Source organism: Celeribacter sp., from assembly GCF_048270365.1.
Classification (GTDB): Bacteria; Pseudomonadota; Alphaproteobacteria; order Rhodobacterales; family Rhodobacteraceae; genus Celeribacter.
Window position 1 is genome coordinate 169,066 of the sequence record NZ_JBLWTA010000004.1, and the last position, 57,671, is coordinate 226,736.

Annotated in this window: 50 protein-coding genes and 1 tRNA gene (2 of these 51 only partly in view); 28 read left to right on the forward strand and 23 right to left on the reverse strand. The window is 57.8% G+C overall.

From position 1 onward, the window contains the following. On the forward strand, positions 1–190 hold the final stretch of the coding sequence (locus ACN0X0_RS07375; protein WP_417262397.1) for a MarR family winged helix-turn-helix transcriptional regulator. It extends 260 nt beyond the left edge of the window; 190 of the gene's 450 nt are visible here — the last part of the coding sequence; its start codon lies beyond the left edge, outside the window; the stop codon is at positions 188–190. A gap of 13 nt (positions 191–203) precedes the next feature. On the opposite strand, the gene ubiG is transcribed toward ACN0X0_RS07375, so the two are convergent. Then, complete coding sequence (ubiG, locus tag ACN0X0_RS07380) at positions 204–941, reverse strand: bifunctional 2-polyprenyl-6-hydroxyphenol methylase/3-demethylubiquinol 3-O-methyltransferase UbiG (RefSeq protein WP_417278623.1); 738 nt, start codon at positions 939–941, stop codon at positions 204–206. A 68-nt stretch (positions 942–1,009) separates the two neighbouring features. Here ubiG and pip point away from each other — a divergent pair, with 68 nt between their 5' ends. From pip to infB, 5 genes are all read left to right on the forward strand, one after another. Next, positions 1,010–1,999 carry a prolyl aminopeptidase gene (gene pip, locus ACN0X0_RS07385; protein ID WP_417278624.1) on the forward strand — a complete coding sequence of 330 codons (990 nt, stop codon included), beginning with the start codon at positions 1,010–1,012 and terminating at the stop codon, positions 1,997–1,999. A 175-nt stretch (positions 2,000–2,174) separates the two neighbouring features. After that, on the forward strand, positions 2,175–2,762 hold the full coding sequence (gene rimP / locus ACN0X0_RS07390; RefSeq protein ID WP_167601202.1) for a ribosome maturation factor RimP: 588 nt from the start codon (positions 2,175–2,177) through the stop codon (positions 2,760–2,762). A gap of 14 nt (positions 2,763–2,776) precedes the next feature. Next, positions 2,777–4,396: a transcription termination factor NusA gene (gene nusA / locus ACN0X0_RS07395; protein WP_417278625.1), complete on the forward strand. Its 1,620-nt coding sequence runs from the start codon at positions 2,777–2,779 to the stop codon at positions 4,394–4,396. Between the two features lie 26 nt (positions 4,397–4,422). Further along, the gene (locus ACN0X0_RS07400) at positions 4,423–5,055 is read left to right on the forward strand and encodes an RNA-binding protein (RefSeq protein WP_417278626.1); all 633 of its coding nucleotides are present in this window, start codon (positions 4,423–4,425) and stop codon (positions 5,053–5,055) included. Continuing rightward, on the forward strand, positions 5,052–7,571 hold the full coding sequence (gene infB, locus ACN0X0_RS07405) for a translation initiation factor IF-2 (protein ID WP_417278627.1): 2,520 nt from the start codon (positions 5,052–5,054) through the stop codon (positions 7,569–7,571). Before ACN0X0_RS07400 ends, infB begins: the two co-directional genes overlap by 4 nt. 81 nt (positions 7,572–7,652) lie before the next feature. On the opposite strand, the gene ACN0X0_RS07410 is transcribed toward infB, so the two are convergent. The 4 genes from ACN0X0_RS07410 to ACN0X0_RS07425 all read right to left on the reverse strand — a co-directional run bounded on the left by ACN0X0_RS07410 (position 7,653) and on the right by ACN0X0_RS07425 (position 10,475). Next, positions 7,653–7,793, reverse strand: a complete 141-nt coding sequence (locus ACN0X0_RS07410) for a hypothetical protein (protein WP_219783359.1) — start codon at positions 7,791–7,793, stop codon at positions 7,653–7,655. Positions 7,794–7,951: 158 nt separating this feature from the next. Beyond that, the gene (gene mutT, locus ACN0X0_RS07415) at positions 7,952–8,350 is read right to left on the reverse strand and encodes an 8-oxo-dGTP diphosphatase MutT (protein ID WP_321365511.1); all 399 of its coding nucleotides are present in this window, start codon (positions 8,348–8,350) and stop codon (positions 7,952–7,954) included. Then, positions 8,347–9,594 (reverse strand): bifunctional glutamate N-acetyltransferase/amino-acid acetyltransferase ArgJ, encoded by a 1,248-nt coding sequence (gene argJ, locus ACN0X0_RS07420; RefSeq protein ID WP_417278628.1) that lies wholly within the window; start codon positions 9,592–9,594, stop codon positions 8,347–8,349. The genes mutT and argJ overlap by 4 nt, the downstream gene beginning before the upstream one ends. Before the next feature lie 41 nt (positions 9,595–9,635). Continuing rightward, positions 9,636–10,475: a peptidylprolyl isomerase gene (locus ACN0X0_RS07425; protein ID WP_417278629.1), complete on the reverse strand. Its 840-nt coding sequence runs from the start codon at positions 10,473–10,475 to the stop codon at positions 9,636–9,638. A 180-nt stretch (positions 10,476–10,655) separates the two neighbouring features. On the opposite strand from ACN0X0_RS07425, the gene secA reads away from it, so the two are divergent. Then, on the forward strand, positions 10,656–13,358 hold the full coding sequence (gene secA, locus ACN0X0_RS07430) for a preprotein translocase subunit SecA (protein ID WP_417278630.1): 2,703 nt from the start codon (positions 10,656–10,658) through the stop codon (positions 13,356–13,358). A gap of 121 nt (positions 13,359–13,479) precedes the next feature. Beyond that, positions 13,480–15,051, forward strand: coding sequence for a phosphate ABC transporter substrate-binding/OmpA family protein (locus ACN0X0_RS07435; RefSeq protein WP_417278631.1), 1,572 nt, complete (start codon positions 13,480–13,482; stop codon positions 15,049–15,051). Between the two features lies 1 nt (position 15,052). Here the strand turns inward: ACN0X0_RS07435 and radC are convergent, their stop codons facing one another. The 3 genes from radC to dnaK all read right to left on the reverse strand — a co-directional run bounded on the left by radC (position 15,053) and on the right by dnaK (position 19,056). Further along, complete coding sequence (radC, locus tag ACN0X0_RS07440) at positions 15,053–15,820, reverse strand: RadC family protein (protein WP_417278632.1); 768 nt, start codon at positions 15,818–15,820, stop codon at positions 15,053–15,055. An 80-nt stretch (positions 15,821–15,900) separates the two neighbouring features. Further along, the gene (dnaJ, locus tag ACN0X0_RS07445) at positions 15,901–17,061 is read right to left on the reverse strand and encodes a molecular chaperone DnaJ (RefSeq protein ID WP_226551786.1); all 1,161 of its coding nucleotides are present in this window, start codon (positions 17,059–17,061) and stop codon (positions 15,901–15,903) included. A 75-nt stretch (positions 17,062–17,136) separates the two neighbouring features. Continuing rightward, on the reverse strand, positions 17,137–19,056 hold the full coding sequence (gene dnaK / locus ACN0X0_RS07450; RefSeq protein WP_417262383.1) for a molecular chaperone DnaK: 1,920 nt from the start codon (positions 19,054–19,056) through the stop codon (positions 17,137–17,139). A 224-nt stretch (positions 19,057–19,280) separates the two neighbouring features. Between dnaK and ACN0X0_RS07455 the strand changes: the two genes are divergently transcribed. Continuing rightward, entirely contained in the window at positions 19,281–19,892 is a 612-nt protein-coding gene (locus tag ACN0X0_RS07455) for an alpha-ketoglutarate-dependent dioxygenase AlkB family protein (RefSeq protein WP_417278633.1), read from the forward strand. Positions 19,893–19,895: 3 nt separating this feature from the next. On the opposite strand, the gene ACN0X0_RS07460 is transcribed toward ACN0X0_RS07455, so the two are convergent. Continuing rightward, positions 19,896–20,714 carry an ABC transporter permease gene (locus tag ACN0X0_RS07460; RefSeq protein ID WP_417278634.1) on the reverse strand — a complete coding sequence of 273 codons (819 nt, stop codon included), beginning with the start codon at positions 20,712–20,714 and terminating at the stop codon, positions 19,896–19,898. A 146-nt stretch (positions 20,715–20,860) separates the two neighbouring features. Between ACN0X0_RS07460 and cysQ the strand changes: the two genes are divergently transcribed. The 8 genes from cysQ (at position 20,861) to ACN0X0_RS07500 (ending at position 29,932) form a co-directional block, all read left to right on the forward strand. Continuing rightward, the gene (gene cysQ, locus ACN0X0_RS07465; protein ID WP_417278635.1) at positions 20,861–21,658 is read left to right on the forward strand and encodes a 3'(2'),5'-bisphosphate nucleotidase CysQ; all 798 of its coding nucleotides are present in this window, start codon (positions 20,861–20,863) and stop codon (positions 21,656–21,658) included. Further along, complete coding sequence (locus tag ACN0X0_RS07470; RefSeq protein ID WP_417278636.1) at positions 21,658–22,458, forward strand: 3-deoxy-manno-octulosonate cytidylyltransferase; 801 nt, start codon at positions 21,658–21,660, stop codon at positions 22,456–22,458. The genes cysQ and ACN0X0_RS07470 overlap by 1 nt, the downstream gene beginning before the upstream one ends. 186 nt (positions 22,459–22,644) lie before the next feature. Continuing rightward, the gene (locus ACN0X0_RS07475; protein ID WP_417262378.1) at positions 22,645–23,544 is read left to right on the forward strand and encodes a UTP--glucose-1-phosphate uridylyltransferase; all 900 of its coding nucleotides are present in this window, start codon (positions 22,645–22,647) and stop codon (positions 23,542–23,544) included. 9 nt (positions 23,545–23,553) lie between these two features. Further along, the gene (gene galE, locus ACN0X0_RS07480) at positions 23,554–24,540 is read left to right on the forward strand and encodes a UDP-glucose 4-epimerase GalE (RefSeq protein WP_417278637.1); all 987 of its coding nucleotides are present in this window, start codon (positions 23,554–23,556) and stop codon (positions 24,538–24,540) included. A gap of 78 nt (positions 24,541–24,618) precedes the next feature. Further along, entirely contained in the window at positions 24,619–25,635 is a 1,017-nt protein-coding gene (locus ACN0X0_RS07485) for a glycosyltransferase family 2 protein (RefSeq protein WP_417278638.1), read from the forward strand. A 188-nt stretch (positions 25,636–25,823) separates the two neighbouring features. After that, positions 25,824–26,810 (forward strand): glycosyltransferase family 2 protein, encoded by a 987-nt coding sequence (locus ACN0X0_RS07490; protein ID WP_417278762.1) that lies wholly within the window; start codon positions 25,824–25,826, stop codon positions 26,808–26,810. Then, on the forward strand, positions 26,807–28,504 hold the full coding sequence (locus tag ACN0X0_RS07495; protein WP_417278639.1) for a beta-1,6-N-acetylglucosaminyltransferase: 1,698 nt from the start codon (positions 26,807–26,809) through the stop codon (positions 28,502–28,504). The genes ACN0X0_RS07490 and ACN0X0_RS07495 overlap by 4 nt, the downstream gene beginning before the upstream one ends. Positions 28,505–28,507: 3 nt before the next feature. Continuing rightward, complete coding sequence (locus tag ACN0X0_RS07500) at positions 28,508–29,932, forward strand: nodulation protein NodH (protein ID WP_417278640.1); 1,425 nt, start codon at positions 28,508–28,510, stop codon at positions 29,930–29,932. Positions 29,933–29,946: 14 nt separating this feature from the next. Here the strand turns inward: ACN0X0_RS07500 and ACN0X0_RS07505 are convergent, their stop codons facing one another. The 7 genes from ACN0X0_RS07505 to ACN0X0_RS07535 form a co-directional block, all read right to left on the reverse strand. Further along, the gene (locus ACN0X0_RS07505) at positions 29,947–30,411 is read right to left on the reverse strand and encodes a PTS sugar transporter subunit IIA (RefSeq protein WP_417262373.1); all 465 of its coding nucleotides are present in this window, start codon (positions 30,409–30,411) and stop codon (positions 29,947–29,949) included. A gap of 43 nt (positions 30,412–30,454) precedes the next feature. Beyond that, on the reverse strand, positions 30,455–31,030 hold the full coding sequence (hpf, locus tag ACN0X0_RS07510; protein WP_417262372.1) for a ribosome hibernation-promoting factor, HPF/YfiA family: 576 nt from the start codon (positions 31,028–31,030) through the stop codon (positions 30,455–30,457). A gap of 243 nt (positions 31,031–31,273) precedes the next feature. Beyond that, a complete protein-coding gene (lptB, locus tag ACN0X0_RS07515; protein ID WP_219783378.1) occupies positions 31,274–32,005 on the reverse strand; it encodes an LPS export ABC transporter ATP-binding protein in 732 nt (243 codons plus the stop codon). Further along, a complete protein-coding gene (gene lptA / locus ACN0X0_RS07520; protein WP_417278641.1) occupies positions 32,005–32,505 on the reverse strand; it encodes a lipopolysaccharide transport periplasmic protein LptA in 501 nt (166 codons plus the stop codon). Before lptA ends, lptB begins: the two co-directional genes overlap by 1 nt. 17 nt (positions 32,506–32,522) lie before the next feature. Continuing rightward, positions 32,523–33,122 carry an LPS export ABC transporter periplasmic protein LptC gene (gene lptC, locus ACN0X0_RS07525; RefSeq protein WP_417278642.1) on the reverse strand — a complete coding sequence of 200 codons (600 nt, stop codon included), beginning with the start codon at positions 33,120–33,122 and terminating at the stop codon, positions 32,523–32,525. Positions 33,123–33,131: 9 nt separating this feature from the next. Then, positions 33,132–34,094 carry a KpsF/GutQ family sugar-phosphate isomerase gene (locus ACN0X0_RS07530; RefSeq protein WP_417278643.1) on the reverse strand — a complete coding sequence of 321 codons (963 nt, stop codon included), beginning with the start codon at positions 34,092–34,094 and terminating at the stop codon, positions 33,132–33,134. A gap of 22 nt (positions 34,095–34,116) precedes the next feature. Continuing rightward, positions 34,117–34,728, reverse strand: a complete 612-nt coding sequence (locus ACN0X0_RS07535) for a ribonuclease D (protein WP_417262368.1) — start codon at positions 34,726–34,728, stop codon at positions 34,117–34,119. Positions 34,729–35,010: 282 nt separating this feature from the next. On the opposite strand from ACN0X0_RS07535, the gene ACN0X0_RS07540 reads away from it, so the two are divergent. From ACN0X0_RS07540 to ACN0X0_RS07555, 4 genes are read left to right on the forward strand one after another with little or no spacing between them, the layout of a single operon-like run. After that, on the forward strand, positions 35,011–35,913 hold the full coding sequence (locus tag ACN0X0_RS07540) for a siderophore ABC transporter substrate-binding protein (RefSeq protein WP_417278644.1): 903 nt from the start codon (positions 35,011–35,013) through the stop codon (positions 35,911–35,913). Between the two features lie 6 nt (positions 35,914–35,919). Further along, positions 35,920–36,891 carry an ABC transporter permease gene (locus ACN0X0_RS07545; protein ID WP_417278645.1) on the forward strand — a complete coding sequence of 324 codons (972 nt, stop codon included), beginning with the start codon at positions 35,920–35,922 and terminating at the stop codon, positions 36,889–36,891. Between the two features lie 34 nt (positions 36,892–36,925). Beyond that, on the forward strand, positions 36,926–37,873 hold the full coding sequence (locus ACN0X0_RS07550; RefSeq protein WP_417278646.1) for an iron chelate uptake ABC transporter family permease subunit: 948 nt from the start codon (positions 36,926–36,928) through the stop codon (positions 37,871–37,873). Beyond that, entirely contained in the window at positions 37,870–38,652 is a 783-nt protein-coding gene (locus tag ACN0X0_RS07555) for an ABC transporter ATP-binding protein (RefSeq protein WP_417278647.1), read from the forward strand. The genes ACN0X0_RS07550 and ACN0X0_RS07555 overlap by 4 nt, the downstream gene beginning before the upstream one ends. Positions 38,653–38,961: 309 nt before the next feature. On the opposite strand, the gene ACN0X0_RS07560 is transcribed toward ACN0X0_RS07555, so the two are convergent. The 5 genes from ACN0X0_RS07560 to ACN0X0_RS07580 form a co-directional block, all read right to left on the reverse strand. Next, positions 38,962–39,804, reverse strand: a complete 843-nt coding sequence (locus ACN0X0_RS07560; protein WP_417278648.1) for a ParB N-terminal domain-containing protein — start codon at positions 39,802–39,804, stop codon at positions 38,962–38,964. Between the two features lie 1,140 nt (positions 39,805–40,944). Further along, entirely contained in the window at positions 40,945–41,580 is a 636-nt protein-coding gene (locus ACN0X0_RS07565; protein ID WP_417278649.1) for a recombinase family protein, read from the reverse strand. 666 nt (positions 41,581–42,246) lie between these two features. Next, positions 42,247–43,698: an ATP-binding protein gene (locus ACN0X0_RS07570; RefSeq protein WP_417278650.1), complete on the reverse strand. Its 1,452-nt coding sequence runs from the start codon at positions 43,696–43,698 to the stop codon at positions 42,247–42,249. A gap of 222 nt (positions 43,699–43,920) precedes the next feature. After that, a complete protein-coding gene (locus tag ACN0X0_RS07575) occupies positions 43,921–45,369 on the reverse strand; it encodes a tyrosine-type recombinase/integrase (protein ID WP_417278651.1) in 1,449 nt (482 codons plus the stop codon). 93 nt (positions 45,370–45,462) lie between these two features. Then, positions 45,463–45,549 (reverse strand) — tRNA-Leu (locus ACN0X0_RS07580). 144 nt (positions 45,550–45,693) lie between these two features. Between ACN0X0_RS07580 and ACN0X0_RS07585 the strand changes: the two genes are divergently transcribed. Continuing rightward, the gene (locus ACN0X0_RS07585) at positions 45,694–46,680 is read left to right on the forward strand and encodes a complex I NDUFA9 subunit family protein (RefSeq protein WP_417278652.1); all 987 of its coding nucleotides are present in this window, start codon (positions 45,694–45,696) and stop codon (positions 46,678–46,680) included. Positions 46,681–46,731: 51 nt separating this feature from the next. Here ACN0X0_RS07585 and ACN0X0_RS07590 read toward each other — a convergent pair whose 3' ends face one another. Then, positions 46,732–47,535, reverse strand: coding sequence for an undecaprenyl-diphosphate phosphatase (locus tag ACN0X0_RS07590; protein ID WP_417278653.1), 804 nt, complete (start codon positions 47,533–47,535; stop codon positions 46,732–46,734). Positions 47,536–47,763: 228 nt separating this feature from the next. Between ACN0X0_RS07590 and ACN0X0_RS07595 the strand changes: the two genes are divergently transcribed. The 6 genes from ACN0X0_RS07595 to ACN0X0_RS07620 all read left to right on the forward strand — a co-directional run bounded on the left by ACN0X0_RS07595 (position 47,764) and on the right by ACN0X0_RS07620 (position 57,420). After that, positions 47,764–49,197 carry an NAD(P)-dependent oxidoreductase gene (locus tag ACN0X0_RS07595; RefSeq protein ID WP_417278654.1) on the forward strand — a complete coding sequence of 478 codons (1,434 nt, stop codon included), beginning with the start codon at positions 47,764–47,766 and terminating at the stop codon, positions 49,195–49,197. A 57-nt stretch (positions 49,198–49,254) separates the two neighbouring features. Beyond that, positions 49,255–53,790 (forward strand): glutamate synthase large subunit, encoded by a 4,536-nt coding sequence (gene gltB / locus ACN0X0_RS07600; RefSeq protein WP_417278655.1) that lies wholly within the window; start codon positions 49,255–49,257, stop codon positions 53,788–53,790. Positions 53,791–53,901: 111 nt separating this feature from the next. After that, positions 53,902–54,630, forward strand: coding sequence for a monofunctional biosynthetic peptidoglycan transglycosylase (gene mtgA, locus ACN0X0_RS07605; protein WP_417278763.1), 729 nt, complete (start codon positions 53,902–53,904; stop codon positions 54,628–54,630). 48 nt (positions 54,631–54,678) lie between these two features. Continuing rightward, a complete protein-coding gene (locus ACN0X0_RS07610) occupies positions 54,679–55,344 on the forward strand; it encodes a glutathione S-transferase family protein (RefSeq protein ID WP_167601235.1) in 666 nt (221 codons plus the stop codon). A 79-nt stretch (positions 55,345–55,423) separates the two neighbouring features. Continuing rightward, positions 55,424–56,464 carry a tRNA epoxyqueuosine(34) reductase QueG gene (gene queG / locus ACN0X0_RS07615; RefSeq protein WP_417278656.1) on the forward strand — a complete coding sequence of 347 codons (1,041 nt, stop codon included), beginning with the start codon at positions 55,424–55,426 and terminating at the stop codon, positions 56,462–56,464. A 38-nt stretch (positions 56,465–56,502) separates the two neighbouring features. Further along, complete coding sequence (locus ACN0X0_RS07620; protein ID WP_417278657.1) at positions 56,503–57,420, forward strand: DMT family transporter; 918 nt, start codon at positions 56,503–56,505, stop codon at positions 57,418–57,420. Here the strand turns inward: ACN0X0_RS07620 and ACN0X0_RS07625 are convergent. Next, on the reverse strand, positions 57,417–57,671 hold the 3' portion of the coding sequence (locus ACN0X0_RS07625; RefSeq protein WP_417278658.1) for a hypothetical protein. Its footprint extends 246 nt past the window's final position; only the last 255 of its 501 coding nucleotides appear in the window; its start codon lies off the right edge, out of view; it ends in the stop codon at positions 57,417–57,419. The two genes, ACN0X0_RS07620 and ACN0X0_RS07625, sit on opposite strands and share 4 nt — an antisense overlap.

A 57,671-nucleotide genomic window follows, 5' to 3' on the forward strand; every position in this document is an offset into this window, starting at 1 on the left:
CCCCGACTGGGACGATGCGCGGCGCAAATTCGTGTCAATTTCGCCCTCGGGCCGTTCGGCGCGAGATGCGGCCTTGGCGGCGATCGCCCCGATCCTCTCTGAGATTGTCGAAGCCATCGGCGTTGAACGTGTCAAGTCCGCCCTGCCGGTGCTACGCGAAATGCGCATCCGGTTGGAGGACAAGAATTAAGCTGGATTAGGGTCTATTCTGGCTTAATCGAGGCGGTGACGTAGTTCACGGAGAGGTCGCGCGCAGAGGTCGACCATGTCCACAGGATCGGGTTGAAGACGAAGCCTTTGCGATCCACCGGATTGAGGCCTGCTTTCGAGATCAGGTCGAACAATTCATCCGGCGTGATGAATTTCTTCCACTCATGCGTCCCGCGCGGCAGCCAGCGCATCACCACCTCGGCGCCGAAAATCGCCATGGCGTAGCTTTTCGGATTGCGGTTGAGCGTCGAGCAGATCATCAGCCCGCCGGGTTTCAAAAGCTGCTGACAGGCGGTCAGATAGGCCAGCGGATCGGAGACATGCTCGACCACTTCCATGTTCAGCACGACGTCGAACTGCTCGCCCGCCTCGGCCAGCGCTTCGGCGGTGGTGTTGCGATAGTCGATTTCAAGGCCGGATTGCTCGGCATGGACCTGGGCCACGGGAATGTTGCGCTCTGCGGCATCCGCACCCACCACGGTGGCGCCAAGCCGCGCCATCGGTTCGGACAAAAGCCCGCCCCCACAGCCGATGTCCAACAGGCGCAGGCCTTCGAAAGGTTTCTCAGAAGCCAGATCACGCCCGAATTCGGCGGCAATCTGCGTCACGATGTAGTCGAGCCGCACCGGGTTCATCATGTGCAAAGGCTTGAATTTCCCGGTTGGGTCCCACCACTCGGCAGCCATTGCTTCGAATTTCGCGACCTCTTGCGGGTCAATGGTGGTTTGCATGATCGCCTCCTTCATGTTCAAATCCGTCCGCCGGGACTATGACTTAGTCCGCTCTATATAGGATTTCCATGGACAAGGTCTCAGGCCAAAAGAGCGCATATTCGTATCTCTACCCCCAAATCGCGGTCTATGACCACCGCACGTTGGAGGTCGGGGACGGGCATCAATTATATGTCGAACAAAGTGGCAATCCAGCGGGGATTCCGGTGGTGGTGCTGCATGGCGGTCCGGGCGGCGGGTGCAGCCCCTATATGCGACGCTATTTCGACCCGTCCAAATATCGCATCATCCTGTTCGACCAGCGGGGCTGTGGCAAATCCCGGCCCTTTGCATCAGTTGAGGCCAATACGACACAGCATCTTATCGCGGATATCGAGAAAATCAGGCTCGAACTCGGCCTGGAACGCTGGATTGTCTTTGGCGGGAGCTGGGGGGCGACCTTGGGGTTGGCCTATACGCAGGCCCATCCCGAGCGTGTGCTTCACCTCGTGTTGCGCGGCGTATTCACGGCGCGGCAAAGCGAACTGGACTGGTTCTACGCAGGTGGTGCGGGGCAGTTTTGGCCGGATCTCTGGGCCGAGTTCCGCGATGCCATCCCGGAAGAGGAGCGCGGAGATCTGATCGCGGCCTATCATCGGCGTTTGTTCAGCGGCAATCACAAGGAAGAGATTGTCTATGGGCGTATCTGGTCACGCTGGGAAAATGCTTTGGCGTCGATTGCCACGGACGGTGTCGTGGGCGAGCCGGGACCGGACTATGCCCGCACCTTTGCGCGGATCGAGAATCACTACTTTATCAACGGCGCGTTTTTCGATCACGACGGTCAGCTCATGACGAATATCGACCGCATGGCCAATGTGCCGGGCACCATCGTGCAGGGCCGCTTCGATATGATCTGTCCGCCCGCGACCGCCTATGAGCTGAACCGCATCTGGCCGATCTCCCGCCTGATCATGGTGGGGCGCGCTGGGCATGCTTTGTCTGAGCCGGGGATCACCCAGGCTTTGGTCATGACGATGGACCGGCTCGGCGACCTCCTTGGCGATCTCATGGGCTGAGACGCTATAGGGCTTGCAGTTTTGCGTTGTCGCGCGTATATGCCTCTCCAACAGCGGCGCTGTCGGGAGTTCCCGAAGCTCCACCGAGAAAGATCGACGGGCCGCGCGCCCGTTTTTTTGTGCCCTCATCCAAGGGCCAAGTCCCGAAGTGAACCGTATCGAAAGAGGCCTCTCAATGTCGGACCTGATTGCAAAAACCGCGATCGACCGCCGGATGGCGGAAATCGTGGGCCCCGTCATCGAAGGCATGGGGTTCGAACTTGTGCGCGTGCGTTTGATGTCTTCGACCAAATCGAAGACGCTTCAGATCATGGCCGAACGCCCGACGGGCGGCATCGAAGTGGACGAATGTGCGGAGATTTCCACCGCCGTTTCTGCTATTCTCGACGTCGAAGACCCGATCGAAGATGAATATACGCTCGAAGTGTCGAGCCCCGGCATCGACCGTCCTCTGACGCGTTTGAAGGACTTCGACACATTTGAGGGCCATGAGGTCAAGATCGAGACCACCGAGATGATCGACGGGCGCCGCCGCTTCAAAGGCCAGTTGGCCGGCGTCGAGGGCGACGATGTTCTGATCACAATCGAAGAAGGTGGCGAGGACGTGACCATCGGGTTGAATTTTGACTGGCTGTCGGACGCCAAACTTGTGCTGACCGACGAGCTGATCCGCGAAATGCTGCGCCAACGGAAATCCGATGGGGCAATTGACGAGAACCAATTTGACGAAATCCAGACCGACGACGGGTCTTCAGAGGATTGAGAGAGGACTGAGTAATGGCAATCACCTCTGCAAACCAGCTTGAGCTGTTGCAAACCGCCGAGGCCGTGGCCCGCGAGAAAATGATCGACCCGAATCTCGTGGTCGAAGCGATGGAAGAATCCCTCGCCCGTGCCGCGAAGTCGCGTTACGGCGCCGAGATGGACATCCGCGTCTCCATCGACCGCAAGACGGGCCGCGCCACCTTTACCCGTGTGCGCACCGTGGTCGAGGACGAAGAGCTTGAGAATTACCAAGCCGAGCTGACCGTGGAACAGGCCAAGCAATATATGGCTGACCCGCAGATCGGTGACGAGATCAAGGACGAGGTCCCGCCGGTGGAGCTTGGCCGGATCGCCGCGCAATCTGCAAAACAGGTCATCCTGCAAAAAGTGCGCGAAGCCGAGCGTGATCGTCAGTTCGACGAGTTCAAAGACCGCGTCGGCACGATCATCAACGGTGTTGTGAAGCGCGAAGAATACGGCAACGTGATCGTCGACATCGGTCGTGGCGAAGGCATCCTGCGCCGCAACGAAAAAATCGGTCGCGAGGCCTATCGCCCGAATGACCGCATTCGTTGCTTCATCAAAGACGTGCGCCGCGAAGCCCGTGGGCCGCAGGTCTTCCTGTCCCGCACCGCACCGGAATTCATGTCCGAGCTGTTCAAGATGGAAGTGCCGGAGATCTACGACGGCATCATCGAGATCAAAGCCGTGGCCCGTGATCCCGGCTCGCGCGCGAAGATCGCCGTGATTTCCTACGATGGATCCATCGACCCCGTCGGCGCCTGTGTCGGTATGCGCGGCTCGCGCGTGCAGGCCGTGGTGAACGAGCTTCAGGGCGAGAAAATCGACATCATTCCGTGGAATGACGATCAGCCGACCTTCCTCGTGAACGCGCTGCAACCGGCCGAAGTCACCAAAGTGGTGCTCGACGAGGATGCAGGCAAAATCGAGGTCGTGGTGCCGGATGAGCAACTGTCGCTCGCCATCGGTCGTCGCGGTCAGAACGTGCGTCTGGCATCCCAGCTGACCGGTCTCGACATTGACATTCTGACCGAAGCCGAAGAATCCGAGCGTCGCCAAAAAGAATTCGCGGCCCGCACGCAGCTCTTCATGGATGCGCTCGATCTGGACGAATTCTTCGCCCAACTTCTGGTTTCCGAAGGCTTCACCAACCTTGAAGAGGTGGCTTACGTCGAGGTCGACGAGCTTTTGGTCATTGACGGCGTGGATGAAGACACCGCCAACGAGCTGCAAGCCCGTGCCCGTGACGTGCTCGAAGAGGCCAATCGCAAGGCGATGGAACATGCCCGCGAGTTGGGTGTCGAGGACAGCCTTGTTGACTTTGAGGGTCTGACACCCCAGATGATTGAGGCACTGGCCGAAGACGGTGTGAAATCTCTCGAAGATTTCGCAACCTGCGCGGACTGGGAGCTGGCCGGTGGCTGGACCACGGTGAATGGCGAACGCATCAAGGACGATGGTGTCCTCGAAAAGTTCGACCTTTCCCTCGAAGAGGCTCAGAACATGGTGATGACGGCGCGTATCCAGCTTGGCTGGGTTGATCCGTCCGACCTTGAAACCGAAGAAGAAGCCGTTGAAGACGATGCGGCGGAAGAAGGAAGCGAGGCCTGAGTTCAGGCCTTGCCCATAGGTGATTGATGACCCGAGGCGGTATGGTGAAATCGAAAGACGAAGCGGAGCGGCGCTGTATCGTGTCGCGGGAGGCTGAGCCCAAGCGCGGCCTCATCCGTTTCGTTGTCTCGCCCGACGGTCTCGTGGTCCCCGACCTGGCGGAAAAACTACCGGGTCGCGGCATCTGGGTCAGCGCGGATCGCGCGATTTTGGAAGAAGCAGTCAAGAAAAAGCTGTTCGCTAAGGCCGCCCGCACGCAGGTGACGGTGCCCGATGATTTTGTGAACCTGATCGAGGCTGGGCTGACCGATCGTGTGGTGCATCTGATTTCGCTCGCGCGCAAGGCGGGCGGAGCAGTGTGCGGATTTGAGAAAGTGAAGAGCTGGTTGGCGGATGGGCACGCGAAAGTGCTTCTCCAGGCCTCCGATGGCTCGGAACGCGGAAAAGGCAAACTCTGGACACCCGAGGGGGGCCGTTGGTTCGGTCATCTGACGAGTTCTGAATTGGGTTTGGCTTTTGGCCGCGAAAGTGTGATACATGGCGCGCTCTCAGGTGGCGGACTCAGCAAACGTGTTGTAGAGGAAGCCAACCGCCTTATGGGCGTGCGCGAGACAATCGGTGGAGAGGGCTCCGCCGGGAAGGGTAAGACGACGAAATGAGCGATACAGACGGCAAAAAAACCCTCGGCCTTCGTGGTGGTTCCGGTTCGGTGAAGCAAAGCTTCTCCCACGGGCGCACGAAGAATGTCGTGGTCGAAACCAAACGCAAACGTGTTGTGGTGCCGAAGCCGGGTGCTTCGAAGTCGTCGGGCTCCGGAAATCCTGCGCTTGGCGATCCGTCGAAACGTCCGGCTGGTATTTCCGACGCGGAAATGGAGCGCCGGATGAAGGCGCTCGCTGCTGCGAAAGCGGCGGAGGCCGATGAGACGAAAAAGCGTGCCGAAGACGAGAAGGCCCGCGAGGAAGAGCGCGAGCGCCGTCGTCGTGAGATCGAGGAAAAGGCCCGCGAAGAGGCGGAGCGCGAAGCCGCTCTGAAAGCGAAAGAAGAGGAAGAGGCCCGCGCCAAGAAAGAAGCCGAAGAGGCGAAAAAGCGCGAAGCCGAAGCTCGTAAGAAACCGGCTGCCGCTCCGGCGCCGAAGACGGATGATCCGGCAGCTGCCCAAGCGGCTCTGCAAAAACAGCAGGAGCGCGGTGGCCGTGCCCCGGCGGCGGCGCCCCGTGCTCGTGAGCGCGAAGACGACAACCGCAACAACCGCGGCAAAGGTGGCGACAACCGTCGCTCCGGCAAGCTGACCGTGAACCAGGCGCTGACCGGCGGTGAAGGCGGGCGTCAACGCTCGATGGCCGCGATGAAGCGCAAACAGGAACGCATGCGCCAAAAGGCCATGGGCGGGAATGACTCGCGCGAAAAAGTTGTGCGTGACGTACAGGTGCCGGAAACCATCGTGGTCTCCGAACTGGCGAACCGTATGGCCGAACGTGTGGCTGACGTGGTGAAATCGCTCATGAAAATGGGCATGATGGTGACGCAGAACCAATCCATTGATGCCGACACCGCCGAGCTGATCGTCGAGGAATTCGGCCACCGCATTCAGCGTGTGTCCGATGCCGACGTCGAGGATGTGATCTCGCAGGTCGAGGATGCGCCCGAAACGCTGCAACCGCGTCCGCCGGTGATCACCATCATGGGCCACGTGGACCATGGTAAAACTTCGCTGCTCGACGCGATCCGCAACGCCAATGTGACCTCCGGCGAGGCTGGCGGGATCACCCAGCACATCGGTGCTTATCAGGTGACTACGGAATCCGGTGCGGTTCTGTCCTTCCTCGATACCCCCGGCCACGCGGCGTTTACCTCCATGCGGGCCCGTGGCGCGCAGGTGACGGACATCGTCGTGCTCGTGGTGGCTGCGGATGACTCCGTAATGCCGCAAACCATCGAGGCGATCAGCCACGCGAAAGCGGCTGGTGTTCCGATGATCGTGGCGATCAACAAATGCGACAAACCCGATGCGGAGCCGATGAAGGTGCGCACCGAGTTGCTGCAACATGAGGTGATCGTCGAGGAAATGTCCGGTGACGTGCAGGACGTCGAAGTCTCGGCCAAAACCGGCAAGGGCCTTGATCAACTGCTCGAAGCCATCGCGCTTCAGGCCGAGATCCTTGAGCTGAAAGCCAACCCGGATCGCGCCGCCGAAGGTGCCGTGATCGAGGCTCAGCTCGATGTGGGCCGTGGTCCGGTCGCGACCGTTCTGGTTCAAAAGGGCACGCTGAAGCGCGGTGACATCTTCGTCGTGGGTGAGCAGTGGGGTAAGGTCCGCGCGCTCGTGAACGACAAAGGCGACCGCGTCGAAGAGGCCGGTCCGTCGGTTCCGGTCGAGGTTCTGGGTCTCAACGGCACGCCCGAGGCCGGTGACGTGTTGAACGTTGTCGACACCGAAGCGCAAGCGCGTGAGATTGCCGAGTACCGCGAACAGGCGGCGAAGGACAAACGCGCCGCTGCCGGTGCTGCGACGACGCTGGATCAGCTTTTGGCGAAAGCTAAGGCCGACGAAAGCGTTGCCGAGCTGCCGATCCTCGTGAAAGCGGACGTGCAGGGTTCTGCCGAAGCCATCGTTCAAGCGATGGAAAAGATCGGCAACGACGAGGTGCGCGTGCGCGTGCTGCACTACGGTGTGGGTGCGATCACGGAATCCGATATCGGCCTGGCCGAAGCCTCGGGTGCGCCTGTGATCGGCTTTAACGTCCGTGCGAACGCTCCGGCGCGGAACTCCGCGAACCAGAAAGGCGTCGAAATTCGCTATTATTCCGTGATCTACGACCTCGTGGATGACGTGAAAGCGGCGGCCTCCGGTCTGTTGTCCGCGGAAATTCGTGAGAACTTCATCGGTTACGCCGAAATTCGCGAAGTCTTCAAAGTGTCGGGTGTGGGCAAGGTTGCCGGCTGTCTCGTCACCGAAGGTGTGGCGCGCCGTTCCGCCGGTGTGCGTCTGCTGCGCGATGACGTTGTGATCCACGAAGGCACGCTGAAAACGCTTAAGCGCTTCAAAGACGAAGTCAAAGAAGTGCTGTCCGGTCAGGAATGTGGTATGGCCTTTGAAAACTACGATGACATTCGCCCGGGCGATGTGATCGAGATCTTCGAACGTGAGGAAGTCGAGCGCAATCTCGACTGATCCACATCGGATCATCAGACAACAAAAAAGGCGGGCTATGGGCCCGCCTTTTTCGTGTGTAACAAACTGCTGATTTTCGTATCAGGCGGCTTTGGTGTAAGACACCGGCTTGCCGACAAAGGTCTTGTCGCCAACGCGCACCTGAATGTTTCCGTTCTGAGTTTCACCAACATAGTGGCCCTGAACGGAGATGTATTTCCCAAGAGTAATCGAACGCATCATTGTTTTGGCCCCCAAAGCTAAATGGCGTTAGCGGTAAACTATCTCAAAAAGCGTTAAAAATCATTTATAAATTTAAGACAGAATCCATTTTTAAGCACAAATGTTGTGCAAACAGGGGGTCTGCACAACAAAATGTTACGTTTCTGCTGTGCAGAAACTCAAAGAAGGTCCCTGAGGATGGGAATCAGCGGAATATCGGCGGGCGGCATCGGATAATCGCGAAGATCGCGCGCCTTGACCCATTTCAAAACCTGCCCTTCGCGAGGCGTCGGCACGCCGTTCCATTTGCGACAGGCAAAGAGCGGCATCATGAGGTGAAAATCATCATAGCTGTGCGAGGCAAAGGTCAGCGGCGCGAGACAGGAGTTCCAGGTTTCAATCCCCAGTTCCTCATGCAATTCGCGGACCAAGGCGGCTTCCGGCGTCTCGCCCGGCTCAACTTTGCCGCCAGGGAACTCCCAGAGACCGGCCATGGATTTGCCCTCGGGCCGTTGTGCCAAAAGCACACGACCCTCGACGTCGATCAAGGCAACGGCAGATACGAGCAGCAATTTCACGAGCGATAATCCGCGTTGATCGTGATGTAGCCGTGGGTCAGGTCACAGGACCAGACGGTCGCAGCGCCATCGTCGAGGCCCAGATCGACACGAATCACGATCTCATCGTTCTTCATGTAAGTGGCACCGGCTTCTTCGGTGTAGCTGGGCGACACCCAACCGTTTTCGGCCACAAGGATGTCACCGAACCAAATGGTAAGACGGTCACGCTCGGCGCGCTCACCGGCTTTGCCGACGGCCATCACGATACGCCCCCAGTTCGGGTCCTCGCCAGCAACGGCGGTTTTCACCAGCGGAGAGTTGGCGATTGCCATGGCGACCCGATGCGCTGGACCGTTGGCATTGGCGCCGGTGACCTGAACCTCGATAAGTTTCGTCGCGCCTTCGCCATCACGTGCGATCTGAATCGCCAGATCTTTCATCACGGCGTGAAGCGCTTCGCGGAAGGCATGCACACGCGGATCAGCGAAATCTGTGATCGGCGCCATGTCGGCCTTGCCGGTGGCGCCGACGACAACCGTGTCGGAGGTCGAGGTATCGCCATCCACGGTCACACAGTTGAACGTCTTGGCATTATCAAGCCAGAGACATTGTTGCAGCACATCGCGAGAGATTGCTGCATCTGTAAAGATATAGCACAGCATGGTCGCCATATCGGGTGCGATCATGCCGGAGCCCTTCGCGAAACCTGCGATCTTGATGGGCGTGCCATCGAGATCGGCGCTCTGCGTGGCGCCTTTGGGGAAGGTGTCGGTGGTCATGATCGCACGCGCGGCCATGTCCATGCTGTCGGGCGTCAGAGCGGCGTTCAGATCGGCGATCTTCGCGGTGATCCGCTCCCATTTCAGAGGCTCACCGATCACGCCTGTGGAGGCGGTAAAGACGCGTTTCTGGTCAATGCCCATTTCCTCGGCGACCGCTTCGGTGATCTTGGCGACTGAGTCAAAGCCGCTTTGACCCGTGAAGGCGTTCGAGTTGCCGGAATTGACGAGGATCGCGGCCTTGCCCGGAAGATCGAGCGTGACCTTTTCCTGACAATCAATGACGGCCGCGGAGCGGGTGGTGGAGCGGGTAAAGACGCCGGCGATGGCAGAACCCTCGCACAGTTCGGCAAGCATGACATCCGTGCGGCCCGAATAGCGTACGCCAGCCTCGAGGGCGGCGAAACGCACGCCGTCGATTACCGGCAATTCGGGAAATCCGCCTTTCGGAGCAAGCGGGGAAACATGGGTGATTTTAGCCATCGTCGGCGTCCTTACAAAAGCGCGGATCTTGGAGCGCGAAGTTATTGCAGCAGATCGTCCATCCGCAGAGCGGCGGGGTCGATGCCTTCCATAAGCTCGACGTTACCATCGGTTTTCAGCGCTTCAAGGGCTTCCGTGATCGCGGCCTCTTCGATGTCTGCGGCAAGCTCGTCCTGCACTTCTTCGAGCGGCGGGACGGAGGCCAGACGGGTTTCCATCAGCTTGATCACATGCCAGCCGAACTGGGTCTGAACCGGCTGAGACACGCTGCCTTCTTCCATGCCGACGACGGCTTCTTCGAAGGGCGCAACCATCATGCCGAGACCGAACCAGCCAAGATCACCGCCATTCGGACCGGACGGGCCAGTGGATTTTTCGCGCGCGAGCTCGGCAAAATCGGCACCTTCATCGAGCGCTTTGACAAGCTCAAGCGCCTCTTCTTCGGTTTCCACGAGAATATGTGCAGCATGGTATTCACGACCCGGCTCGAATTCCGCGAATTTCGCGTCGTAAGCGGCCTTGAGGCTTTCCTCAGTCACCGCATTTGCCGCGATGGTTTCCAGCTGATGGCCCGCAACGAGCACCCGCTCTTCGTTCTCAAGCTGAAGTTTCAGACCTTCGGAGACATCGCCTGCGGCTTGTTTCAACAGCTCTTGCTGCACGATCTGGTTCACGATGCCTTCAAAAAGCTGTGCGTCGGGCAGGCTTTGATACTGCGGCGGCAGGGCCTGACGCGCTGCGATGATGTGGCCGAGGGTGATTTCCGTGCCGTTCACGGTCGCAACGACGGTCGAAGAGGTCATATCCTGGGCAAAGACTGGTGCGGACGTGGCAAGTGCGAGAGAAAGCAGCGCTGCCGTGGCGGAAAAACGGTATTTCATGGAGAAAATCCTTCCTGTCGGCGCCATTCCGGGGCGCGACGTTGACACTCAAGGTATGGCCCCTTACATCGCGATAGGTCACTGAAGAGGAGCCTTCACGCCCGTTTCTATGGGCAGAGCGGCAGCGGGGCAATCCCTCCTCTCACACGATCCTGTCAGGACGCATCGAGCGGAGAAAATATGCTGGGCATCGGTACACTCGCGAAAAAGGTTTTTGGGACCCCAAATGATCGCAAGGTCAAGGCAACCCGACCTCTCGTGGCAAAGATCAACGCGCTGGAGCCAGAGTTCGAAAAACTCGATGACGCCGGGCTGATTGCAAAAACGGAAGAGTTCAAGAAACGCGTGGCGGAGGGCGAGAGCCTCGACGCGCTTTTGCCGGAGGCGTTTGCCAACTGTCGTGAGGCGGCGCGTCGTGCGCTTGGCCTGCGCGCCTTTGACACGCAGCTCATGGGCGGCATCTTCCTGCATCAGGGCAATATCGCCGAGATGAAAACCGGTGAGGGCAAAACGCTCGTCGCGACCTTCCCGTCCTATCTGAACGCCCTGACGGGGAAGGGCGTCCATGTGGTGACGGTCAACGAATATCTGGCCACGCGCGATGCCGAATGGATGGCGAAAGTGTTCGAGGCTCTGGGCATGACCTGTTCCTCGATCTATAGCCAACAGCCCGAGGACGAGAAACGCGCGGCCTATGCCTGTGACGTGACCTATGCGACCAACAACGAGCTGGGCTTTGATTATCTGCGCGACAATATGAAATCCGAGCTGAAAGAGATGGTTCAGCGCGGGCATCATTTCGCCATCGTGGATGAGGTCGACTCGATCCTGATCGACGAAGCCCGGACGCCTCTGATCATTTCCGGTCCTTCCGATGATCGCTCCGAGCTGTATCAGACCATCGATGCGCTGATCCCGCGTCTGACGGAAGAGCATTTCGAGCTAGATGAGAAAACCCGTCAGGTGACCTTTACCGAAGAGGGCAACGAGTTCCTCGAACAAATTCTGCACGAGGCCGGGTTCCTGCCCGAGGGTCAGACGCTTTACGATCCGGAAAGCACCACCATCGTGCACCACGTCAACCAGGGTCTGCGCGCGCATAAACTGTTCCAGAACGGCGTGCATTACATCGTCCGTGACGGTGGCGTGGCTTTGATTGACGAATTCACCGGCCGCATGATGGCCGGGCGTCGTCTTGCCGACGGTCTGCATCAGGCGATCGAGGCCAAGGAAGGCGTCGAGATCAAGCCTGAGAACATCACCATGGCGTCGGTGACCTTCCAGAACTATTTCCGTCTCTATGAAAAACTCTCCGGCATGACCGGCACGGCCGCCACCGAGGCTGAGGAATTCATGGAGATCTACAAGCTCGGCGTGGTCGAAGTGCCGACCAACCGTCCGATCCAGCGGATCGACGAACATGACCGGGTGTATCGTACCGAGGGCGACAAACTGGCGGCTGTCGTGGACTCGATCCGCGAAGCCCACGCAAAAGGCCAGCCGGTGCTCGTCGGCACCACCTCGATCGACAAATCCGAAGAGCTGTCGCAATTTCTGACCAAAGAGGGCATCACCCACAACGTGCTGAACGCGAAACAGCATGAGATGGAGGCCCAGATCGTGGCCGATGCTGGTAAATACGGTGCGGTGACCATCGCGACCAACATGGCGGGCCGCGGCACCGACATCAAACTCGGCGGCAACGTCGAGATGAAGGTGATGGAAGCCATCGCCGCCAATCCCGAGGCCAACCCCGACGAGATTCGTGCTCGGATCGAGGCGCAACATGCCGAGGATGAAAAGCGCGTCTTGGAGGCGGGCGGGCTTTACGTTCTCGCCACCGAACGCCACGAAAGCCGCCGGATCGACAACCAGCTGCGCGGTCGTTCCGGTCGCCAAGGTGACCCGGGCCGCTCCTTGTTCTTCCTGTCTCTCGAAGACGACCTGATGCGCATTTTCGGCTCCGAACGCCTCGACAAGATGCTGTCGTCTCTGGGCATGAAAGAGGGCGAGGCCATTGTTCACCCCTGGGTCAACAAATCGCTCGAAAAAGCCCAGGCGAAGGTCGAGGGCCGCAACTTCGACATCCGCAAACAGCTTTTGAAATTCGACGATGTGATGAACGATCAGCGTAAGGTGGTCTTCTCGCAACGTCGCGACATCATGGAATCCGAGAACGTCAACGAGATCGTCGAGGACATGCGCCATGAGGTGATCGAGGACCTCGTGGGCGAGGCCATTCCGCCGAAATCCTACCCGGATCAGTGGGATGTCGAAAAGCTGCACCGTGAGTTGGCCGACGCGCTGAACATGGATCTTCCGGTCAAGGATTGGGCGGAGGAAGAGGGCGTCGATGACGAAGCGATCATCGAACGCATCTCCGAGGCCTCCGACAGCATGATGGCGGAGAAGCAAGAGTCCTTCGGGGCCGATCAGATGCGTCAGATCGAAAAGCAATTCCTGTTGAATACCATCGATGCGAAATGGCGTGAGCATCTTTTGACGCTTGAGCATCTGCGTTCGGTCGTGGGCTTCCGTGGCTACGCACAGCGCGATCCGCTCAACGAGTATAAGAACGAAAGCTTCCAGCTTTTTGAGAGCATGCTCGACAGCCTGCGCAGTGAGGTGACGCAGAAACTGTCCCGCGTGCGCCCGATGACCGAAGAAGAGCGCAACGCCATGTTGCAGCAACTTGCTGAACAACAGGCCGCCGCCGTCGCCGGTGCGCAACCGCAGCCCGTTGGGGAGCCCGAAGAGGGTCATCCGAACGAGGTTCCGGGGTTCGACGAGAACGATCCGTCAACCTGGGGCAATCCGGGGCGCAACGATCTCTGCCCTTGCGGTTCTGGTAAAAAATTTAAACATTGCCACGGCGCCGTTTGATTTTCCCAATGCGACCCGTGTTCGATTTTCGGCACGGGTCGTTTTGCTCTTTGCGGTTGAAACTCTGACGGCCACATCGGACACTCCTGCAAAATTTCATATTCTTTGAGGGCGCTGAGCCATGTTGAAATCTCTGTGGGCTTTCGCTGCGACCTTGACCGTTCTGGTCGCGCCGACTGTGGCGATGGCGCAGGATGTGAACCTGCTGTCGCGTGATGGCTCCATTTCGATCAGCGGCAATTTCTTGAGCTTTGATGGTGAGTTCTACCGGGTCGAGACCGATCTCGGTGTGCTCACGGTGGACAGCTCCGGCGTGCGTTGCGAAGGGCCCGGCTGTCCTGATCTCGACGGCTATTATGCGCAGATTCGCCTGTCGGGCGACACCAAGGGAACGCGCACGCTCTTGCCTGCGCTGATCACCGCTTTTGCGCTTCGAAATGGCTATACCGTTGCGACAAATTCGCCGAGCGAAACCCAGCGTTCGATGATCCTGACGGATGCAGAAAATGACATTACGGTCGGGGAATTCCTGCTCTTCGATACGTCCAGTGCCGAAGGATTTGCCGATCTCGTCTCCGAGAACACCGACATGGTCCTGTCGCTTCGCAAGGTCGCGCCTAAGGAAATGGTATTGGCCTATGAGGCCGGTGTGGGCGATCTGTCCGATCCGCTGCGCGCCCGCGTGGTGGCGCTTGATGGCTTGGTGCCTGTCGTGTCGCGGTCGAATATCGTGCACGGGCTGTCGCTCTCTGAGCTTTCGGCGATTTACCGGGGCACGGTGACGAATTGGCAAGAGATCGGCGGGGCGGATGCGCCGATTGTGGCCCATCTCATGCGGGACGATTTACAGGACGGAAGCGAATTTCGTCGGATGATCCTCGGCCATGGGGTCCAGATTGCGGAAGCGGCTGTGACGCTTCACGACCGCTACGACAGTTTGGTCGCCGCGATTGAACAGGACCCCTATGCTTTGGGTCTTGGCCGTATGTCAGAGGGCGGAACGGTGAAGCCGGTCGGCCTGAGCGGTGCCTGCGGGTTCGAGGCACGCGCGGCCGCGTCTGACATCAAGAGCGAGGATTACCCGCTAACCCGTCCTGTGTTTCTCTACACGCCTGCGCATCGGTTGCCGAAACTGGCGCGGGAATTCCTGTCCTTCGTGGTGTCGCCTGCGGCGCAGATCGTGGTCGCGCGGACGGATTTTGTCGATCAGGGCGTAGATGAGCTGTCTTTCCGCGATCAGGGATGGCGGTTTGCCAATGCGATCAGCCATGCGGGCGAGGAGATCACACTCGAAGATTTGCAATCCGTGACAGGCACCCTTCAGGGCGCCAAACGTTTGACGCTCGGGTTCCGGTTCGAAGGCGGTTCAACCACACTCGATGCGCAGTCGCGCTCGAACGTGCATCTTTTGGCAGAACTTTTGGAGGCGGGCGTTTATGACGGGCAGTCCCTGACCTTTGCCGGTTTCTCGGACGGCGAGGGGCGTGCCTCGATCAATGCGGCCCTGTCCAAGCGCCGGGCTGAGGCGGTTTTGAAAGCGGTCAGACAGGCGATGGGCGAGGCTTTCGAAGCGGATCGTGTGACCCTACGCGCCGCAGGGTTCGGTGAGGCGATGCCTTTGGCCTGCGATGACGTCGAATGGGGCCGATCTCTGAATCGACGTGTCGAAGTTTGGGTTAAATCTTCGAGTTAAATCAAAGATAACCCGATCCACGGAAACTCAGCTCCGTCGATTTTCCGATGATCAGGTGATCGTGCAACTGGATGTCGAGCGCTTCGGCGGCATCCCGGATTTGGTTCGTCATGCTGATGTCCGCGTCCGAGGGCGTCGGATCACCCGACGGATGATTGTGCACGAGGATCAGCGCCGAGGCGTTCAGCTCCAGCGCGCGTTTGACCACTTCACGTGGGTAGACCGGCACATGATCGACCGTGCCGCGCGCCTGTTCCTCATCGGCGATCAGGATGTTTTTGCGGTCGAGATAAAGCACGCGGAACTGTTCGGTTTCGCGATGCGCCATGGTGGTGTGACAATAGTCCAGAACCGCGTCCCAGCTCGAAATCACGGGCCGCTGCATTACGCGGGCGCGGGCCAGACGGTGCGCGGCGGCCTCGACGATTTTGAGGTCTTGGGCGGCGGCAATATCCATCCCCTCGACCTCCAGAAGACGCGGGATCGGAGCGGAGATGACCCGATTGTAATCGCCAAAGGCCTCGATCAAGGCGGCGGCAATCGGTTTCACATCTGCACGGGGCAGGGCGCGGTAGAGCACGAGTTCCAACAGCTCATAATCCGGCATCGCCTGCGCGCCGCCGTCGATGAAACGGTCCTGCAAATGCTTGCGATGATTGCGCAGATAGCTTGGCGGGCGCGAGGGGAGCATAACCGGGCGGGCCTCGTCGAGATCGAAGAGCCAGTTGGGCATTTCCCGAAATGCGGAGGGGGTCGAAGGCGTGTTCATGGAACAATCCATGGCCCGATTCGCTGAAAAAGTAGTTAACGCAAATTAAGAGAGGGCGCCGAAGCGCCCTCTCAGATCACTCAGGAATGTTTCATCCCATCCCAGAAACTTTTGACTTTCTTGAAGAAAGTGGAGCTTTCCGGGTTGTTGTTGTCTTCGCCCAGCTTGTCGAACTCCTGGAGAAGTTCCTTTTGCTTGGCCGTCAAGTTCACAGGCGTTTCGACCGCGAGCTCAATGAACATATCGCCCTGACCGCCCCCTCTGAGCGCTGGCATGCCTTTGGCGCGCAGGCGCATTTGGCGGCCGGATTGGCTGCCTGCGGGGATTTTCACCCGCGAGCGGCCACCGTCGATGGTCGGCACTTCGATGTCGCCGCCCAGAGCCGCCGTTGCCATGGAGACAGGCACGGAGCAATGCAGGTTCACACCTTCGCGTTCGAAAATCGCATGAGGACGGACCTCGATGAAGATGTACAAATCGCCGGTCGGCCCACCACGAAGCCCCGCCTCACCTTCGCCAGCAAGACGAATGCGCGTGCCGGTTTCGACGCCCGCAGGGATGTTGACGGAGAGCGAGCGCTCTTTTTCAACACGACCCGCACCGTGACAATCGTGGCAGGGATCCTTGATCGTTTGACCAAGGCCGCCACAGGCCGGACAGGTGCGTTCGACCGTGAAGAACCCCTGCTGTGCACGGACTTTGCCCATGCCGGAGCACGACGGGCAGGTTTGCGGTTCCGCGCCGTTGGCCGCGCCCGTGCCGCTACAGCTGGTGCAGGCGACGGAGGTGGGCACGTTGATGGTTTTCTGCGCGCCTTTGTAGGCTTCTTCGAGGGTGACGCGCATGTCGTACCGGAGGTCCGAGCCGCGTTGTGCCCGAGACCGGCCGCCGCCACCGCGTTGACCGCCCATGAAGTCGCCGAACAGGTCGTCGAAGACATCGGAGAAGGCCGAGGCAAAGTCGCCCTGACCCGCGCCGCCGCCGAAGCCGCCACGCCCGCCGCCCATGCCGCCTTGCTCGAAAGCGGCGTGACCGAAGCGGTCATAGGCGGCTTTCTTGTCGGCGTCCTTGAGCGTGTCATAGGCCTCGTTCACTTCCTTGAACTTGGCCTCCGCATCGGGGTTGTCCTTGTTGCGGTCGGGGTGAAACTCCATCGCTTTCTTGCGATAAGCTTTTTTGAGCTCCGCGGCATCCGCGCCTTTTTCGACGCCAAGCACTTCGTAATAATCGCGTTTTGCCATGGATCTTTTCCTTTAACAGAACCGCAAAATCGAACCGGCCCAAAACGGGCCGGCTCACACGGTCCTTACATGCGCTTAGGAGCGCTTGTTGTCGTCAAGATCCTCGAAGTCGGCATCGACGATGTCGTCATCGACGGAGGACGGACCTTCGTCCACATCGACGTCATCGGCCTGACCCGAAGAGGCTTGTTCGGCCTTGTAGATGGCCTCGCCCAGTTTCATGGCCGCATCGGTCACGTTCTGGATGCCGGAGCGGATTTTGTCCGGGTTCTCGGTTTCCAGCTGGTCCTTGAGCGCAGCGATGGCCAGTTCGATGGCTTCGATCGTGGTCGGGTCGACCTTGTCGCCGTGCTCTTCCATGGATTTCTCCGTGGAGTGGATGAGGCTCTCGGCCTGGTTCTTGGCTTCGACGAGATCTTTGCGGGCCTTGTCGGCTTCGGCGTTCGCCTCGGCGTCCTTGACCATTTTCTCGATGTCCTCGTCGGAGAGACCGCCGGAGGCCTGGATCGTGATCTTTTGCTCTTTGCCGGTGCCTTTGTCCTTCGCACCCACTTCGACGATACCATCGGCGTTGATGTCGAAGGTCACTTCGATCTGCGGCATGCCGCGCGGTGCCGGCGGGATACCTTCGAGGTTGAACTGACCGAGCATCTTGTTGTCAGCGGCCATTTCGCGCTCGCCCTGGAAGACACGCAGCGTCACGGCGGACTGGTTGTCTTCAGCCGTCGAGAAGATCTGCGATTTCTTGGTCGGGATCGTCGTGTTGCGGTCGATCAAGCGGGTGAAGACGCCACCGAGCGTTTCGATGCCGATGGAGAGCGGGGTCACGTCGAGCAGGAGCACGTCTTTGACGTCGCCTTGCAGAACGCCGGCCTGAATGGCGGCACCCATGGCAACCACTTCGTCGGGGTTCACACCTTTGTGGGCCTCTTTACCGAAGAATTTGGTCACTTCTTCGATGACCTTCGGCATACGGGTCATACCGCCAACGAGCACAACTTCGTCGATGTCGGAGGTGGAGAGACCTGCGTCTTTCAGAGCCGCTTTGCACGGGTCCATCGAGCGTTTGATCAGATCGGACACGAGGCTTTCGAGCTTTGCACGGGTCAGTTTGACCACGAGGTGCAACGGCGTGCCCGAAGACGGGTCCATGGAGATGAACGGCTGGTTGATCTCGGTCTGAGTGGACGACGACAGTTCGATCTTGGCTTTCTCGGCGGCTTCTTTGAGACGCTGAAGGGCCATTTTATCTTTGGTCAGATCGACGCCATGCTCTTTTTTGAACTCCTCGGCGAGGTAGTTCACGATGCGCATGTCGAAGTCTTCACCGCCCAAGAAGGTGTCGCCGTTGGTGGCCTGCACTTCAAAGACGCCGTCACCCAGTTCGAGGATGGTCACGTCAAAGGTGCCGCCGCCAAGGTCATAGACCGCGATGGTTTTGGTTTCTTCTTTGTCGAGGCCATAGGCCAACGCAGCCGCGGTCGGCTCGTTGATGATGCGCAGCACTTCGAGGCCAGCGATCTTGCCGGCGTCTTTGGTGGCCTGACGCTGGGCGTCGTTGAAGTAGGCCGGAACGGTGATCACCGCTTGGGTCACTTCTTCGCCGAGGTAGGACTCAGCGGTCTCTTTCATTTTGCCCAGGATGAAGGCGGAGATTTGCGAAGGCGAATATTTGTCGCCGCGCACTTCGACCCACGCATCACCATTGCCGCCATCGACGATGGCGTAGGGCACGAGTTTCTTATCTTTTTCGACGGCTGCGTCGCCCATGCGACGGCCGATCAGGCGTTTCACGGCGAAAACCGTGTTCTCGGGGTTGGTCACAGCCTGACGTTTGGCTGCCTGACCCACGAGGCGTTCACTGTCGGTGAAACCGACGATGGAGGGCGTGGTGCGCGCCCCTTCGGAGTTCTCGATCACACGCGGTTGCGAACCATCCATGATGGCAACGCAGGAGTTGGTGGTCCCGAGGTCGATACCGATGACTTTGGCCATGCTCAAAATCCTCTCTTAGGCGATGTTGTGACGTTGGACCCATTGCGGCGTCCGCCGTCGATCCCAATGTTACTGACCGACCTGAAATCCAGTTTGAAGTTCAGGCCAATCAAAGCTTCTGGGCGTATATAAGGAGCGGTTTTGGCCCCTGCAAGTTGTGCGAGGGGGTCTATGCGTGGAAAAATGGAGTCATTTCCGTAAGAAAACGTCAGAGGATGTTAAAAATGCAGAAATCTGTGCCGTTGGATTTGCGGGGCATGCAGGTGTTCAGGGGGCTTTTGGACCTTGAGGACCAAAAACGCATGGTCGCGGCACTGCGCGATGTGGTGCGCGAGGTGCCTTTGTTTCACCCGATGACGCCGTCGGGCAAGCGGATGTCGGTGCGGATGACCTCTGCGGGGCGCTTCGGTTGGATCACGGATGCGAAGGGCTATCGCTACAGTCCGACCCATCCCGAGGGGCAGACATGGCCTGAGATACCGGAGATCGTGTTGAAGGTCTGGTTGGAGGTGTCGGGCGCCACGCGCGCGCCGGAGTCCTGTCTGATCAATTTCTATGATGCGGAGGCCAAGATGGGTCTGCACCAGGATCGCGACGAACAGGATTTCTCGCAACCTGTGGTGTCTATTTCTCTGGGCGACGAGGCACTGTTTCGGGTCGGCAACGAGACGCGGGGCGGCAAGACGGAGAGTCTGTGGCTCAGCTCCGGCGATGTCGTCGTGATGGGCGGTGCCTCTCGGCTTTTGTATCACGGCATTGACCGGGTGAAGCCGGGGAGCAGTGGCCTTTTGCCGAAAGGCGGGCGGATCAATGTCACGCTCAGGGTCGTGAGCTGAGGCTTAGCGCGCCCCCCAGCTCAGCGACACACGTTTGCGGGTGAAAAATTCAGCCAAAAGCCCGATGGTCAGGCACACGAGCGTGAAGACGACCGGATACATGATCGAGCTTTTGTGCGGGTTGTAATTCACAAAAGTAAAACCGCGGGCCTGATCGATGGTGTGGAACAAAGGGTTCCAGGTGAACATGGCGATCATGAAGGCCGGGGTCTGGTTGGCGACGAACATCTTGCCGGAGGTGAACAGATTCGCCCGCGTATAGATGAGCTGGAGAATCCGAACGAACCCCGGCGCCCAGGGTTTCGCGGCCAAAAACACCATGCCGATCGCTGACCCGGAGGCCCAGGCCAAAAGGAACATGCCAAAGGCGCCCGCAATGTTCTGGAAATGCACGGTGCCCCAGCCCAGAGAGTAGCCGAAGAGAATCACCGTGACGGAGAGCGTCTGGATGTACAGCGTGCTGAGCGCCGAAGAGGTGATGGCGATGGCCGTGTTCATCGGCGCGTGCTGCATCATGGGCGAGGCGGCGGTTTCCGATGAAGCGACGGCGGAGAGGGATTTATTGTGCGTGAGGAACAGGAAAATCCCCGACATGATATAGAGAATGAAATCGCCCCGGATTGCCGTGCCGCGCACGCCGATGATCGAATACATAAAGCTGAAGACCGCGACGAGGATCAGGGTTTGCGAGATGCTGATCAAAAGCCCGATGATCGGATTGCCGTTTGTCTTGCGGACATGGCGCACAGTGTTGACGAAAATCAACCTTAGGACGGTCAGGGCCGCCGACAGGCCGCTCTGGGTTCTGGTGTAATGGAACATCCTATGGGTCCTGTCCTGAGAATATTGCCTGCCGATATGGGATTCGGGCGAGGGATTTCTTGCTGTTCCCTGTGAGCCGTAGCATAAGGTTGTTGAGGTTTTCTTTCAATGAAAACGCATCGATGTGGCGATTTAGGAGCGTAGTAATGGATTTTGATCAACTCATCCCGGTGATGCGGCGCCTTGCGATCGAGGCCGGTGAGAAGATCCTCGAGATCTATAATGCAGATGATTTCGAGGTCAAAACAAAGTCTGACGAAAGTCCGGTGACCGAAGCGGATGAGGCGGCGGATGCCTTGATCTCCGCAGGTCTTCGCGCGGTGTTCCCGGATGTGACCTTGATCACCGAAGAACAGGCGGAGTCGCACGATCTGAAATCCGACACTTTCCTGATCGTGGACCCGCTGGACGGGACGAAGGAATTTGTCAAACGCCGCGGCGATTTCACCGTCAACATCGCCTATGTCGAAAAAGGCGTGCCGCTGCGTGGTGTGGTCTATGCGCCCGCCAAGGATCGGCTGTTCATCACCGATGCGTCTGGCCAGTCCTTTGAGGAGCTTGGTCCCTTCGATGCCGCCACTCCGGGCGAGATGAAGGCGATCTCGGTCTCTAAACCGGACAATGAGGCTCTGATGATCGTCGCTTCGAAATCCCACCGCGATCAGGCGACCGAGGATTACCTCGCGAAATACAAAGCCAAGGACAGCAAATCGGCGGGGTCTTCGTTGAAATTCTGTCTCGTGGCGACGGGCGAGGCCGATCTTTACCCGCGCGTCGGGCGCACCATGGAGTGGGACACGGCGGCGGGTCATGCCGTTCTTTTGGGCGCGGGCGGCGAAGTCGTGCGTTTCGACGATCACAGCCCGCTGACCTATGGCAAAGAAGACTACGCCAACCCGTTCTTCATCGCCTATGCGCCGGGCGTCGAGCTTAAAGACGCTTGATGCCTGTTCTGATCGTTATTCCGGCCCGGTTCGCCTCGACGCGCTATCCGGGCAAGCCGCTTGTGGAGCTGACCGGTGCCACGGGCGAGAAAAAATCCCTGATTCACCGCAGCTGGGAAGCCGCCGTGGCCGCAGAGGGCGTGGATCGAGTGGTTGTGGCCACTGATGACGACCGCATTCGTGCGGCGTCGGAGGCCTTTGGCGCAGAGGTCGTCATGACGTCTGAGATCTGTGCCAACGGGACCGAACGCTGTGCCGAGGCGCTAGAGGTACTGGGCGGTGGGTATGACATCATCGTCAATCTGCAAGGCGACGCACCGCTGACCCCCGCCTGGTTCGTCGAGGAGCTGGTGGCCGGTCTGCGCGCACATCCGACCGCCGAAGTGGCCACGCCGGTTCTGCGCTGTGACGGGCGGGCTCTGAACGGCTTCCTCGAAGATCGCAAAGCGGGTCGGGTTGGCGGCACGACCGCCGTTTTCGGGTCGGACCACAAAGGGCTCTATTTCTCCAAGGAAGTGATTCCCTACACCGCGGAAACCTATGCCGATACGGATGAGACTCCGGTGTTTCACCATGTTGGGGTTTACGCCTATCGCCCTTCCGCGCTGGGCGCTTATCCGAAGTGGCCCATGGGGCCTCTGGAGCGTCTCGAAGGCCTTGAGCAACTGCGATTCCTCGAACAGGAACGCCCTGTGCTTTGCGTTGAGGTCGAATCTCGGGGGCGGCAGTTTTGGGAGCTCAATAACCCCGAAGACGTGCCCCGGATTGAGTCGATGTTGGCGGAAATGCGCGTAGAATAGCGCTAACGTTTTGTCTTTTTGCTTATTTCTTGTGCGGGTGCTAGGGCAGAGAGTACAGAGTTGTAAAACTGTGCCTTTCCTATGTGAATAGATACAGGTGATCCTGACCTTCCGGCGTAATGTGCGTAAGGTCGGGGCAAGGGTATGCAATTAATGGGCTCATGAGTGCGAGCCGAAGGAGTGAAGATGAGAAAAGTCACCAAAGCGATTTTCCCAGTGGCGGGTCTTGGCACGCGGTTTTTGCCCGCAACCAAATCCATCCCGAAAGAGATCATGACCTTGGTCGACCGCCCGCTGATCCAATACGCCATCGACGAGGCGCGGGCCGCAGGCATCAAGGAGTTCATCTTCGTGACCTCGCGCGGCAAAGGCGCGCTTGAGGACTACTTCGATCACTCGCCGGTCCTCGAACAAGAGCTTCGCAAGAAGGGCAAGGACAAGCTTCTCGAAGTTCTGAAAACCACCAACATGGACAGCGGCGCCATCGCCTATATCCGCCAGCACAAGGCCCTGGGTCTCGGTCACGCCGTGTGGTGTGCGCGTCGTCTTCTCGATCCGAAAGAACCTTTTGCCGTAATCCTGCCGGATGACGTGATCGCGGCAGAGAAACCCTGTCTGCAACAGATGGTCGAAGCCTACGAAGAGCTTGGTGCCTCCGGTTCCATGGTTGCCTCCATGGAAGTGCCTGCGGACAAAGTGTCGGCTTATGGCGTTCTGGATGTGAAAGACGACATGGGCAGCACCGTGTCGGTCAAAGGCATGGTGGAGAAACCGGCGCCGGGGACCGAGCCGTCGAACCTCGCTGTGATCGGTCGTTACATCCTCGATCCCGCCGTGATGAAGAACCTGAACCAGATGAAATCCGGTGCCGGTGGTGAAATTCAGCTCACCGACGCGATCGCGGATGAGATCGGCACGGAGCGTGGCGTCTATGGTTACCGCTTTGCCGGTCAGCGTTTCGATTGTGGTTCGAAAGCGGGCTTCCTTCAGGCGACGATTTCCTTTGGTTTGTCGCGCGATGATCTTCGCGATGAGCTTCAGGAATATCTGGATGAGCTGTCGGCAGTTCGTGCTGCCGCTCAGTAAGGAATTTACATGACAAAATCCGTCATTGTGACTGGGGGTGCGGGCTATATCGGCTCGCACGCCTGTAAAGCCCTGCGCGCGGCGGGCTATGAACCCGTCACCTTCGACAACCTGTCCACGGGTTGGGAAGATGCGGTGAAATTCGGTCCCTTTGAGAAGGGCGATCTTTTGGATCGCGCCCGCCTTGATGGGGTTTTCGCCAAATATGACCCGGTTGCCGTGATGCATTTCGCGGCCTTCTCGCAGGTTGGCGAAAGCATGAAGGACCCGGGCAAATACTGGCGCAACAATGTCATCGGATCTTTGACTTTGATCGAGGCGGCTGTTGCGGCGGGCTGCATGAATTTCGTGTTTTCCTCGACCTGCGCGACCTATGGCGATCAGGACAACGTGGTTCTGGACGAGGACTCGGTGCAATTGCCGATCAATTCCTATGGCGCCTCGAAGCGTGCCATCGAAGACATCCTTGAGAACTTCGAACAGGGGTTCGGCCTGAACTCCGTGATCTTCCGTTACTTCAACGTGGCGGGCGGTGACCCCGACGCAGAGGTAGGGGAATTCCACCAGCCGGAAACCCATCTCATCCCGTTGATGCTCGACGCGATTGCGGGCAAGCGCGATGCTTTGACGATTTTCGGCACGGATTACGACACGCCCGACGGCACCTGCATTCGCGACTATGTGCATGTCTGCGATCTGGTCGATGCGCATGTTTTGGGTCTGAAATGGCTCGAAGAGGGCAAGGGCAGCCGGGTGTTCAACCTTGGCACCGGCAAGGGCTTTTCCGTGCGCGAGGTGATCGACCATTCGCGTGCCGTGACCAATATGGATGTGCCTTACGTCGAGGGCGACCGTCGTCCCGGCGATTGCACCAAACTGGTGTCCGGTTCTGAGCGTGCGATTCAGGAATTGGGCTGGTCGCCGGATCGGTCGAACCTGTCTGAGATGATCGGTGACGCATGGAAATGGCATCAGACCGGGCATTACGACAAGTGAGTCGTTGAGCGCGAAATCTGTGATTCAGATTTAATGTGAAACGCTTTAATCTGGCCCAACACGTAGAAGGGGACCGGTTTGGGCCAGCTCTGGCAGAAGTATAAGCTGCGGGTTTTGCGACGGCATCTTTTGTGGCGAGCCTTTCGCGCGCGTCACAAGCTTCGACTTGTCCAAGACCGCACCTCAGAGATGGACGAGACGTCGATTCTCTGTGTCGCTTGCCTGCGCAACGAAGCGCTGCGGTTGCCCTATTTTCTGGACTACCATCGCCGCCTTGGTGTGACGCATTTCCTCTTTGTCGACAACGACAGTGATGACGACACAGCGGCGCTTTTGTCCGGTCAACCGGATGTGTCGCTCTGGTCTACCTCGGCGAGCTACAAGGATGCGCGCTTCGGTCTCGACTGGACCACATGGATTCAGATGAAATATGCGCGCGGCAAATGGTGTCTGACTTTGGACGCGGATGAACTGTTGGTCTTTCCGCACAATAAGACCCGAACACTGCGGGATTTGACCCTTTTCATGGAAAAATCGGGCCAAAGCGCGCTGGGCACCTTGATGCTCGATCTCTATCCGAAAGGGCCGATTGATCAGGTGACCTATCACGCCGGGGATGATCCGCGTGCGGTCATGCCCTATTTCGATCCGGCGCCCTATCGCGCGGTGCGTCAGGCGCCGAAAGGCAATCTTTGGGTGCAGGGCGGTGTGCGTGAGCGCGTTTTTTTTGCCGACGCCCCACGGCGAGGCCCGACATTGAACAAGCTGCCGCTGGTGAAATGGCATTGGCGGTATGTCTATATCAACTCGACTCATGCCATGCTGCCGCACGAGATGAATCATGCCTATGATGGGCCGGGCGAGAGCCGTCTTTCCGGGGTCTTGTTGCACACGAAATTTCTGCCTGTGGCGATTGAGAAATCCCAAGAGGAAAAGACCCGAAAACAGCATTTTGCCCAGCCTGACGCTTTTGGCGACTATTACGATGCTGTGATCCAGGCGCCCGATCTTTGGCACGAGGGAGCGGTGGCCTATGAAGGCTGGGAGCAGCTCGAAGCGCTTGGCCTGATGAGCCGGGGAGATTGGCGGGCTTAAAGAGCAAAACTGTGGGCTTTGGTAAGCACAATTAAACAATTTTGCTATTTAATCTGAATTGTTTACGTTTAGATCGAGAATCCGTAGATAATAGCGCAAAGGGTTCGGAGCCGGATGTCATAAACATCTGACGTTCCAATCCAGGGGGATACGAAGGCAGACTGGTGAGCAGGCTCGGGCAATATAAGATGCGGCTGAGGCGCAAGCGCGCGCTCTGGCAGGCCTTTCGGGCACGCCGGGAGCTTCATCTTATTCAGGACAATACATTCGAGATTCGCCCCAACGACATTCTGTTGGTCTGCACCCTGCGCAACGAATATGTGCGCTTGCCGTATTTCCTGAAATATTATCGGGACATGGGCGTGCGCCATTTCCTATTCATCGACAATGACAGTGATGATGGCTCGCGCGAATACCTCATAGGGCAGGACGACGTGTCGATCTGGCACACGACGGCGAGCTATCGCAAGTCGCTGTTCGGTGTGCATTGGATGAACTGGATTTCGCGCAAATATTGCCATGGGCATTGGACGCTCACGGTCGATGTGGACGAATTCCTGGTCTTTCCGTTTTGTGACACCCGCCCGATTCCGGCGCTCACCGATTGGCTCGACAATTCCGGCATTCGAAGCTTTTCGGCCATGTTGATCGACATGTATCCGAAAGGCCCGATCGATGCGCAGCCCTACCGCGAGGGGCAGAACCCCTTTGAGATCGCGGAATGGTTCGACAGCGGAAACTATATGATTTCGATGAACCCGGAGTATTACAATCTCTGGATTCAGGGCGGTCCACGCTCGCGGCTGTTTTTCAAGGACGAGCCCAAAAGTGCGCCGTCTTTGAACAAAATCCCGCTGGTCAAATGGCATCGCGATTACGCCTATATTCAATCGACGCATATGCTTTTGCCGCGTGGCCTGAACCTCGTCTATGAAACCGAGGGGGGCGAAAAGGCCTCTGGCGCATTGCTTCATGCCAAATTCCTCAACACCTTTGTGGAGAAGACCCGCGAAGAGTTGGAGCGGCGTCAGCATTACGCCGGTTCGCGCGAATATCTCGCCTATCACAGCCGGATCAAGGATGACCCGGACCTGTGGTGCAACTGGTCTGAGAAATACATCAACTGGCGTCAGCTTGAGATTCTGGGCCTCATGTCCAAGGGGAACTGGGCATGACGGTCGGCTTCGTGATGTTGGTCCACACCGCGCTGCATCGCGCCGAACAGGTGGCGCGCCACTGGGCGACCCATGGCTGTCCCGTGGTGATCCACGTCGACCGGCGGGTGAAGAAAGACGTTTACCAGCCCTTTGTCGACAGCCTGTCTGACCTCGACAATGTGCTGTTCTCGAAACGCCACGCCTGTGACTGGGGCACGTGGTCCTTGGTGGCCGCCTCTCAGGACGCTTCTGAATTGATGCTGTCGCGCTTCCCGGAGGCACGGCATGTCTATCTGGCCTCTGGCTCCTGCCTGCCGCTCAGGCCCGTGGAGGATCTGAAACAATATCTCGCGGCGCGGCCGATGACGAATTTCATTGAAAGCGTGACGACGGAAGATGTGCCCTGGACCGTGGGCGGGCTGGATTCGGAACGTTTCACCCTGCGGTTCCCGTTCTCGTGGAAAAAACAGAGGCGGCTGTTTGATCGCTATGTCCATCTGCAACGCAAGATCGGGTACAAACGCAAAATTCCGGACGGGCTTGTGCCGCATCTGGGCTCGCAATGGTGGTGCCTGACGCGTCAGACCCTATCAGCCATTCTTGAGGACCCGGATCGCAAGGCCTATGACGCCTATTTCAAACGTGTCTGGATTCCGGACGAGAGCTATTATCAGACCCTTGTGCGGCTCTATTCCAACAATATCGAAAGCCGCTCTCTGACCCTGTCGAAATTCGACTATCAGGGTAAACCGCATATTTTCTACGACGATCACCTTCAGCTTTTGCGACGCTCCGACTGTTTCGTCGCGCGTAAAATATGGCCGAAGGCGGAGCGACTTTACGCGACCTTCCTCAATCCGGACGTCAATCCGATGAAGGGAACAGAGCCTAATCCCGGCAAAATCGACCGTATTTTTGCCAAGGCGGTCGAGCGGCGCATCATGGGGCGCGAAGGTCTTTACATGCAAAGCCGTTTGCCCGGGCACGGCAAGGGTCACGGCAAAACCAGCGCGCCCTATTCGATTTTCGAAGGCTTCTCCGATCTCTTCGAGGATTTCGACGAATGGCTGTCGCGGGCTGTGGGGGCGCGGGTGCATGGCCATCTTTTCGCGCCGGAACGGGTTGAGTTTTCGGGTGGGCAAAAGGTGTTCTCGGGGGCTCTGTCGGATCAGGCGGAGTTGCGGGATTACAACCCCTGCGGTTTCCTGACATCGCTCATTTGGAACACCCGCGGCGAGCGGCAGTGTTTCATGTTCGGCCCGCGCGACAATCAGGACATCAACTGGCTGGTGGCGACCGACCCGAATGCGCAAATCTCGGTGATCTCCGGGGCCTGGGCTGTGACACTGTTCCGCTCGAACCTGAGCTTTTCCGAAATTCGCCGGGAGGCTGCACGTTTGCAAAAAATCGAGTCGCAGCACATCGAGATTCTGCGTTCACAACACATCAAGGCACGGATCAGAATCTGGACCATGGCGGATTTCATCGAGAGCCAGATGGAGCCTTTGCAGGCCATTATCGACGAGATTGGCCCGCGCAATATCCGCCGCCTGACCGAAGCGCCGCGGATGCGGGACCTCACCGGGTTTGGACAATTCCTGCAAAACCTGAAAAACCAAGGTATGAAACCTCATCTCATGGGCGATTTTCCCATGGGCAACGAACCCGACACGCGTCCGCGCTCCAACAAGCGGCCTTACTTGGTAAAATAACCCATGTCTCAGCCCTTCGACTATTTCGTGATTTTTGCAGAGATGCGGACCGGTTCCAATTTTCTGGAAGAAAACGTCAATGCCTATCCGGGGCTGAAATGTTGGGGGGAGGTGTTCAACCCCGCCTTCATCGGCAAATCGCAGCAAAAAGAAATGCTGGGCATTTCCATGCTGGAACGCGAGGCCGATCCAAGGGTACTTTTGAAAAAGCTGCGCCAATCGACGGACGGGTTGGCCGGGTTTCGGTTCTTCCACGATCACGACCCACGCATTCTTTCCCATGTCCTGGAGGACCCGAAGTGCGCCAAAATCATCCTGACGCGCAATCCTCTGGACAGCTACGTGTCGCGTAAGATTGCCAGCGTGACGGGGCAATGGCGTCTGGGCGATCTCAAGGATGCGAAATCTGCGAAAATCTCTTTTGAGAAACGCGAATTCCAAACCATGCTGGATGAGTTGAAGGACTTTCAGATTTTCCTCCAGCGTCAGCTCCAGATGACCGGCCAAACGGCATTTTACATCAATTATGAGGACATTCAGGACGTCGAGGTTCTGAACGGTCTGGCGCGCTTCCTTGGTGTCACCGCAGAGCGCAACAAGACCTCGCAAAAGACCAAGGTGCAGAACCCGTCGCGTCTTGAGGACAAGGTTTTGAACTACGCGGAAATGGTGTCCGACCTGTCGAGTGTGGATCACTTCAACCTCTCGAACACCCCGAACTTCGAGCCGCGTCGCAAACCCGCTGTGCCGACCTATGTGGCCTGTGCCGAGACGTCATTGCTCTACATGCCGGTGCGCGGTGGGCCTGAGGCGGCTGTGGCCGAATGGATGTCCGCGCTGGACAAGGTGGGTCCTGAGGCCTTGCAGCGAGGGTTTTCGCAAAAGACCCTGCGTCAGTGGAAGCGTCAGCATAAGGGCCATCGCAGCTTTACGGTGATTTCTCATCCGGCGCAGCGGCTGCATCGGGTGTTCTGCGATTACATCCTGAACATCAGCGGCAAGACCTACGGAGAAATCCGCGAGACGCTGCGCACGACCTACAAGCTGCCGCTGCCGCCGGGCGAGCCGACGGAGAGCTACACGCGCGATCAGCATCGCGAGGCGTTTCTGAAATTCGCGGGCTTTGTGCAGGGCAATCTGAATGGCCAGACCTCGGTGCGGGTCGATGGCACTTGGGCCTCGCAATCGGAAGTGATCAAAGGCTTTGCCGATTTTTCCCTGCCGGACATCGTAATCCGGGAGGAGAGCCTGGCGGAGGACCTGTCGCATCTGGCCGCGAGCCTCGGGATCAAGCCCGCGCTTGTTGTGGATGAGCCCGAAGACGCGCCCTACACGCTCGCCGAGATTTACGACGCAGAGGTCGAAGAGGCCGTGAAAGCGGCCTATCAGCGCGATTACATGATGTTCGGGTTCAAGCCCTGGGCATAAAACAGGGCTAAGGGTCAGGCGGCTTTGGTCGCCGGGCCTTCGGTCAGGATCGCATGCAGTGTGGCAGGCTCAATGTTTGCACGCAGTTTGGCGCAGATGTCGCCATTGCGCATGGTGCGGGACACCAGTGCCAGCGCCTTGAGGTGATCGACACCGGATTCGGCGGGGGCGAAGAGCGCAAAGACCAGGTCGACCGGCTGACGGTCCACCGCATCGAAATCCATCGGGCTTTCAAGACGCAGGAAGGTGCCGACGACGCGGTCCAGACCTTCGATCCGGGCGTGCGGCAAGGCGACGCCGTGGCCCACACCTGTGGGGCCAAGGCTTTCGCGTTCTTGAAGCGCATCGACAGTGTCGTTCAAAGTCAGACCATAGACGCTTGCCGCGATCTCACCGAGATCTTGAAACAAACGTTTCTTGCTGGTCATTTTGCCCACGACCTTGACGGCCTGTGGATCCAAAATCTTTGAGATATCCATCTGAAAACTACCCGCCCCGACCCGTCGAGGCGGGCCGGTTTCATTATGTCGCGTTGTTGGGGTCAATCCAGCCGATGTTCCCATCCGGGCGGCGGTAGACCACGTTTACACCAGTTTTCCCTTCCTTGTGGAACACAAGGACCGGAGCTCCGGCAAGTTCCATCTGCATCACAGCCTCACCCACCGTCAGCGTCGGAATCGACGCCTCCATTTCGGCGATGATCATCGGCTGCAAGCTTTCGGGTTCCTGATCCTCGTCATGCTCCGATGCGGCGAGGATATACTGGGAACCGCCGAAGAGTTCAACAGGCTCTGCGCGTTCCTTATGGTGATCTTTCAACCGGCGCTTGTAGCGACGCAGTTGCTTGTCCATTTTTTCCGCGCAGGCATCGAAAGCGGCGTAAATCTCATGCGCGCGGGCGCTGGCCTGAGCCGTCAGGCCGGTCGACAGGTGCACCACGGCCTCGCAAACATACTCTGCCCCACTTTTGGAGAACACGACATTCGCATCGGTCGGACGTTGTGCGTATTTTTCAAGCACGGAGCCGAGCTCGGTTTGGACATGCGTCTGAAGCGCTGCACCGATGTCGATTTGTTTGCCGCTGATTTGGTACCGCATAGATACCTCCTTCTTAATTTGACCTATGCCCGAACGCCTTTGGGCGTGTCTTCGAGGTCGTGGGTTTTTGTCGAAAGCGGGAATTCAATGCATGCGACGGAGACAAAACCGGCACGCTGTGTCGGGGTTTGGTCTGGCGCTCTTTGGCTCCGTTGTGCCATGGCGCATCCTGTCATTCGTACGTCACACATTGGATACATATAAGGCGCCAGAATGCGGTGAATTGTCAATCAAAACCCGTCTTCAAATGCGGAAATTGTCACCAAGATAAACACGCCGCACAGTCTCATCGGCAACGATGTCTTCCTTGGTCCCTGACATCAGGACGTGACCATCGTGCAGGATATAGGCACGGTCAATAATTCCTAATGTTTCCTGCACGTTATGGTCTGTGATCAAAACGCCGATGCCGCGGGTTTTGAGATCGGAAACCAACCCGCGGATTTCCGCCACAGCAATCGGATCGACGCCTGCGAAAGGCTCGTCGAGCAGCACGTAGGACGGGTCAGACGCGAGGCATCGCGCAATTTCGACTCGCCGGCGTTCCCCGCCGGACAGCGACAGTGCCGGCGCCCGGCGAAGGTGCGAAATGGAGAATTCGGACAGAAGATCTTCGAGCTTTTCACGGCGCAAAAGCGGGTCGCTTTCCGAGACTTCGAGGATGGCAAGAATGTTGTCTTCGACACAGAGGCCACGGAAGACAGAGGCCTCCTGCGGCAGGTAGCCGACCCCCAATTTGGCACGGCGATACATCGGCAAAAGCGTAATGTCGCGCCCATCCACAATGACCTCTCCGCCTTCGGGCATGACGAGGCCTGCGATGGAATAGAAACAGGTGGTTTTACCAGAGCCGTTGGGGCCAAGGAGCGCCACGACTTCGCCGCGCTCGAGATCGAGAGAGACGTCCCGGATCACGGTGCGTTTGCGATAGCCTTTGCGCAGGTTGCGGACTTTGAGCCCGGTGGTGTCGCTCATCACTCGTTTCCGGATTGCAGGATCGTTTTCACCCGACCGTCCATCCGCCCCGTGCCGGTGTCCAGATCGATGACCATCCGTTCGCCCGACAATGCGCTGTTGGCCTGAGTCAAAAGCACATTTCCGGTGAGCACAACGGTCGCTGATTCGAGGTCATATTCCGCACGCTGGGCCTCGGCGGCTTCACCTGCGTTGATCATGGTGACGCCACCAGAGGCCAAAAGCCGCGCAATCTTGCCGCCTTCGCTGGCGTAGATGACCTCGACCGTTTGCGCGGTCAGGCGCATCGGGCCTTGGCCGATGACGACATTGCCGGAAAACAGGGCTTTGCCGGTGCCCTGATCGACGCTGAGTTGGTCGGAGGTGACCTCGATCGGCAGGCTGCTGTCGTGTTTGAGGCCGCCGAAGGCGATCTGTGTACCCTGTGCATGTGCGGGCTGGCTCAGGCCAAGCGTGAAGATCAGCGCGGTTGTCAGGGAAAGGGTTCGGATGATCGTCACGGCAAAGTCCTCAAATGTCAGGGCTGATATACCAGCTTTACGCCGCCCTTGAAAACCAGAAGGTAGTCCTCTGTCTCGGCATCTTGCGAAATCACCATGGAACCCGCCGTCAGATCGCCAGCGGGTCCCGTGGCGTCGACATTGCCGGGGCTTTCGATGCGCGAGACGTCCAGCATGGTGGCGATCCGGTTCGAGGTGATCGTGTAGCCGGTGGAGGTTTCGATCTCGACATGACCGGACAGCTCGGCGATCTGGCTGGGGCCATCGATCACGCCATCATCTGCCATGAGGGTCACGGAGCCATTGTCCGGCATCCGAAGCGCGCCGCGCACGGCATTGGAATTTACCACGTCTTCGGTTGATAGATCGGGACGCACCAGATCGGCGGAGATTTCCAATTCGGAACCATCGCGGGTCACGGTCGCAAAGGAGGGGCCTTCGACCCGCTGCTCGCGCGCCAGCGTTTCGATGTCGACATCGGCATAGGGAATCGACAGGCTGGTGTCGCGGTCGCGCGCAAACAGAAAGAGCGTGGCCAAAAGCACGAGGCTGGCCAGGGGCAGGGCAATCTTCGCGAAGGCCACGAATTTGGAATAAGGGTTGTCGAACCGCGCCATAAGGACGTCTTACACGACACCGGCGCGAAGGCAGTCCTGAATCTTCAAAATCCCGCAAGGTCGCCCATCTTCGGCAGAATCCCGCACAAACAGACAGGTGATCGCGCGTTCATCCATGCGCGCGACGGCTTTTTCGGCCAGCGCATCCGAGGAGATCGTCATCGGGTTCCGGGTCATGATATCACCGGCGGTCTTGTCCAGGAGCCCGTCGATATGACGCCGCAGGTCGCCGTCGGTGATGATGCCGCTCAGCTGGCCTTCGGCGTCGATCACGCCTACGACGCCAAAGCCTTTGTCGGAAATCACGGACAAGGCTTCGCGCATAGGGGTTTCGGCGCTGACCAGAGGCATATCCACATGCATGAGATCGCGCACTTTGGTGAGGCGGGAGCCAAGCTTGCCGCCCGGATGCAGCACGCGGAAATTATCGGCGGTAAAGGCGCGGTGTTCCATGAGCGCGACAGCCAAGGCATCGCCCAGAGCCAAAGTCATCGTGGTCGAGGTGGTCGGCACGATGCCATGCCCACAGGCCTCAGCGGCTTTCGGCAGGATCAGAGCCACATCGCAGGCGCGGATGAGCGAGCTGTCGGGGTTCGAGGCCACGCCAATCATCGGAATTTTAAAACGCCGCGTATAGGCAATCACATCGGCCAGTTCCGGGGTTTCGCCGGAATTCGACAGCACGAGGCAGACATCATCATCGCCGATCATGCCCAGATCGCCATGGCTCGCTTCGGCCGGATGCACGAAATGCGCGGGCGTGCCGGTGGAGGCCAGTGTCGCCGCGATCTTGCGCGCGATATGGCCGGATTTGCCCATGCCCGTCACAATCGTGCGGCCCTTGGCGCGTAGAATGGTTTCCACGGCGGTGGTGAATTCCACACCGAGGCTGTCGGACAAAAGCCCGAGTGCCTCGGCCTCTTGTGCGATCACACGTTTGGCGGTGGACAGGAATGCGTCGGATTGAGTCATGTGGCGAACCTCGAAAGAGATGTCAGTGAGAGAAAATGTCGATTTCGGGCCAGCCTTCGAGATCGAGCTGAGCACGGGTCGGCAGGAAGTCGAAACAGGATTGCGCCAGCTCCATCCGGCCTTCGCGCTCCAGCATTCCGTTCAGCTTGTCGCGCAGCTGGTGCAGGTAAAGCACGTCGGAGGCGGCGTAATCGAGCTGCGCGTTGGTCAGGTCGCGCGCGCCCCAGTCGCTCATCTGTTGGTATTTGGAAATGTCCACTTTTAGCAGCTGATCGAGCAGGTTCCTAAGCCCATGGCGATCCGTGAAGGTGCGCACGAGTTTCGAGGCGATTTTGGTGCAATAGACCGGCGTCGCCAGCGTGCCAAAGGTGTGATGCATCGCGGCGATGTCGAAGCGACCAAAGTGGAACAGCTTCAACACATTCGGGTCCGCGAGCATTTTGCACAGGTTCGGCGCCTCGGTCTGGCCGCGTTCAACCTGAACCAGATGCGCGTTGCCGTCGCCGCCGGACATTTGCACGAGGCAAAGACGATCACGGTGCGGGTTCAACCCCATGGTCTCGCAGTCGATGGCGACGACCGGCCCAAGGTCGAGATCGTCCGGCAGGTCGTTTTTATAGAGAAAATTCGCCATCGTCGTGCCTTTGCGCTGTCCAATGATTTGAAACAGGGTCTTACGGCTTTGCGCGAGTTGGGGCAAGAGAGCAGGCTGATAAGAGCCAGATGTTAGAACGTCTCAACTGTGCAGAAGATGCTGTTTGAGCGGCAAATATGCCCCCACACGCAAAAAATTGAACTACGCCGGAAAACTTTATGCTTTTTGTCAGTTAAATCTATTGCTAACAACGCCGGGCAAATGTGACCGCGCTCCCAGCCGCCGCCAGTGGCCGGTCTTCCATAGATAAAGAGATCCGCCATGTTCGCACATTTCATGAGGGGCGCCGCCCTCGCTCTTACGTTTTCGACCGCTGCCAGTGCCGCCGAACTCACCACATTCTCGGGGCCTGTGACCATTGAAGAGACGCCTGAAACCGTCATCAGCTATGATGTCGGCGCGCTCGATACCCTCACCGCGCTGGGCGTCGATGTGGCGGGGATCACGCAGCCGATGCTGGTTCCGGCTCTCGCCGGTTTGGATGACGGCTCGCGCGCCAATATCGGCACGCTGTTCGAGCCCGATTTCGAACAGGTCTTTGCCCTGAAACCCGACCTGATCATCGCCGGGCCGCGCGCGCGCGATCAAATCGGTGCCCTGTCGAAAATCGCCCCCACCGTCGATCTGAGCCCCTTCTCCGAGGACATCGGCGAGGTGGTCCTGACCCAGACGCGCGAATTGGGCGAGTTGTTCGGCAAACAAGACAAGGCGGGGGAATTGGTCTCTCATCTGGAGGCGTCCCTCGAAGAGGTCCGGGGCCTGACTGAGGGTGCGGGCAAGGGGCTTGTCGTGATGACGAACGGTCCGAAGCTTTCGGTTTTTGGTCCGGGGTCGCGCTTTGGCTGGGTGCATGACACTTTGGGGATCGAGCCGCTCATGGAGAATGTCGAAGAGCAAACTCATGGCGAAGCTGTCAGCTTTGAGTTCCTGCATGAGGCCAACCCCGACTGGATGATCGTTTTCGACCGCACGCGCGCGACGAATGGCGATGGGCCGAAAGCCGAAGAAACGCTCGATAACGAATTGATCGCGCAGACCACGGCCTGGCAAAAAGGTCAGGTGATCTACGTCCACCCGGCCGATTTCTACATCGCGACCACCGGTGTGCGCTCGCTTCAGGATACGGTCGATCAATTCATCGCGGCCTATAAGGGCGCGCAGTAAACACCAATGAAATCGCCAGCACTTCATATGTTGCTAGCCTTGGCGAGTCTGGTTGTAATGGCCGGGCTCAGCCTCATGATCGGAGCCTCCGACATGAACCTCGGTGCGGTGTTCCGAGGTGAGGGTGATGATGCGCTGATCCTTTTGGCAAGTCGCATCCCGCGCACGCTGGCGATCATTCTCACCGGGGCCTCGATGGCGATTTCCGGGCTGATCTTTCAGATGCTCACGCGCAACAAATTCGTCGAACCCGCCACGGCGGGGACGGCGGAAAGTGCGGGGCTTGGGCTTTTGATCGCGGTCGCCCTGTTTCCGACCACCTCTTTGATGGTCAAGATGGTGATCGCCGCCCTCTGTGCCATTGCAGGCACGCTTTTGTTTCTCAAAATTCTCGACCGGCTGCCGCCGCGCGAGCCTTTGTTGGTGCCTCTGGTGGGGCTGATGCTGGGCGGGGTGATTGGCGCCATCGGGACGTTTTTCGCCTATCAGCTCGATCTGTTGCAATATCTCGGCATCTGGACGACGGGTGAGTTTTCCGGCGTGCTTCGTGGCCGCTATGAGCTTTTGTGGCTCACGGGCGGCTTGGCTGTGATCGGCTATCTCTTTGCGGATCGGTTTTCCATCATGGGGATGGGTCGCGATGTCTCGATCACCTTGGGGCTGAATTATCGCACCGTGATGTGGACGGGGCTGATCATCGTTTCCGTCACCACCGCTGTCGTCGTGGTCACCGTGGGGGCGATCCCGTTTCTGGGGTTGATTGTGCCCAATATTGTCAGTCGGATCATGGGCGACAACCTGCGTGCGGCGGTGCCTTGGGCGGCGAGCCTTGGGGCAGGGGCGCTTTTGCTGTGCGACATCATCGGGCGGGTCATTCGCCAGCCCTATGAGATTCCCATCGGCACGATCTTTGGTGTGATCGGCTCGATGATCTTCCTCTATCTTTTGCTGGGACGTCAGAGCCATGCCGTCCGATAGTGCCGCCTCCCTTCCTTTCCCTGATCAACGCCACATGCAGATCAGGCCACTGGTCATTCTGGCCGTGCTGGCCTTGGTTGCGGTGGCTTTGTTCCTGACGCTGGGCGTGCCTGCAGGTGCGTGGGAGTTTGCGCTCAGTTTTCGCGCTGGAAAGCTTGCCGGGCTTATTCTCGTGGCTTTTGCCATCGCCACCTCGACCCAGCTTTTTCATGCCGCCACGCGAAATCAAATCCTGACTCCCTCGATCATGGGTTTTGATGCGCTCTATCTGATGATCCAGACCAGTTTGGTGTTTGGCATGGGCGCCATGGCCACGCTCGACATTGATCCCATGGTGAAATTCACCGCCGAAGTTCTGGTCATGATGGGGTTCTCGACCGCGCTTTTCCTGTGGCTTTTCACCGCCCGGTCCCGCGATTTGCATCTCCTCGTTCTGGTCGGCATCATTTTCGGCACACTGTTTCGCAGCCTGTCGAATTTCATCTCCCGCATGATCGACCCGAATGAATTCGTCGTCGTGCAGGGCGCCATGTTCGCACGTTTCAATGCGGTCAATATCGACCTCTTGTGGATCTCGATCGGTCTCACAGCGCTTACCCTGCCGGTGCTCTGGCATATGCGGCATCAGTTCGATGTGTTGGCGCTGGGTCGCGAAACGGCGATTGGATTGGGGCTTCGCTATCGGCGCGTGATGTTTGCGGCTTTTGGGATGATCGGCCTTTTGGTGTCGGTCTCGACCGCCCTTGTGGGTCCTGTCACCTTCTTTGGCTTGCTGGTCGTCCATCTGGCCTATCGCATCCTGCCCGGCGCGCGGTTCGCGCCGACGCTTTTGGCCAGTTCTCTGATCGCCATCATCACCTTGGTGGGTGGGCAGGCGATCTATGAGCATGTGCTGGGCCTTCAAGGCACGCTGTCCGTGGTGATCGACGCGCTGGGCGGCATCACCTTTCTTTACCTGCTTCTCAAAGGGGTCAGACGATGATCGAGATTTCGCATGTGAGCCATCAGATTGCCGGAGCTTCGATCCTGAATGATGTGTCTTTGACGATTCCTCGCGGGGGCATCACGGCCTTGATCGGGCCGAATGGGGCGGGAAAATCTACGCTTTTGTCCCTGATTGCGCGTTTGACGCCACTGCAAGGCGGGCAGATCACGGTGGATGGTGCGGACGTCACCACGACGCCAACCGATGCGCTGGCGCGACGCCTGTCGATTCTGCGTCAGGACAATTCCGTGGCCGCGCGTTTGACGGTCGCCGATCTGGTGGGCTTTGGCCGCTACCCGCATCACAAAGGACGCCCGACTGCCGAGGATCACGCGCATGTGGAGCAAGCCTTGGAGATGATGGGGCTGCACCCTTTGAGTGGGCGCTTCCTCGACGAGCTGTCCGGCGGGCAGCGTCAGAGGGCCTTTGTCGCCATGGTTCTGGCTCAGGACACGGATTACGTGCTTTTGGATGAGCCGCTCAACAACCTCGACATGAAGCACGCGCGTCAGATGATGGAGCGGCTGAAAGAGGCGGCGCGGGTGAGTGGCAAGAGCTTTGTGATTGTCGTCCACGATATCAATTTTGCAGCCGCCTATGCCGATCTGATCGTTGCGCTCAAAGACGGGCGGCTGCATTCCCTCGGCACGCCAGAAGAAATCGTCAACAGACCGTGCCTGCGCGATGTGTTCGAGTTGGATATCGCGGTGGAGACCGTGGGCGGTCATCCCTTTGCCCTGCACCAGATCGCGCCGGAGCCTTTGGTCGATACGTAGGGTGGGGTTGGCAATGGGATAAAGGCTCTCATCGCTTTTGTGTCAAAAACGACTGCCGCCTGAGATGTTTGGGGGTGTGTTCAAACATTTTCCTTTGGAAAATGTTTTTGGTGCCCAGAAGAGGCAAAGTCCCACATAATTACCCCATGATTTCAGTGATTTGATGGAGTTTATTTTGCCATGTCGTGTAGTGGTTGTGTAGTGCTTTATTTTGAGACCGGTGGGAGGAGCGGCATCGCTCCGCTCTCTCCGCGTGTTCCGAGGGTGTGCAAATTGCATCCTCTACTGTCTGCATACCCGAGGGTTTCCTTAGAAGTCTGTCTCGGTGTCTTCCTCGGTTTCTGCGTGAGGGTCTTCATCGGGATATGACCGAACAGGAAGGTCGCCCCATTCGTCCTCCTCATCATCCAGCCCCCCAAAGGAATATTCGTAGATCATCCTCAGTTTCTGTTCCCCCAGTGCCTGTGCGGTGGCCTCTGCGACAAGCTCGTTGTTCCAGAAGGGAAGAGGGTTGCCTCTCCGGTCGAAAAGGTCTCGGATAGCTTTCGCCATTTCATCGACCTGCTGTCTATGAAGGGCATCTGTCATCATGGGTTTGTCCTCGGTCACTGTTTGCTCCTTTTTGTCACGCCACCAGTCACCTGTAATGTCGCCTTTCGTGTTCTCGATCTCCTTGAGCCTCTTGCGCATGTAGGCCACCTGTCGGGTTGATACGCCGGATGCTTGCGAGATTTCCTTCTTGGAATAGCCAAGGTCTTCCCAGACCAACCGCCACGCGAAGTCCGCTCTTTCCTGAGAGGTGAGGGCAAGACTGCTATTCGTGTGGCGCTGACCCGAGATCAAGAGTGCATCGCGAAACGGGCACTCAAGCACCTCTGCGGGTATCTTCTGGGTCTGCTTGCTGGTCCGATAAGCGGCAACTCGGTGGCGTCCGTCGAGGATGATGTAAGGGTCTTCTGGTCTGTCGGGGTTCTTCCAGAGGAGGACGGGGTCCAGCTTGCCGACGTTCTTCTTGGTTCGCACCAAATCCTTGACGTGTTCTTTGATGAGAGGGCCGGGTCTTGCTGTCCCAGCTTCGCTTTCGAGGTTGATCTGGTCGAGGCGAACGGAGGTCTTCCGCCCGCGCTCCAAGCACGTGCGTTGTTTTGTCATAAGTTGTCCTTTGAGGTGTGGGTTGGTTGTCGAGGAGGAGGCTGACACGCCTATCCTCTTTATAAGTGCAACCTATTCGCTTGGCCCTCTGAGGGCGCTGGGCGGGTTGCCGAGGGGGGCTCACATGCCTTCCCTTCACTAGGGGGCCTTAATGGTCAGCCTCGCACTGTGACCGTCTGGGAGACCCCGTAGAGCCTCCCTCACGATCACTCAAGGGCGCTGGGCGGGGATTATGGAAAAGATACTGGTGGGTCGTAGGCGCCCCTCGTCTTCTCTTTTTCCAGTTTCTCATAGACCCCTGTGATGACCTGAGGGGGGAGGGAAAGTCTGTCATTCTGTCCGGTGCTTTTCGTCGCAAGCTTCTTCATTTTGGAGAACGGATTTGACCCCGTGACGTCCCCCTCACTGAGCGCGAAGCCTATCACCGCGCTGAGATCGTTTCTCTCGCGCCTGACTGTTTCTTTCGTCACGCCGTCCGCAAGGCGTTTGTCTCTCCATGCCCGTGCATCTGCTTTTGTGATTTGCGAAAGGGGTCATAGCCCCTCCCCATTCCTCATGCTGGCTTGTCCTGACACCTGCAGGAGGGAGCTCGACAAAGTTTCCGGGGGCGTGTCGCCATCATCAATCGGTCTTTGCAGCATTTCGGAGTTTTGCTCGGAGTGCCTGACGAGCAAGCTCGAAAGTACTTTCTTCTGATTTGGACGCGCTCGGCACACTTGTTCGCTTCAGAGCAATCAGCGACATAATTGCTGGGCATGAAACTAGCAAAGCGATCTCAATGTCAGCATCCTCCGTAAGATACATATATAAGACCCAACTTAGGAGCCCCAAATTCGCCACTATTGCCAATTTGCGCATTTCTTATCCCTCAATATCGAATGGTGGCGACTTTAGGAGGGCGCATCGATTCTTACAAATTGAGATGCGGCTATCCAAATGATGAGCGCTTTCAACCACATGAATTTCTGCGTGATTGTCGCAACTCTGGCTCCCGTCTTTCCGTTGATTGTCTGGTGAGAGAAGCTTCAGGAAAAGAGGAGTTTCCGCCAGTTGGGCGAAGAACCAAGGGACCCTTTTCGGGTGGCCAATGAGCGTGGTCATCCTTTATCAAACCAAAACAGATAGCAGACCCGCACGGCCTTACATCCCCCAGCGGGTCAATGCGGCCTCTGCTGCTACGGGGTCTTTCCTTATGCGGATCACGGCCTGTCGGGTGAGACCTGTGGCCTTCGCCGTCTCCGTTGTCCCCGCGTTCTGCGCAGTCATGTTCTGCACAATTTCGAACGCCTTGCGGTCATAGCTGGGCTTCTTCCCTCGGTAGCGGGTCTTGTCTGTCTTTGCGGCCTCTATGCCCGCCCTCTGGGCCTCCTTGGTGGCTTCTGCTTGTGCCTGTGCCGTAGCGGCCATAAAGGCGATCAGAGCGTCTCTCACGGCCTCCTGCATGGGGTCCTTTGTGGCTCCGTCAAAGGTCATGTTATTGATCACCGTGCGGATCACCACACCCTGTCGCATGAACTCCCGAATGGTGTCTGTCACGTCCTGATAGTTGCGCCCGAGGCGATCCACCCAGCGCACCACGAGGGTGTCCCCGCTGCGGAGCATATCGAAGAGCCTTTTCCCTTCCGGTCTGTCTTTGAGGAGAGTGCTGACGCCAGAGACCCCATGATCGGAAACGACATCATCAATCTTGAACCCGGCTGCTTCCGCTTGGGTCTTCTGATGGTCAAGGGTTTGGTCGGTGGTCGAGACGCGGGCATAGAGGATGGTCTTGGACATGGTGGCCTCTCTGGTGTAGGCAAGGGTTATGTACGTTGGATTTCATGTCCGTTGATTAAAGTCAACCCTTACGAACACCTCTGCGGTCACCTTTGGGTCTGTACGTAGAGGTATACCCTTGTGGTCATTTTTGTGACCTCCATCCCAGTTCATCGAAGGGGGAGGTAATCCCGCGCTCTGGAAGGGACCCCATGTCGTGTCTGAGATGAACTGCCCGTTGCCATGCCTCGCCCACGTGGTCTGGGCATGGGGGGAATCGCCTTCGTGCTCCTATCGAAAAGGGGGGTTCAAATTTTCGGGTCAAAATAAGTTTTCGGACACTGATGATGGAATGAGGGTCTTGGAAATAGTTTGCTTTGGAAGGTCTTTCCTTATCGAGTTTTTCAAAAATCAAGTGAGGTCAGTATCTTTTGGAAATCAAGAATGGATCAAGAAACTATACTGGGTCTAAGGGAGGATATATACGGTGTTGGTGTTCCAAGCTTTTTCTATATCTAGCTATTTTTTCCTTGGATTTTCATCTGACCTCTTACAAATAACTTTGCATTTTCTATTTGGATCAAGAAAATAGAGCCACACTTTAAATCATTAAGGTATTGAAAGTAAATGATTAATTTTTTTATGGCCCGATGAAATGTACTGCCCAATCAAGAGTGGATCAAGAAACTACGCCCACCAAGGATAATAGCCAGCTCTGGGGTGGTCTTCATCGGCGTATTTAATAAAATTTTCTTCCAGAGCTTTCTTGATAACTGCAGATGCTTGTGCGGCGTTCTTGCTAGCAATCCCAAATCGCTCGCAGAGAGAAGTATTACGCATACGATCTCCAGCCATGAACTTGAGTACCGAATGAAAGTAACAAGCGCGAACTCGCTCCTCGGGACTCATCTCAGAAAATGTTCGAGGCCCATAGAGGACAACCTGCATAGAAGCATCGCCTGCCTTTAAGAGTGGGGCCGGAAGCTGAAACATTTCGACTTCGCTGAAAACTTTATCAAGCCCACTTCCTTGTTCTTCGCACATCCCCATGCGGCGCATTAGGGATGCAAGAGCTTCGTTTCTGGAGCGAGGGGGCTGGTCGATCATACGATCTATGGCAACCAATGGGCGACCCGGATTTGTGATTTCCATTCTGTCAGCAAAAAGCTCTATCAGGGGGCCTGCACCCGTGATCGTCATGTCTTGGTGTATCAAGGCATTTGCCACCAACTCGCGGATCGATAGTTGAGGAAATAACGGATGGGTTTCTCGCAGTGCCTCGCCAATGTACTCGTTCTGGGGGAGCAAGCCATTTATATACGAGAGCAGCCCAGAAAACCCGCAGGCGTAGCCCCGTTTGCCGTCCTGCCTGTGCGTAACTGTGGCCGTGCGATCTGCGCCATCATATCTAACGAAGCGCACGGCTTTTCTAGAAAGAGACTGACTAAATTCATCTAGATTTCGCGCGAAAAGAATGGCCCCTAGATTCAAGACATTCCAGCGCCCTCCCACGTCCTTCGTTATCAAACGTTCGCCCTCGAGTTTCTCAAGGATACCTTCTGGAGAACTGGGCAATTCTTGCTTCGTGAGAGAAAAGTAAGAAGGATAGTCAAGGAGCTCGAGCACTTCCGATGCAGTTTGGTACGTGGCGGCGTTTCCATTCTCCCATGTATACGGGCGCATCTTCTCAATGAGCGCTTGATACCTGTACGGATCATCGGTGAGTTTCGGTGTCGCACTGCCAACGCGAATGTATGCCACGCTTTCGAAGGCGGTCGGTGCCATAGTCGGTGCGGGGATTTCGAGCAAGATCAAGCGCCCACCCGGATGATTGACGGCTCTGAACTCAAAAGCTGGGGCTGGGCTAAGTTTGTTGCGCAACCAAAGTTCAAAAACTTGGCTCCCAATCGTTTTACTGAATGGGTCGAAGGTTGTGCCCACAACATCATGACTTTGGTCTTCGATCCCCCATACGAGAAACGCGCTCTCTTTGCCTTCAAGTCTGGCAGCGTTCGATAGCGCAGAAACAAGTTTCCCTATTTTTTCGCCATCACCTTGATTGGTTTTGAATTCGAGCCAAGTCGTCTCTGTGGTTTGAGAGCGGAGGTCGTCTATGAGGTCTATATCTCTATCTGACACGTAGGTGGCTCCTGCCCGTTGGGCCCTTGTCTGAACTAGAATTCAATTTGACTAGCATAAACTACACGCTTCGTTGGGTAAGGAACAAGACAGGAAGTAGGTCTCGGGTATTGCATCGATTTACGTCCAAGATCGCACTTGAGGTGTTTTCGCGGAAATCACTCATGTCTTCGGAAAATGCTTGCCAAAGCATTGATTTCCCAAGCCAGCGTTGGCCGCGCATCATCCAAAGATTTCCTCCCATTTTTGATTGTCCGCCTCCCATTCGACACGCGCTTCGAATGCCTTTTGAAGTGCTGTTTCTCCGGTCTTTACGTCTGCAGGGCTACCGCCGTAGGTCCGGGACCCGACACCGCCGAGAGCGTGCCCGAGGATTAGGTTTCTGGTTCTTTCTTGTACGTCTGCAAGTGATAGCCAGTCCGCCATGTTATGTCGCAAGGAATGGACGACGTGTTTTTCGTTGGATGTGAAATGACGGACGTGTTTCATCAGCGCTGCAGAGGCGTTTGTGGGGCCGTTCTTGCCTGAATATGAGGTGAACAACATCGGTCCGTTCCCAGCGCTTCTGCGAGCGTCTTTAGCGGCTTCGAGGGCGTCCCCTACGAGTGGTACGTACCGGATGGATGCTTTCGTTTTGATGCGACGTTCTTCGTGCCATTCGACGCGGATGGTGGGTCTTCCGCCGATTATATCAATGTCTTCCATGCGAAGGCCTGTGACTTCGGCAAGGCGGCAACCTGTGCCTTCCAGCAAGCGCCAGATCAGCGCCAGATCAGCGCTGGCGTGTGTGAGGACCCTCTCGCGAACCTCTCGGAGAATGTTTGGTGGAAGCGGGTCGCGCTTGTTTCTTGTGCTCGTTGTCGCGCCTGTCTGAGGGATGTCCAGTTTTCCGAAGGGATTGAGTGCCTCGGTACCATGCAGTTCCATCTCTTCGATGGTGAAATTGATTGCCGCCTTGAGAACGTTGAGTTCTCTCCTGACCGAAGATGGACTCTTCTTCTCTCCGTTGCTTTTGATTTGGGAGAGCATATGATCTCTCACCTTTTTCGCCTCTGCTTTTCCAAGATCGGCAAGGGCGATGTCCCCTCCGAGTGCCTCAAATGCCAATTTGAAGTTGCGATGTACGCGCTGGATGTTTTTCCTCTGGTCTTCGTTCGCGTCCCCGCCAAGGTGCTCCCGTATGTAGATGCGCTGGACTTCTTCGAGCGTAACTCGCGGTTTCCGAATTCCTTCGTGCTGAGCCTTTAGGAGTAACTCGACGGGAGACAGTGCTGGTGCGTTCGCGAACTTTGCCTGCATCTGCTGCGGAGTGAGTTTCGCGTCTTCTTCGCGGATCGCTTCGGTGAACCTCTGAAAGAGGCCCTTCTCATGTTCGAAATCAACTGGCCCAATACGAGAGTCTGTCGCATTCGCCAAACCGTACTTCATTGCAATCGCGTGGGTCATTTCCCAGACTATCTGTTCTTCGGAAACGTCCTGCTTTCTGGTGAGCATGGCTTCAAAGCGGGTGTGGGCGATCTTCCACTGTTCCACAATTTCGAGCGGGTCCTTCGTGCCCAGTGACCACTCTACGTTTTTCTTGCCGAAAACGTTGACGTACGACTCGGGAACGCGCCTCCGATACTTTGCGTTGTCGGTTGCGGTTGCGGGTTTGAGATAGGGAAGGTCCAAGGTCAGCCTCATGAGCGCCACACCTGAATGTGTAGCGTTTGTGTAGTGGTTTTCACCCTAACACCAAGAAAATGCTGACTTTTCAAGAGAAAATGGTGCCCAGAAGAGGACTCGAACCTCCACGTCCATACGGACACTAGCACCTGAAGCTAGCGCGTCTACCAATTCCGCCATCTGGGCACAGATGTCGTGAGGCCGCGATGTAATGGGGTTGCGCGGCAGTGTCAACGGCCATTTGAAAGGTTTTTTATAGCAGCAATAGCGTCTTGTTCATTTCCGCGCTAAAAGCTAAGCAAAAGCGACAATTTGGCATTGGAGATGCAGATGACGAAACTGGTCACCATCTATGGCGGCGCTGGCTTTGTTGGGCGGTATATCGCCCGGCGTATGGCAAAGGAGGGCTGGCGTGTCCGCGTTGCAGTGCGTCGCCCGAATGAGTCGCTTCATGTGAAACCCTACGGTGCGGTCGGACAGGTCGAGCCGGTGTTCTGCAACATTCGCGACGATGAGTCGGTGCGCGCGGCGATGATGGGCGCGGATGCCGTCGTGAACTGCGTTGGCGTTCTGACGGAACGCGGTAAGAATTCCTTCTCTGCGGTGCAATCCGAGGGTGCTGCCCGGATCGCTCGAATCGCCGAGGCCCAAGGCATCGCACGTCTGGTGCATCTCTCCGCTCTGGGCGCCGATGCGAATTCCGCATCTGAATATTCCCGTACGAAAGCGGAGGGCGAGGCCAAGGTGCTCGAGGCTTTCCCGAACGCGATGATCCTGCGTCCTTCCGTGATTTTCGGTCAGGAAGATGAGTTCTTCAATCGCTTCGGAAAGATGGCCGAAAAGAACGTGATCCTGCCACTGGTGGGCGGCAACACCAAGTTTCAGCCGGTCTATGTGGATGATGTCGCGCAGGCGGCCGTCAGCGGCATTCTGGGCCATGCCGAGCCGGGCATCTATGAGCTGGGCGGTCCGGATGTGGACACGCTGAAAGGTCTCATGGCCGATATGCTTGAGGCGATTCACCGCAATCGTCTGATCCTGAACCTGCCGTTCTGGGTGGGCAATCTGATGGCGACCGGTTTCTCCGTGGCGCAATTCCTCACCGCCGGTCTGTTCCACAATGGCATTCTGACCCGCGATCAGGTGAAAAACCTGAAAGTGGACAATGTTGTCTCTGGAGGCGCCAAGAGCTTTGCTGACCTCGGGATTAAGCCGACGGCGCTTCAGGCGGTTCTGCCGGATTACATGTGGGTTTATCGCCCGTCGGGTCAGTATGACGCGATTCGCGAAAGCGCGAAGAACCTGCGCAAAATCTGATTTCACGCAGAGTTTGAAATTTCAAAGCGCGTCCTCACCGGGCGCGCTTTTTCATGTGTAGGAAATGACCAGAAGCACAACGCCGAGGATCACACGGTAGATCACATAGGGCGTAAAGCTGACGGATTTGAGCAGGCGCATCATCAGGGTCAGCGCCAGAAGTGCTGCGATAAAGGCAAAGACGGCGCCGATGGCCGCGTCCTTGAGCATCGCCCAATCGGCATCGCCGACCACTTCGGCGCCCAAGAGAACGCCAGAGGCCATGATCGTCGGGATCGACATCAGCATGGCAATCTTGGCACCGTCTTGACGGGTATAGCCCATGGCGCGCGCGCCGGTGATGGTGATGCCGGACCTAGAGGTGCCGGGGATGAGCGCGACGGCCTGCCAAAGGCCCAGCTTGACCGCGTCTTTCAGGGACCAATCGCCTTCGGTTTTCACCTCGGCACCTTTCTGGTCGAACCAATAGAGCACGAGGCCGAAGATCAACATGGTCCAGCCGATCACGGTCGGGCTGCGCATCGCGTCGGACAGGCCGGTGACTTTCAGGACGAGACCAAGAATGACCACGGGAATGGTGGCGATCAGCAAAAGAAACGCCAGTTTCGAGCCGGGTGTGTCGATTTTACCGGTCAACATGCGCGGCACACCGGCGAGGCCGACACCGACATCGCGCCAGAAATAAATCATGACAGCGCCCAGAGTGCCGACATGAACGGCGACGTCGATGGCCTGGCCCTGATCTTGGGTGCCCATGAAAAAGGGCAGGAGAATCAGGTGACCCGAGGAGGAAACCGGCAGAAATTCGGTGATCCCCTGCACGATCGCGACGACAAGTAGATAGAAAAGACTCATAGCGACTCCGTGGCGATCCTGCGTGTGAAAAGCATAAACCCACATGGAATCAATAAGAAGACAATTTATATGTCAGTATTGCTTACATAAATTTGGAGTGTCTGGTCCAACATCCTGCGCTGCGGCGACAGAAAAACGAAAAATAAGACAGCACTTCTGACTTTTCTTTTTCTCAGAGTCCTTATAATGAGACAACAACTCACAACCAACCTTCGGAGATGTGGTGTCATGGCGAAAGAGCCGATGCTCAAATTCGTGACGGTAGGCAGGGACATGCCAACCAAGCGCGACGCGGATGATCGTAAAGACGATTTTCTGGAAATCTATGGCGAGTTCGTCGAAGCGAAAGCGGAAGAGCAGGCCTCGCGTTGTTCGCAGTGCGGTGTGCCCTATTGCCAATCGCATTGCCCGCTGCACAACAACATTCCTGACTGGCTGCGCCTGACCGCAACGGGTCGGTTGAAAGAAGCCTATGAGATTTCTCAGGCGACCAACGCCTTCCCGGAAATCTGTGGCCGCATCTGTCCGCAGGACCGTCTTTGCGAAGGCAACTGTGTCATCGAGAACTCCGGCCACGGCACGGTGACGATCGGTTCTGTTGAGAAATACATCACCGATACGGCTTGGGAAAACGGTTGGGTCGAGACGATTACCCCGGTCGTTGAGCGCGAAGAAAGCGTCGGCATTATCGGCTCCGGCCCGGGTGGTCTGGCCGCCGCCGACCGTCTGCGTCGTGCGGGGATCAAGGTCACCGTTTACGAACGCTCCGACCGCGCGGGCGGGTTGATGATGTACGGCATTCCGGGCTTCAAGCTTGAGAAAGACATCGTGTTGCGCCGTGTCGAACAGCTCGAAAAATCGGGCGTCGAGTTTGTGCTCAACTGCAATGTCGGCGAGGACATTTCCTTTGACGCGATCCGTGGCAAACACGATGCCGTGCTGATCGCGACGGGGGTCTACAAGTCCCGCGATCTCAAAGGCCCCGGTTCGGGTGCCGATGGCATCGTGAAGGCGATTGATTACCTCACTGCCTCGAACAAGGTCTCCTTTGGTGACGAGGTCGAGGAATATGACAGCGGTGAACTGAACGCGAACGGCAAGAAGGTCGTCGTGATCGGCGGCGGGGATACCGCGATGGACTGTGTCCGCACCGCAATCCGTCAGGGCGCGACCTCCGTGAAATGTCTCTATCGTCGCGACCGTGCGAACATGCCGGGATCGCAGCGTGAGACCCAAAACGCCGAGGAAGAAGGCGTCGAATTCGTTTGGCTCTCTGCGCCGAAAGGCTTTGCGGGCGATCCCGTTTCGGGCGTGATGGTGCAGAAAATGCGCCTTGGCGCCCCGGATGCCTCCGGTCGTCAGTCGCCTGAGGTGATCGAGGGCGCCGATTATGTCGAAGACGCCGATCTGGTGATCAAGGCGCTTGGGTTCGAGCCGGAAGAGCTGCCGAAGCTTTGGGGCGTGGACGGATTGGAAGTGACCCGTTGGGGCACGGTTCTGGCCGATTTCAAAACCCACGCCAGCTCGCTTGAGGGTGTCTATGCCTGTGGCGACATCCAACGTGGCGCGTCGCTGGTCGTCTGGGCGATCCGCGATGGCCGCGAAGCCGCCGATGCGATGATCGACTATATCGATCAAACCGCCGCAGTGGCCGCCGAGTAATCCGATTTATAAAGGAGGGGAGAGGTCCCCTCCGCCTTTGATCTGAAAGGTACTGATATGACCAAGTTTGACCAAAGCTGGGCGGTTCAAGAGGCCGCAAAACGCGAATGGATGGCGGAAAACTCCCTGTTCCGTGAGGATGACGAACATTCCTCCTGCGGCGTGGGTCTTGTCGTCTCCGTCGATGGGTCGAAATCCCGCAAAGTCGTGGAAAACGGCATTTCCGCGCTGAAAGCGATCTGGCACCGCGGTGCTGTGGACGCCGACGGCAAAACCGGCGACGGCGCCGGCATCCACGTGCAAATCCCGCACCATTTCTTCGGCGACCAAATCCGCCGCACGGGTCACGAGGCCCGTCATGGCGAATTGCTCGCTGTGGGTCAGGTGTTCCTGCCGCGCACGGATTTCTCTGCCCAAGAGACCTGCCGGACCATCGTGGAGACCGAAGTCCTGCGCATGGGCTATTACATCTACGGCTGGCGTCACGTTCCGGTGGACACGTCTTGCTTGGGTGAAAAAGCCAATGCGACGCGTCCCGAGATCGAGCAAATCCTGATCTCCAACTCCAAAGGTGTGGACGAAGAGACGTTCGAGCGTGAGCTTTACGTCATCCGTCGTCGCATCGAGAAGGCCGCCTCTGCCGCCGGTGTGCGTGAGCTTTACATCTGCTCCCTGTCCTGCCGTTCGATCATCTACAAAGGCATGATGCTCGCCGAACAGGTTGCCGTGTTCTACCCGGACCTGATGGACGAGCGCTTTGAATCCGCCTTCGCGATCTATCACCAGCGCTATTCCACCAACACCTTCCCGCAGTGGTGGCTGGCGCAACCGTTCCGCATGCTGGCGCATAACGGTGAGATCAACACGATCAAAGGCAACACCAACTGGATGAAATCGCATGAGATCCGTATGGCCTCGTCGACCTTTGGTGAGATGGCCGAGGACATCAAACCGATCATCCCGCAAGGCTCGTCGGATTCCGCCGCCCTCGATTCCGTGTTCGAGGTGCTGGTGCGTGCTGGTCGTTCTGCGCCCATGGCGAAAACCATGCTGGTGCCCGAAGCCTGGTCGAAAAACGCCGAAGAGCTGCCGAAAGCCTGGCGTGACATGTATTCCTATGTGAACTCCGTTATGGAGCCCTGGGACGGCCCGGCCGCTTTGGCAATGACCGACGGTCGTTGGGTCTGTGCCGGTCTTGACCGGAACGGTCTGCGCCCGATGCGCTATGTTGTCACCGGCGACGGCCTTGTTATCGCGGGCTCTGAGGTGGGCATGGTGCCGACCGATGAGGCGACCGTGGTGGAAAAAGGCGCGCTGGGTCCGGGGCAATTGCTGGCGGTCGATATGGCCGAGGGCAAGCTCTACCACGACGTCGACATCAAAGACCGTCTGGCAAATTCCCAGCCGTTTGGCGAATGGGTCGGCAAGATCGTCGACCTCGAAGAAGAACTGGCGGGGCTCTCCGAGACCGCGATCTTCTCCGGTGCTGAGCTTAAAAAGCGCCAGATCGCAGCGGGTTACACCATTGAAGAGCTGGAACAGGTCCTCGCGCCGATGGGCGAGGATGGCAAAGAGGCGCTGGCCTCGATGGGCGATGATACGCCCTCTGCCGTGCTGTCGAACAAATATCGTCCGCTCAGCCACTTCTTCCGCCAGAACTTCTCTCAGGTGACCAACCCGCCGATTGATAGTTTGCGCGAATTCCGTGTGATGTCGCTCAAAACGCGGTTCGGCAACCTCAAGAACGTGCTGGATGAAGACAGCTCCCAGACCGAGATTCTCGTGCTGGAAAGCCCCTTTGTCGGCAACGCGCAATTCGAGGCGCTGAAAACCCATTTCAACGCGCCGATGACCGAGATCGACTGTACTTTCCCGGTCGATGGCGGCCCCAATGCGCTGCGCAAAGGGCTGGATCGCATCCGTGCCGAGGCCGAAGAGGCCGTGCGTTCGGGCGGTGGTCACATCATCCTGACCGATCAGGCGCAGGGTGAGGACAAAATCGCGATGCCGATGATCCTTGCGACCTCCGCCGTGCACAGCTGGCTGACGCGCAAAGGTTTGCGGACCTTCTGTTCGCTGGGCGTGCGCTCCGCGGAATGTATCGATCCGCATTACTTCGCGGTGCTGATCGCCTGTGGTGCGACCATCGTGAACGCTTATCTGGCCGAGGATTCCCTCGCGGATCGGATCGAGCGTGGCCTTTTGGACTGCACCCTGACCGAAGCCGTGGCGCGCTATCGTGCCGCTGTGGACGCAGGCCTGCTCAAGATCATGGCGAAGATGGGCATTTCGGTGATCTCGTCCTATCGCGGTGGTCTGAACTTCGAGGCCGTGGGCCTGTCCCGCGCGATGGTCAACGAGTTCTTCCCTGGCATGCATTCGCGCATCTCCGGCATCGGGGTAGGCGGCATTCAGCACAAGTTGGAAGCCGTGCACAAACAGGGTTGGCTGGGTGGCAACACGTTGCCGATTGGCGGTTTCTACAAGTCCCGCAAATCCGGCGAGACCCATGCGTGGGAAGCGCAGTCGATGCACATGCTGCAATCGGCCTGTGATCGTGCCTCCTACGAGATGTGGAAACAATATTCCGCCAAGATGCAGGCCATGCCGCCGATTCATCTGCGCGATCTGTTGGACTTTAAACCGCTGGGCAAACCGGTGCCGATCGAAGAGGTGGAATCGATCACTTCGATCCGCAAACGCTTTGTGACGCCGGGCATGTCCTTGGGTGCTCTGTCGCCCGAGGCGCACCGCACGCTGTCCATCGCGATGAACCGCATCGGCGCGAAATCCGACTCCGGTGAGGGTGGTGAATCGCCGGACGATTTCACGCCGGAACCCAATGGTGACAATGCGTCTGCAAAGATCAAACAGGTGGCCTCCGGTCGCTTCGGTGTGACCGCCGAATACCTGTTGGCCTGTGAAGAGCTGGAGATCAAAGTCGCTCAAGGCGCGAAGCCGGGCGAGGGTGGTCAGCTTCCGGGGATGAAGGTCACCGATCTCATCGCTAAGCTGCGTCACTCGACCAAGGGCGTGACTCTGATTTCGCCGCCGCCGCACCACGACATCTACTCCATCGAGGATCTCGCTCAGCTCATCTATGACCTGAAACAGATCAACCCGAAGGCCAAGGTGACGGTGAAACTCGTGGCTTCCTCCGGCGTCGGCACCATCGCCGCCGGTGTGGCGAAGGCGAAAGCGGACATCATCCTGATTTCGGGTCACAACGGTGGCACAGGGGCGTCTCCGGCGACCTCGATCAAATTCGCCGGTCTGCCGTGGGAAATGGGTTTGACCGAAGCCCACCAAGTGCTCGCGATGAACAACCTGCGCGACCGCGTGACGCTTCGGACTGACGGTGGTCTGCGCACAGGGCGTGACATCGTCATGGCCGCGATGCTGGGTGCCGAGGAATATGGCATCGGCACCGCCGCGTTGATCGCGATGGGCTGTATCATGGTGCGTCAGTGCCAGTCGAACACCTGTCCGGTGGGCGTCTGTACCCAAGACGAAATGCTGCGTGGCAAGTTCACGGGCAATGCCGACAAGGTCGTCAACCTGATCACCTTCTACGCACAGGAAGTCCGCGAATTGCTGGCCTCTCTGGGCGCGCGCTCTCTGGACGAGGTGATCGGTCGTGCCGATCTTCTGGCCCAGACCTCGCGTGGTTCGGCACATCTTGATGACCTCGATCTGAACCCGCTTCTGATCTCTGTCGATGGCTCTGATCGTATCGTCTACGACCGGTCCAAACCGCGCAATGCGGTGCCGGATACACTCGATGCACAGATCGTGTCGGATGCCGCACGGTTCCTCAACGATGGCGAAAAGATGCAGCTCTCCTACGCGGTGCAGAACACGCTTCGCACCATCGGGACGCGCACCTCGTCGCACATCGTGTCGAAATTCGGCATGCGCAACAATCTTCAGCCGGACCATTTGACCGTGAAACTCACGGGCTCTGCCGGTCAGTCCCTCGGGGCCTTTGCTGCGCCGGGTCTGAAGATCGAAGTGTCGGGTGACGCCAACGACTATGTGGCAAAAGGCCTCTCGGGCGGCACCGTTGTGGTGCGTCCGCCGATGCACTCGCCGCTGGTCGCCGATCAGAACACGATCATCGGCAACACCGTGCTTTACGGTGCGACGGACGGCTACCTCTTTGCCGCCGGTCGTGCGGGCGAGCGTTTCGCGGTGCGGAACTCCGGTGCGAGCGTGGTGATCGAGGGCTGTGGCTCCAATGGCTGCGAATACATGACCGGCGGCATCGCCGTGATCCTTGGCACGATTGGCGCGAACTTTGGCGCTGGGATGACGGGCGGTATGGCCTATCTCTACGATCCGGAGGGCACGGCGCTTGATCTGATGAACCTCGAGACTCTCGTGACCTGTCCGGTCTCTGTGGATCACTGGGAAGATCAGTTGAAAGGCCTCGTGGAGCGTCACGCGAAAGAGACCTATTCGTTGAAAGCCAAGGCGATCCTCGATCATTGGGATGAAGAGAAAGCCAACTTCCTTCAGGTTTGCCCGAAAGAGATGCTGGTGCATCTTCCGGTGCCGCTGACTCTGGAAAAGGGCGCGATCCCGGCCGAGTAAGTCGAGCATAAATCGACCCGAATGCAGCTTAAAAGCCCCCTTTTCGGGGGCTTTTTCTTTGCGGTGAGAGTTGGGCTTGACCTCGGATCACCCGCCATGCTTTTTCAGACCATGGCACGAAAGAGCAAGAAAAAGACAAAATCCAAAGGGCAGAGCACAGGCCCCGGTTTTTTCCGGCGTCTGCGGCGGCGTGTCCTTCGAGGTGTTTTGGCCGTTTTTGCACTCTTTCTGATTTGGATTTTGGCCTATTCGGTCCTTCCGGTGCCCGGCACCTTCTACATGATGGCCGAAAGCGGTCGCCAAGGGGAGCGGGTCGATTACCAATGGGTGCCGATGAAGCGCATGTCGCCGCACCTCGCACGGGCCGTGGTGGCCGCTGAGGATGCGAATTTTTGTGAACATTGGGGGTTCGACCTTACCGCGATCCGATCCGCGATTGCCGAGGGTGGCAACCGCGGCGCCTCGACCATCAGCCAGCAGACGGTCAAAAACACCTTCCTCTGGCATGGGCGGAGCTGGCCACGCAAAGCATTGGAGGCGATGATCACGCCGGTGGTCGAACTGACCTGGAGCAAGCAGCGCATTCTTGAGGTCTATTTGAACATCGCCGAATTCGACAGGGGCATTTTCGGTGTTGAAGCCGCCTCTCGGCATTACTTCGGCGTCGGTCCGGAAAGCATCACCGCCCAGCAAGCGGCTCAGCTTGCGGCTGTTTTGCCTGCCCCGAAAGACCGCAATGCCGGGAATCCCGGCCCCTTTGTTCGGCGAAGAGCCGCGCAGATCGTCGATGGGGCGGCCACAATCGCGCGAGATGGCCGCGCAGCCTGTTTCGAGGATTGAACTGCCTTCTGTCCTGCGGCAAGTAGGGAAAAAACGCGAGTAGAAATTATGATCCGTCTGTATCACGTCCCTCTTTCTCCATTTTGCCGCAAAGTCCGTTTGGTACTTGCGGAAAAGAAGCTTGAGGTGGAGCTGATCGAGGAGCGCTACTGGGAGCAGGATCCGGATTTCATGCGCCGCAACCCGGCGGGCAAGGTGCCGGTGCTGCGGATCGACGATATGAACCTGTCGGAAAGCACGCCGATTTGCGAGTATCTCGAAGAGCGCTACCCGAACCCGGTTTTGATGCCGAAAGATGCCGAAGGTCGCTACGAAGTGCGGCGTCTGGTGTCGTGGTTTGATGACAAATTCCACAACGAAGTGACGTCGAAACTTTTGTACGAACGGGTCAATCGCAAGCTGATGAAATCGGGCTATCCGGTCGCAGCCAACGTCAAATCAGGCTCGAAGGCGATCAAATATCACCTCGACTATATGGCTTGGCTATTGGACCGCCGGCGGTGGTTGGCGGGCGATGCGATGACGCTGGCGGATTTCGCGGCGGCGGCGCATCTGTCCTCGCTCGATTACATTTCGGATGTGGATTGGAACCGGCATGACGTTGTGAAGGATTGGTACGCTAAGATTAAATCGCGTCCGGCGTTCCGCTCTTTGCTGGCGGATCAGGTGTCGAGCTTTCCACCTCCGGCGCACTACACCGATCTCGATTTTTAATCAGGGTTTGGGGGCTGTCTGCCCCCCTTGCCGAGCAATTCCCCCCGAGGATATTTCCGGACAAAAGAAAGGGCTTCGTTTGGCCGGGTTGGATAAGGAAATCGTGCGCGCGAGGGCTTTGGAGGAGGGGTTCTCCAAGGCCTCTTTCGGACGCCCGGATATTCCAGAAGCCATGGAACGGCTCAAGGCCTTTGTCGCCGAGGGGCGGCATGGGCAGATGGGTTGGATGGAAGAGCGGATGAACTGGCGTGGCGATCCGGCGGCGCTCTGGCCAGAGGCGAAATCCGTGATCATGCTGGCGGAGGCCTACACGCCGGAAGAAGACCCTTTGGCGCTCATAAATAGACCCGAATCCGGCGCAATTTCGGTTTATGCTCGCAATCGCGACTATCATGATATCGTCAAGAAAAGGCTCAAACGGCTGGGACGCTGGTTGATCGAACAGGCGGGGCCAGAGACAGAAATCAAAGTGTTCGTCGATACGGCGCCGGTGATGGAAAAGCCATTGGCGGCGAAAGCTGGGCTCGGTTGGCAGGGAAAACACACCAATCTTTTGTCACGCGATCTGGGCAATTGGTTCTTCCTTGGGGCGATTTTTACGACCCATGAATTCGACCCTGATCCAGCGGAAAAAGACCATTGCGGGTCGTGTCGGGCTTGTCTCGATGCTTGTCCGACAGACGCGTTTCCGGCGCCGTTTCAGATCGATGCACGCCGGTGCGTGTCCTATTTGACCATTGAGCATAACGGTCCGGTGGACGAAGAGCTGCGCGGAAAACTGGGCAACCGGATTTACGGCTGTGACGACTGCCTGGCGGCCTGTCCGTGGAATAAATTTGCCGTTGCTGCGAAAGATATTCGGTTTGCGGCACGAGAAGAGTTGATCGCGCCGCCGCTTGCGGAGCTGGCGCAGTTGGACGATTCCGCGTTTCGGGAGAAGTTTTCAGGCTCGCCGATCAAGCGCATTGGACGCGACCGATTTGTGCGAAATGTCCTCTATGCCATTGGAAATTCCGGGTCGCCTGAATTGCGGTCAGTGGCCACGCGCCTGTGCGAGGATGCCGACCCCACGGTGCGCGATGCGGCTCAATGGGCCGTTGCGCGCTTGTCGGACACGTGAGATTCTAAGCGGGTTCCCAGTCGATTAGGAGATACACAATGGACCCGTTTCGGGGCATTGCCCTCAAGCTTGCGTCCGTCACCTGTTTCGTGGTGATGGCGGCGCTGATCAAGGCGGCGAGTGCAGAGGTTCCTCCCGGTGAGGCGGTGTTCTTTCGGTCTCTTTTCGCACTTCCCGTAATCTTCATTTGGTTGGTGAGACGCGGGGAATTCCTCGCGGGCCTGAGAGTCAAATCGCCGATGGGCCATGTCTGGCGCGGGATGATTGGGGCCAGTGCGATGTTTTTGAACTTTTATGCGCTTGGTTTGTTGCCGCTGCCGGAAGCGACAGTCATCGGCTATGCTTCTCCGCTGTTGCTGGTGGTGTTCGCGGCCATGTTCGCGGGCGAAGATGTGCGATTGTTCCGATTTTCGGCGGTGTTTGCCGGGCTCATCGGGGTTGTGATCGTGATGATGCCGCGAATCACCGTGTTCAATGGTGCACCTGATCCTCTTGAACAGCTCGGCGCGATGGTGGCCCTCGGCGGGGCATGTTTGGGGGCAATTGTGCAACTGCATGTGCGGAACATGGTGAAAAGCGAGAGCACGACGTCGATCGTGTTCTGGTTCTCGATGTCCTGTACCGTGGCGGCGTTGATGACCTTGCCGTTTTCGCAATGGGTTATTCCGAGTGCGTTGGCCTGCGTTTTCCTCATTCTGTCCGGGTTGATCGGAGGCTTGGCGCAGGTGTGTCTGACGTCATGCTATCGCTATGGCGATGCCTCGATGCTTGCACCGTTCGACTATGCGTCGATGGTCTTCGCGTTGATCATTGGCTATGTCTTTTTTGACGAAGTGCCGACGACGGCAATGCTGGCCGGTGCTCTGATCGTGATCGCAGCGGGTGTTGCGATCATCTGGCGCGAGAGAGCGCTTGGCCTCAGCGCCTCGCGTCGCAAAAAGGCGGATGCGCTTTAGTCCAGGACCCGATTCCAGAACCCGTTTTGGCCAAGCCTGTCACGACGTTCCTGTTCTTTCGCGACCGCTTTGCGTTGTGCGATGACCAGTCGCGCTGCCTGTGTTGCGGGAAGCACGCCCTCGGCGGCTCTGTTCGCCGGAAATGGCCCGATCTGACTTTCACCGACAAGGTAGGTGATATGGACCTCTGAACTGCCGGGAATGCTACGAAATTTCACCTGAACATCGGTTTCAAGGCGCGCAAAAGCGGT

Coding starts and splice junctions, on each gene's coding strand:
- ubiG (WP_417278623.1), bottom strand. CDS start 941: ATGCAAACCACCATTGACCCGCAAGAGGTCGCGAAATTCGAAGCAATG.
- pip (WP_417278624.1), top strand. CDS start 1,010: ATGGACAAGGTCTCAGGCCAAAAGAGCGCATATTCGTATCTCTACCCC.
- rimP (WP_167601202.1), top strand. CDS start 2,175: ATGTCGGACCTGATTGCAAAAACCGCGATCGACCGCCGGATGGCGGAA.
- nusA (WP_417278625.1), top strand. CDS start 2,777: ATGGCAATCACCTCTGCAAACCAGCTTGAGCTGTTGCAAACCGCCGAG.
- ACN0X0_RS07400 (WP_417278626.1), top strand. CDS start 4,423: ATGACCCGAGGCGGTATGGTGAAATCGAAAGACGAAGCGGAGCGGCGC.
- infB (WP_417278627.1), top strand. CDS start 5,052: ATGAGCGATACAGACGGCAAAAAAACCCTCGGCCTTCGTGGTGGTTCC.
- ACN0X0_RS07410 (WP_219783359.1), bottom strand. CDS start 7,793: ATGATGCGTTCGATTACTCTTGGGAAATACATCTCCGTTCAGGGCCAC.
- argJ (WP_417278628.1), bottom strand. CDS start 9,594: ATGGCTAAAATCACCCATGTTTCCCCGCTTGCTCCGAAAGGCGGATTT.
- ACN0X0_RS07425 (WP_417278629.1), bottom strand. CDS start 10,475: ATGAAATACCGTTTTTCCGCCACGGCAGCGCTGCTTTCTCTCGCACTT.
- secA (WP_417278630.1), top strand. CDS start 10,656: ATGCTGGGCATCGGTACACTCGCGAAAAAGGTTTTTGGGACCCCAAAT.
- ACN0X0_RS07435 (WP_417278631.1), top strand. CDS start 13,480: ATGTTGAAATCTCTGTGGGCTTTCGCTGCGACCTTGACCGTTCTGGTC.
- radC (WP_417278632.1), bottom strand. CDS start 15,820: ATGAACACGCCTTCGACCCCCTCCGCATTTCGGGAAATGCCCAACTGG.
- dnaJ (WP_226551786.1), bottom strand. CDS start 17,061: ATGGCAAAACGCGATTATTACGAAGTGCTTGGCGTCGAAAAAGGCGCG.
- dnaK (WP_417262383.1), bottom strand. CDS start 19,056: ATGGCCAAAGTCATCGGTATCGACCTCGGGACCACCAACTCCTGCGTT.
- ACN0X0_RS07455 (WP_417278633.1), top strand. CDS start 19,281: ATGCAGAAATCTGTGCCGTTGGATTTGCGGGGCATGCAGGTGTTCAGG.
- ACN0X0_RS07460 (WP_417278634.1), bottom strand. CDS start 20,714: ATGTTCCATTACACCAGAACCCAGAGCGGCCTGTCGGCGGCCCTGACC.
- cysQ (WP_417278635.1), top strand. CDS start 20,861: ATGGATTTTGATCAACTCATCCCGGTGATGCGGCGCCTTGCGATCGAG.
- ACN0X0_RS07470 (WP_417278636.1), top strand. CDS start 21,658: ATGCCTGTTCTGATCGTTATTCCGGCCCGGTTCGCCTCGACGCGCTAT.
- ACN0X0_RS07475 (WP_417262378.1), top strand. CDS start 22,645: ATGAGAAAAGTCACCAAAGCGATTTTCCCAGTGGCGGGTCTTGGCACG.
- galE (WP_417278637.1), top strand. CDS start 23,554: ATGACAAAATCCGTCATTGTGACTGGGGGTGCGGGCTATATCGGCTCG.
- ACN0X0_RS07490 (WP_417278762.1), top strand. CDS start 25,824: ATGCGGCTGAGGCGCAAGCGCGCGCTCTGGCAGGCCTTTCGGGCACGC.
- ACN0X0_RS07495 (WP_417278639.1), top strand. CDS start 26,807: ATGACGGTCGGCTTCGTGATGTTGGTCCACACCGCGCTGCATCGCGCC.
- ACN0X0_RS07500 (WP_417278640.1), top strand. CDS start 28,508: ATGTCTCAGCCCTTCGACTATTTCGTGATTTTTGCAGAGATGCGGACC.
- ACN0X0_RS07505 (WP_417262373.1), bottom strand. CDS start 30,411: ATGGATATCTCAAAGATTTTGGATCCACAGGCCGTCAAGGTCGTGGGC.
- hpf (WP_417262372.1), bottom strand. CDS start 31,030: ATGCGGTACCAAATCAGCGGCAAACAAATCGACATCGGTGCAGCGCTT.
- lptB (WP_219783378.1), bottom strand. CDS start 32,005: ATGAGCGACACCACCGGGCTCAAAGTCCGCAACCTGCGCAAAGGCTAT.
- lptC (WP_417278642.1), bottom strand. CDS start 33,122: ATGGCGCGGTTCGACAACCCTTATTCCAAATTCGTGGCCTTCGCGAAG.
- ACN0X0_RS07530 (WP_417278643.1), bottom strand. CDS start 34,094: ATGACTCAATCCGACGCATTCCTGTCCACCGCCAAACGTGTGATCGCA.
- ACN0X0_RS07535 (WP_417262368.1), bottom strand. CDS start 34,728: ATGGCGAATTTTCTCTATAAAAACGACCTGCCGGACGATCTCGACCTT.
- ACN0X0_RS07540 (WP_417278644.1), top strand. CDS start 35,011: ATGTTCGCACATTTCATGAGGGGCGCCGCCCTCGCTCTTACGTTTTCG.
- ACN0X0_RS07545 (WP_417278645.1), top strand. CDS start 35,920: ATGAAATCGCCAGCACTTCATATGTTGCTAGCCTTGGCGAGTCTGGTT.
- ACN0X0_RS07550 (WP_417278646.1), top strand. CDS start 36,926: ATGCAGATCAGGCCACTGGTCATTCTGGCCGTGCTGGCCTTGGTTGCG.
- ACN0X0_RS07555 (WP_417278647.1), top strand. CDS start 37,870: ATGATCGAGATTTCGCATGTGAGCCATCAGATTGCCGGAGCTTCGATC.
- ACN0X0_RS07560 (WP_417278648.1), bottom strand. CDS start 39,804: ATGACAAAACAACGCACGTGCTTGGAGCGCGGGCGGAAGACCTCCGTT.
- ACN0X0_RS07565 (WP_417278649.1), bottom strand. CDS start 41,580: ATGTCCAAGACCATCCTCTATGCCCGCGTCTCGACCACCGACCAAACC.
- ACN0X0_RS07585 (WP_417278652.1), top strand. CDS start 45,694: ATGACGAAACTGGTCACCATCTATGGCGGCGCTGGCTTTGTTGGGCGG.
- ACN0X0_RS07590 (WP_417278653.1), bottom strand. CDS start 47,535: ATGAGTCTTTTCTATCTACTTGTCGTCGCGATCGTGCAGGGGATCACC.
- ACN0X0_RS07595 (WP_417278654.1), top strand. CDS start 47,764: ATGGCGAAAGAGCCGATGCTCAAATTCGTGACGGTAGGCAGGGACATG.
- gltB (WP_417278655.1), top strand. CDS start 49,255: ATGACCAAGTTTGACCAAAGCTGGGCGGTTCAAGAGGCCGCAAAACGC.
- mtgA (WP_417278763.1), top strand. CDS start 53,902: ATGGCACGAAAGAGCAAGAAAAAGACAAAATCCAAAGGGCAGAGCACA.
- ACN0X0_RS07610 (WP_167601235.1), top strand. CDS start 54,679: ATGATCCGTCTGTATCACGTCCCTCTTTCTCCATTTTGCCGCAAAGTC.
- ACN0X0_RS07620 (WP_417278657.1), top strand. CDS start 56,503: ATGGACCCGTTTCGGGGCATTGCCCTCAAGCTTGCGTCCGTCACCTGT.